The 57,671-nt window shown below is 71.2% G+C and carries 38 protein-coding genes (1 of these 38 running past the window's edge); 9 read left to right on the top strand and 29 right to left on the bottom strand.

Translation table 11 applies throughout. From position 1 onward, the window contains the following. Window positions 1-884, bottom strand: the 5' portion of a protein-coding gene (locus KY469_00190; protein MBW3661489.1) for a sigma-70 family RNA polymerase sigma factor. 331 nt of this gene lie to the left of the window's left edge; 884 of the gene's 1,215 nt are visible here — the first part of the coding sequence; the start codon lies at window positions 882-884; its stop codon lies beyond the left edge, outside the window. Window positions 885-1,001: 117 nt separating this feature from the next. Here KY469_00190 and KY469_00185 point away from each other — a divergent pair, with 117 nt between their 5' ends. Together KY469_00185 and KY469_00180 are read left to right on the top strand one after the other, a co-directional pair. Continuing rightward, window positions 1,002-1,400, top strand: a complete 399-nt coding sequence (locus KY469_00185; GenBank protein MBW3661488.1) for a hypothetical protein — start codon at window positions 1,002-1,004, stop codon at window positions 1,398-1,400. After that, window positions 1,397-1,858 (top strand): hypothetical protein, encoded by a 462-nt coding sequence (locus KY469_00180; GenBank protein MBW3661487.1) that lies wholly within the window; start codon window positions 1,397-1,399, stop codon window positions 1,856-1,858. The genes KY469_00185 and KY469_00180 overlap by 4 nt, the downstream gene beginning before the upstream one ends. 12 nt (window positions 1,859-1,870) lie before the next feature. Here the strand turns inward: KY469_00180 and secA are convergent, their stop codons facing one another. The 3 genes from secA to KY469_00165 all read right to left on the bottom strand — a co-directional run bounded on the left by secA (window position 1,871) and on the right by KY469_00165 (window position 9,334). Further along, complete coding sequence (secA, locus tag KY469_00175; GenBank protein ID MBW3661486.1) at window positions 1,871-4,876, bottom strand: preprotein translocase subunit SecA; 3,006 nt, start codon at window positions 4,874-4,876, stop codon at window positions 1,871-1,873. A gap of 170 nt (window positions 4,877-5,046) precedes the next feature. Next, window positions 5,047-6,996, bottom strand: coding sequence for an acetate--CoA ligase (gene acs / locus KY469_00170; GenBank protein MBW3661485.1), 1,950 nt, complete (start codon window positions 6,994-6,996; stop codon window positions 5,047-5,049). Window positions 6,997-7,177: 181 nt separating this feature from the next. Beyond that, window positions 7,178-9,334: an AAA family ATPase gene (locus tag KY469_00165; GenBank protein MBW3661484.1), complete on the bottom strand. Its 2,157-nt coding sequence runs from the start codon at window positions 9,332-9,334 to the stop codon at window positions 7,178-7,180. 236 nt (window positions 9,335-9,570) lie between these two features. Between KY469_00165 and KY469_00160 the strand changes: the two genes are divergently transcribed. Then, a complete protein-coding gene (locus KY469_00160) occupies window positions 9,571-9,789 on the top strand; it encodes a hypothetical protein (GenBank protein ID MBW3661483.1) in 219 nt (72 codons plus the stop codon). Window positions 9,790-9,831: 42 nt separating this feature from the next. Then, window positions 9,832-11,040 (top strand): HNH endonuclease, encoded by a 1,209-nt coding sequence (locus KY469_00155; protein MBW3661482.1) that lies wholly within the window; start codon window positions 9,832-9,834, stop codon window positions 11,038-11,040. A gap of 9 nt (window positions 11,041-11,049) precedes the next feature. On the opposite strand, the gene KY469_00150 is transcribed toward KY469_00155, so the two are convergent. From KY469_00150 to KY469_00080, 15 genes are all read right to left on the bottom strand, one after another. Beyond that, window positions 11,050-12,606 (bottom strand): hypothetical protein, encoded by a 1,557-nt coding sequence (locus KY469_00150; protein MBW3661481.1) that lies wholly within the window; start codon window positions 12,604-12,606, stop codon window positions 11,050-11,052. Between the two features lie 26 nt (window positions 12,607-12,632). Then, window positions 12,633-14,597 (bottom strand): gamma-glutamyltransferase family protein, encoded by a 1,965-nt coding sequence (locus tag KY469_00145; protein ID MBW3661480.1) that lies wholly within the window; start codon window positions 14,595-14,597, stop codon window positions 12,633-12,635. Between the two features lie 138 nt (window positions 14,598-14,735). Continuing rightward, window positions 14,736-16,151 (bottom strand): aspartate aminotransferase family protein, encoded by a 1,416-nt coding sequence (locus KY469_00140; protein ID MBW3661479.1) that lies wholly within the window; start codon window positions 16,149-16,151, stop codon window positions 14,736-14,738. Between the two features lie 42 nt (window positions 16,152-16,193). Further along, window positions 16,194-16,469: a hypothetical protein gene (locus tag KY469_00135; protein ID MBW3661478.1), complete on the bottom strand. Its 276-nt coding sequence runs from the start codon at window positions 16,467-16,469 to the stop codon at window positions 16,194-16,196. A 91-nt stretch (window positions 16,470-16,560) separates the two neighbouring features. Then, window positions 16,561-19,818, bottom strand: a complete 3,258-nt coding sequence (locus tag KY469_00130; protein ID MBW3661477.1) for a transcriptional regulator — start codon at window positions 19,816-19,818, stop codon at window positions 16,561-16,563. Continuing rightward, window positions 19,815-22,391 (bottom strand): AAA family ATPase, encoded by a 2,577-nt coding sequence (locus KY469_00125; protein MBW3661476.1) that lies wholly within the window; start codon window positions 22,389-22,391, stop codon window positions 19,815-19,817. The genes KY469_00130 and KY469_00125 overlap by 4 nt, the downstream gene beginning before the upstream one ends. A gap of 434 nt (window positions 22,392-22,825) precedes the next feature. After that, window positions 22,826-23,557, bottom strand: a complete 732-nt coding sequence (locus KY469_00120) for a response regulator transcription factor (GenBank protein ID MBW3661475.1) — start codon at window positions 23,555-23,557, stop codon at window positions 22,826-22,828. Between the two features lie 23 nt (window positions 23,558-23,580). Beyond that, window positions 23,581-24,528: a ribosome-associated translation inhibitor RaiA gene (gene raiA / locus KY469_00115; GenBank protein ID MBW3661474.1), complete on the bottom strand. Its 948-nt coding sequence runs from the start codon at window positions 24,526-24,528 to the stop codon at window positions 23,581-23,583. 249 nt (window positions 24,529-24,777) lie between these two features. Next, the gene (gene mtnA / locus KY469_00110; GenBank protein MBW3661473.1) at window positions 24,778-25,827 is read right to left on the bottom strand and encodes an S-methyl-5-thioribose-1-phosphate isomerase; all 1,050 of its coding nucleotides are present in this window, start codon (window positions 25,825-25,827) and stop codon (window positions 24,778-24,780) included. Further along, window positions 25,824-26,639 (bottom strand): purine-nucleoside phosphorylase, encoded by an 816-nt coding sequence (locus tag KY469_00105; protein MBW3661472.1) that lies wholly within the window; start codon window positions 26,637-26,639, stop codon window positions 25,824-25,826. Before KY469_00105 ends, mtnA begins: the two co-directional genes overlap by 4 nt. Before the next feature lie 24 nt (window positions 26,640-26,663). Then, on the bottom strand, window positions 26,664-27,734 hold the full coding sequence (locus tag KY469_00100) for a bifunctional phosphoglucose/phosphomannose isomerase (protein MBW3661471.1): 1,071 nt from the start codon (window positions 27,732-27,734) through the stop codon (window positions 26,664-26,666). Then, complete coding sequence (locus KY469_00095; GenBank protein ID MBW3661470.1) at window positions 27,731-27,922, bottom strand: Trm112 family protein; 192 nt, start codon at window positions 27,920-27,922, stop codon at window positions 27,731-27,733. Before KY469_00095 ends, KY469_00100 begins: the two co-directional genes overlap by 4 nt. Before the next feature lie 10 nt (window positions 27,923-27,932). Beyond that, the gene (locus tag KY469_00090; GenBank protein ID MBW3661469.1) at window positions 27,933-29,408 is read right to left on the bottom strand and encodes a phosphomannomutase/phosphoglucomutase; all 1,476 of its coding nucleotides are present in this window, start codon (window positions 29,406-29,408) and stop codon (window positions 27,933-27,935) included. Then, the gene (locus KY469_00085; GenBank protein ID MBW3661468.1) at window positions 29,326-29,640 is read right to left on the bottom strand and encodes a hypothetical protein; all 315 of its coding nucleotides are present in this window, start codon (window positions 29,638-29,640) and stop codon (window positions 29,326-29,328) included. Before KY469_00085 ends, KY469_00090 begins: the two co-directional genes overlap by 83 nt. 210 nt (window positions 29,641-29,850) lie before the next feature. Then, window positions 29,851-30,639 carry a DUF3499 family protein gene (locus tag KY469_00080; protein ID MBW3661467.1) on the bottom strand — a complete coding sequence of 263 codons (789 nt, stop codon included), beginning with the start codon at window positions 30,637-30,639 and terminating at the stop codon, window positions 29,851-29,853. Window positions 30,640-30,925: 286 nt separating this feature from the next. On the opposite strand from KY469_00080, the gene KY469_00075 reads away from it, so the two are divergent. After that, entirely contained in the window at window positions 30,926-31,291 is a 366-nt protein-coding gene (locus KY469_00075; GenBank protein MBW3661466.1) for a metallopeptidase family protein, read from the top strand. 26 nt (window positions 31,292-31,317) lie between these two features. On the opposite strand, the gene KY469_00070 is transcribed toward KY469_00075, so the two are convergent. The 5 genes from KY469_00070 to KY469_00050 form a co-directional block, all read right to left on the bottom strand. Further along, on the bottom strand, window positions 31,318-33,000 hold the full coding sequence (locus KY469_00070) for a hypothetical protein (protein MBW3661465.1): 1,683 nt from the start codon (window positions 32,998-33,000) through the stop codon (window positions 31,318-31,320). Next, entirely contained in the window at window positions 33,000-36,041 is a 3,042-nt protein-coding gene (locus KY469_00065; protein ID MBW3661464.1) for a glycosyltransferase family 2 protein, read from the bottom strand. Before KY469_00065 ends, KY469_00070 begins: the two co-directional genes overlap by 1 nt. A 176-nt stretch (window positions 36,042-36,217) precedes the next feature. After that, window positions 36,218-36,424: a WhiB family transcriptional regulator gene (locus KY469_00060; protein MBW3661463.1), complete on the bottom strand. Its 207-nt coding sequence runs from the start codon at window positions 36,422-36,424 to the stop codon at window positions 36,218-36,220. Window positions 36,425-36,686: 262 nt separating this feature from the next. After that, window positions 36,687-39,950 carry a hypothetical protein gene (locus KY469_00055; protein MBW3661462.1) on the bottom strand — a complete coding sequence of 1,088 codons (3,264 nt, stop codon included), beginning with the start codon at window positions 39,948-39,950 and terminating at the stop codon, window positions 36,687-36,689. A 232-nt stretch (window positions 39,951-40,182) separates the two neighbouring features. Then, window positions 40,183-42,774 carry a bifunctional FO biosynthesis protein CofGH gene (locus tag KY469_00050; GenBank protein MBW3661461.1) on the bottom strand — a complete coding sequence of 864 codons (2,592 nt, stop codon included), beginning with the start codon at window positions 42,772-42,774 and terminating at the stop codon, window positions 40,183-40,185. Window positions 42,775-42,852: 78 nt separating this feature from the next. Here KY469_00050 and cofD point away from each other — a divergent pair, with 78 nt between their 5' ends. The 3 genes from cofD to KY469_00035 all read left to right on the top strand — a co-directional run bounded on the left by cofD (window position 42,853) and on the right by KY469_00035 (window position 46,092). After that, complete coding sequence (cofD, locus tag KY469_00045) at window positions 42,853-43,824, top strand: 2-phospho-L-lactate transferase (protein MBW3661460.1); 972 nt, start codon at window positions 42,853-42,855, stop codon at window positions 43,822-43,824. Beyond that, window positions 43,821-45,137 carry a coenzyme F420-0:L-glutamate ligase gene (locus KY469_00040; GenBank protein MBW3661459.1) on the top strand — a complete coding sequence of 439 codons (1,317 nt, stop codon included), beginning with the start codon at window positions 43,821-43,823 and terminating at the stop codon, window positions 45,135-45,137. The genes cofD and KY469_00040 overlap by 4 nt, the downstream gene beginning before the upstream one ends. Window positions 45,138-45,198: 61 nt before the next feature. Then, window positions 45,199-46,092 (top strand): DUF3105 domain-containing protein, encoded by an 894-nt coding sequence (locus KY469_00035; protein ID MBW3661458.1) that lies wholly within the window; start codon window positions 45,199-45,201, stop codon window positions 46,090-46,092. A 127-nt stretch (window positions 46,093-46,219) separates the two neighbouring features. Here KY469_00035 and KY469_00030 read toward each other — a convergent pair whose 3' ends face one another. The 5 genes from KY469_00030 to KY469_00010 all read right to left on the bottom strand — a co-directional run bounded on the left by KY469_00030 (window position 46,220) and on the right by KY469_00010 (window position 56,158). Next, window positions 46,220-47,251, bottom strand: a complete 1,032-nt coding sequence (locus KY469_00030) for a glycosyltransferase family 2 protein (GenBank protein ID MBW3661457.1) — start codon at window positions 47,249-47,251, stop codon at window positions 46,220-46,222. Between the two features lie 2 nt (window positions 47,252-47,253). Further along, the gene (locus tag KY469_00025) at window positions 47,254-48,594 is read right to left on the bottom strand and encodes an ABC transporter ATP-binding protein (protein MBW3661456.1); all 1,341 of its coding nucleotides are present in this window, start codon (window positions 48,592-48,594) and stop codon (window positions 47,254-47,256) included. Between the two features lies 1 nt (window position 48,595). Further along, window positions 48,596-49,462, bottom strand: a complete 867-nt coding sequence (locus KY469_00020; GenBank protein MBW3661455.1) for an ABC transporter permease — start codon at window positions 49,460-49,462, stop codon at window positions 48,596-48,598. Between the two features lie 96 nt (window positions 49,463-49,558). Then, the gene (locus KY469_00015; protein MBW3661454.1) at window positions 49,559-53,473 is read right to left on the bottom strand and encodes a cell wall-binding repeat-containing protein; all 3,915 of its coding nucleotides are present in this window, start codon (window positions 53,471-53,473) and stop codon (window positions 49,559-49,561) included. Window positions 53,474-53,689: 216 nt separating this feature from the next. After that, window positions 53,690-56,158 carry a glycosyltransferase gene (locus KY469_00010; GenBank protein ID MBW3661453.1) on the bottom strand — a complete coding sequence of 823 codons (2,469 nt, stop codon included), beginning with the start codon at window positions 56,156-56,158 and terminating at the stop codon, window positions 53,690-53,692. Window positions 56,159-56,349: 191 nt separating this feature from the next. On the opposite strand from KY469_00010, the gene KY469_00005 reads away from it, so the two are divergent. Further along, window positions 56,350-57,627 (top strand): DUF222 domain-containing protein, encoded by a 1,278-nt coding sequence (locus KY469_00005; protein MBW3661452.1) that lies wholly within the window; start codon window positions 56,350-56,352, stop codon window positions 57,625-57,627. Window positions 57,628-57,671: the final 44 nt, after the last annotated feature.

The following is a 57,671-nucleotide window of genomic DNA, read 5'->3' as shown; positions in this document are numbered from 1 at the left end:
TCCTGCAGCGACTCCTGCGGACGGCGCTGCTTCTTGCGGTAGTTGTTGATGTAGGTGGTGTGCACGATCCGGTAGAGCCAGGCCCGCAGGTTGGTGCCGGGTTCGAACTGGTGGAACTTGGCGTACGCCTTCGCGAAAGCTTCCTGCAGCAGGTCCTCGGCGTCGGCGGGGTTGCGCGTGTAGCGCAGGGCGGCGCCGTAGAGCCGGTCGAGGTGGGGCAGGGCCTGCTCCTCGAACGCGGCGCGGCGTTGCTCGTCGGTCAGGACCTGCCGCACGACGGGCTCGTCGGAGGTGGCGCTCTGCAGCTCCGTCACCGTCGCCCTCTCGTAGCCGGAACCGGAGTCTACGGGCCCGGGGCGGTGCTTCTTCCACAGCAACGGGGTTGCATTCTCTACATCGATATAGCATGAGATACTATGACATCTACGAGAACGCCCGCGCACCGCGCGGGCCCCGGTCCCGTCGCCGCCCCCGTCTCGTGCGGGACCGGTCGCACCCGTCGGGGGCCCGGCACCGCGCCGGGTCCCCCGGCGGGTCAACGCGGGAGGGTGCGGTTGACCACAGCGGAGTGGGATCCGGAGAGGCCCTCGAACCGGCGACGGATCGTCGTCGCGGTGGCGGTGGTGCCCTGGATCGCCCTGGTCGTGCTCGTCGCGCAGGGAGGGCGAGCGAGCGCACCGACCACGTCGTCTGACGTCGATCCGGCGCCCGTCCTCGCCACGTTGCCGACCGCGACGGCCGTGCCGGTGCCGGCACCTTCCACGGCGCAGACCGTGACCCCTCCTGCTCACGACGCGCCGGACACGGTCGTGGCCTCCGGCGGGCTCTCCCGGGCCAGCCTCGTCCACGTGGTCGCCGTCGCACTGGCGAGCGCACGCGATCATCTCGGCGGGGCGGCACCGGCGCTGCTGGGGGAACGGGTTGCACCCCCCGACCGCTACGTCGAGCACCTGCATCTCGAAGCGCTCGACCACCCCGCCCCCGGTGCCGCGGTCGCGGTCGTGGCGGCGATCGTGCTGCACCGCGGCCAGGACGCGTTCGAGCGTGCGGAGCTGGTGCGGCTCGGGGTCCCGCTCCTCACCGACGGGGGCACCGCACGTCTCGCCGGGACCCCGTGGCGACTGCCCCCCGCTGACCTCGAGCCCGTCACGCCCTCGCTCGATCCGGTCGACGACCCCGACCTGCTCGTCGAGGCCGGCGCCGCCCTGACCGCGGCTGGGTACCGCGACGTCGAGGTCACCGCGCTCGACCGGACCGCCACGTGGGCGTTGTCCGTCACCGCGACCGCGATCGCACCGGGTGAGGTCGAGACCGCCACGCACCAGGTGTGGCTGCGACCCCACCTGAGCGGACTGATCGTCGCCGGGTGGCGACCCGAGACACCGGAGGAAGCCCCATGACGAGAACGCGCCGACGCCGCGACCGCCCCGCTGACGGCCGTCCCCCCGGGAGACCCGATCCCCTCCGTCTCGCCCGTGCTGTGGTCGTCGCCTGGCTGGAGGTCGAGTCGGGTCGACGACCCCTCGAGCAGCTCGCCCCGATCCTCGCTCCCGTCATCGCTCGGCGTATCGCGGCGACCGTCCGACACAACCGTGGACGCGGCGTCGCACCCTGGGGTCCCGGGGCCGATGCGGTGGTGGCCTGCCACGGACAGAGCCTCGACGAGGGGTCGTGCGACGCGGTCGTGGTCGTCCGCATCGGCCCGCGTATCGCCGCCGTCGCGGTGAGGGTGGAACAGCACCGGGGGGCGTGGCGTGTGGTCGAGCTCGCCCGACCGGAGGATGGCTACGACGCGGTCAGGACCGCCAGCCTCCCCGAGTCTCCGCCCACCCCGGCCCTCAGCGCAGCGCCGGCCTGAGCGACAGCCCGCTCAGGCCCCGTGGCACTTCTTGAACTTCTTCCCGCTGCCACACGGACACGGGTCGTTGCGGCCGACGTTGGCGAACTCGTCGTCACCCTTGGTGTAGGTGCCGCCCGCGGCGATCCGACGCACGGTGCCGCCCTCGTCGGTCCGGGCGGGTCCCTGCTGCCGCGGCGAGGGTGGCGGGGCGCCGTCGCTGGCGGATGTCGCCGTGCCGTCACCGACGGTGTAGGACGCCCCGGCCGAGCCGGTCCCCGCGTTCTCGTCCGTGCCGGAGTAGCTCAACCGTGCCGGCTGCTTCGGCTCCTCGAACCGGATGCCAGGGATGGCCTTCTCGGCCGCACCGTCGCCGGAGCCGTTGCCGCCGGGGGTCGGGGCGGCGGTCGTCGGGGCGGGGGCCTCGCCGGTCCGTCCCGACTGGACCGCCACACGTGCGGCCGCGCCGGTGTCGAGCTTCACCTCGCCGCGCTGTGCCGCCTCCTGCGCCTGGCGTGCCTCCTCGTCCTCGCGACGGACGGGCAGGTGGAAGAAGTAGGTGACGGCCTCGTCCTTGACGCTGTCCATCATCGCCACGAAGTTGTCGTAGGCCTCGCGCTGGTACTCCACCAGGGGATCGCGCTGCCCCACCGCGCGCAGACCGATGCCGTCGCGGAGGGCATCCATCTCGTAGAGGTGCTCGCGCCACTTGCGGTCGACCACCGACAGGATCACGCGGCGCTCCACCTCACGCATGATCTGGTCGCCGCCGACCTCCTGCTCCCGCTTCTCGTATCGCTCGAAGACGTCGTCGATCAGGCCGTCGACCAGGCCCTGCCGCTCGATGCGCTCGAGGTCGAGGCCGTCCCAGTCGTAGCCGCACGGGTAGACCTCCTCGAGGTGGCCGCGCAGGTCGTCGAGCATCCACTCCTCGGGGAACACGCCCGGCGGGGCGAACTGGTCCACCGCGCCCTCGATGACATCCTCGACGTACTTCTGCGCCAGCTCCATCACGGCGTCGTGGTCGCCCTCGATCAGGCGCTGCCGCTGGCCGTAGACGACCTTGCGCTGCTCGTTCAGCACGTCGTCGTACTTGAGGACGTTCTTGCGGATGTCGAAGTTGCGGGACTCGACCTGACGCTGGGCGTTCGCCACCGCCTTCGTCACCCACTTGTGCTCGATCGGCACGTCCTCGGGGATGTTGAGCCGGGTCATGATGCGCTCGACGGCCGCGGCGTTGAACAGCCGCATCAGGTCGTCCTCGAGCGACAGGAAGAACCGGCTCTCGCCGGGGTCGCCCTGACGTCCGGAGCGTCCACGGAGCTGGTTGTCGATCCGGCGCGACTCGTGCCGCTCCGTACCGATGACGTAGAGGCCGCCGGCCTCGAGGACGTGCTCCCTCTCGTCCCGACGCAGCTCCTCGTAGCGAGCCGTCGCCTGCTCCAAGGTCTGCTGGCGCTGCTCCTCGGTGGCGTCCTCGGGCAGCTTGGCGACGTCGTCCTTCGCGAGCTCCTCGGGGTTGCCCCCCAGCACGATGTCGGTTCCGCGCCCCGCCATGTTCGTCGAGACGGTCACCGCGCCCTTGCGCCCCGCCTGGGCCACGATGTGGGCCTCACGAGCGTGCTGCTTGGCGTTGAGGACCTCATGGGGGATGCCGCGGCGCTTGAGCATGCCCGCCAGCAGCTCCGACTTCTCGACCGAGGTGGTGCCGATGAGGATCGGCTGTCCCTTCTCGTGCCGCTCGATGATGTCCTCGACGACCGCCTCGAACTTGGCCTTCATGCCCTTGTAGATGAGATCGGCGCGGTCGGCGCGGATCATCGGCTCGTTGGTGGGGACGACGACGACGCCGAGCTCGTAGATCTCGGCGAACTCCATCTCCTCGGTCTTGGCCGTACCGGTCATGCCGGCGAGCTTGTCGTAGGTGCGGTAGTAGTTCTGGAGCGTGATGGTCGCGAGGGTCTGGTTCTCCTCCTTGACGTGCACCCCTTCCTTGGCCTCGATGGCCTGGTGCAGCCCCTCGGAGTAGCGCCGTCCCTCGAGCACACGCCCCGTCTGCTGGTCGACGATCTTGACCTCGCCGCTCTGGACGATGTACTCGTCGTCGCGGCGGAACAGCTCCTTGGCCTTGATGCCGTTCTGCAGGTGGTGCACGAGCGGGGTGTTCACCGACTCGTAGAGGTTGTCGACACCGAGCAGCTGCTCGACCTTGGCGATGCCCTCCTCGGTCACGCCGACCGTGCGCTTGGCCTCGTCGATGACGTAGTCGCCGGTGGTCTCCCCCTCGCCGAGGTCCTCGCCCTTCTTGAGGTTGGGGACGATCCGACGCGCGAAGATCTGGTACCACTGCGCGCTCTGCTCCGCCGGGCCGGAGATGATCAACGGTGTGCGTGCCTCGTCGATCAGGATCGAGTCGACCTCGTCGAGCAGGGCGAAGTGGTGGCCGCGCTGGACCTGCGCCTCCTTCGACAGCGCCATGTTGTCGCGCAGGTAGTCGAAGCCGAACTCGTTGGTCGTGCCGTAGGTGATGTCGGCGAAGTAGGCCTCGCGCTTGGACTCCTTGGGCTGCTGGCTGTGGACGGTGCCGACGGTCAGCCCGAGGAAGCGGTGCACCGCGCCCATCCACTCGGCGTCACGCTTGGCGAGGTACTCGTTGACGGTGACGACGTGGACGCCCTCGCCCGTCAGGGCGTTGAGGTAGACCGGCATGGTCGAGGTGAGGGTCTTGCCCTCACCGGTCTTCATCTCGGCGATGTTGCCCTCGTGGATGGCGATGCCGCCGAACACCTGCACGTCGTAGGGACGCTGGTGCAGGACACGCCACGCGGCCTCGCGCACGAGCGCGAACGCCTCGGGCAGCAGATCGTCGAGCGACTCGCCGTCCTCGAGCCGCTGCTTGAGCTCGGGGGTCATGGCCTTGAGTTCGTCGTCGGACATCGCCTCGAAGCGGGGCGCCAGGTCGTTGACGACCTGGACCTGCCTCGAGATGACCTTGGTCTTGCGCCCTTCGCCCCAGCGCAGGGGGTTCAACGTGACCATCGGGGAGGTGCCTTCTCGCGTCAGCGGACGGGGTCGGTGGCGCGTTGCGCGTCAGCCGACCAGGGTACGCGACGAAGTCCTGCGCTACCGCTCCGCTACTCGAGCACCCATGCTGCGGTACCGCTCCGCTACTCGAGCACGGCCCCCGGCACCGGTGCGGGCAGAGGTGCCTACTCGTCCGCCTGGGCGAGGTAGCGGTCCTTGATGCCGGCCACGACCCCGGGATCGGCGAGCGTGGTGGTATCGCCGAGGTCGTCGTCCTCGGCGACGTTCTTGAGGAGCCGCCGCATGATCTTGCCCGAGCGGGTCTTGGGCAGGTCGTCGGTGAACAGGATGCGCTTGGGCTTGGCGATGGGCCCGATGACCTTGCCGACGTGCTCGCGCAGGTCGCCTTCGAGCCCGCGTGATGGCTCGTAGCCGCCGCGCAGGATGACGAACGCCGCGATCGCCTGGCCGGTGGTGGCGTCCGCCGCCCCGATGACCGCCGCCTCCGCGACGGCCTCGTGGTCGACGAGCGCCGACTCGACCTCGGTGGTCGAGATGCGGTGGCCGGAGACGTTCATCACGTCGTCGACACGCCCGAGCAGCCAGTAGTAGCCGTCGGCATCGCGCTTGGCACCGTCGCCGGCGAAGTAGACGCCATCGAACCGCTGCCAGTACGTCTGCTCGTAGCGCTCCGGGTCACCCCAGAAGCCGCGCAGCATCGACGGCCACGGCCGCGTGAGCGTGAGGTACCCGCCTCCGGGGATGTCCACCGACTCGCCACTCTCGTCGACGACGTCGGCCGAGATGCCCGGCAGCGGGAACGTCGCCGAACCCGGCTTGGTCGTGGTCACGCCCGGAAGGGGGCTGATCATGATGGCACCGGTCTCGGTCTGCCACCACGTGTCCACGATCGGGCAGCGGCCGCCGCCGATGTGCTCCTGGTACCACATCCACGCCTCGGGGTTGATGGGCTCGCCGACCGTCCCGAGTAGGCGCAGTGAGCTCAGGTCGTGCTGGCCGGGGTGCTCCTCGCCCCACTTCATGAAGGTGCGGATCGCGGTCGGGGCGGTGTAGAGGATCGTGACGCCGTAGCGCTCGACGATCTGCCACAGCCGGTCCTTGTCGGGGTGGCCCGGCGCCCCCTCGTACATGACGGAGGTGCTCAGGTTGGCCAGCGGCCCGTAGACGATGTAGCTGTGGCCGGTGACCCAGCCGATGTCCGCGGCGCACCAGTAGACGTCGTCGTGGGGGTGCAGGTCGAAAACGTGCTTGTGGGTGAACGCGACCTGCGTCAGGTACCCCCCTGTCGTGTGCATGATCCCCTTGGGCTTGCCGGTCGTGCCCGACGTGTACAGCAGGTACAGCAGGTCCTCGCTGTCCATCGGCTCGGCGGGGCAGTCCTCGGACTGGTCCTCGATGACCTCGTGGTACCAGCGGTCGCGCTCGTCGGCCCACGCGATCTCCTGCTCGGTGCGACGCACCACGATGACGTGCTCGATGGAGGGCGTCTCGGCCACGGCAGCGTCGGCGTTGTCCTTCAGTGGGACCTGGTTGCCGTTGCGCCAGGCGCCGTCCGCCGTGATCAGCACCTGTGCCTCGGCGTCGTTGATGCGATCTCGCAGCGCATCACTGCTGAAGCCGCCGAACACGACGGAGTGGGGTGCCCCGATGCGAGCGCAGGCGAGCATCGCGACGGGTAGCTCGGGGATCATCCCGAGGTAGATGCAGACGCGATCGCCCTTCGACACGCCGAGTTGCTTGAGCGCGTTCGCGAAGCGGTTGACCTCGGCGAGCAGGTCGGCGTAGGTGATGGTCCGGGTGTCCCCCGGTTCGCCCTCCCAGTGGTAGGCGACCTTGTCGCCGTACCCCGCCTCGACGTGGCGGTCGAGGCAGTTCTCCGCGACGTTGAGCTGTCCACCGACGAACCACTTGGCGTAGGGCAGTTCCCACTCGAGCACGGTGTCCCACGGTCGTGACCAGTCGAGCGCCTGCGCCTGCTCGGCCCAGAACGCCTCCGGGTCGGCCTCGGCCCGCTCGTAGATGTCCTCGTCCGAGAGCAGGGCGTCGGCGGTGAACTCCGGCGGCGGCGGGAAGGTGCGCGCCTCCTGGAGGAGGTCCTCGATGGCCTGGGTCATGTGGGCGGCTCCCCTGCTCGGCTCGGATCTGGTGTGCTACCGCTTCGCTACTTGAGCACCGTCTGTCGTGCTACCGCTCCGCTACTTGAGCACCAGCCACGTTAGCGCGAGCCCAGTCGGGTCCCCATGCGGCCCGAGCCGTCGAGACCGCGCTCTCGACGGCGGACGGCTCGCCACGCCTCTATCGACGGCGCGGATGCGCCGTCGCCTGAGACAGGGCCTCGGGGACGGCGTCGTCGGGGGCGACGACGATGAGGTGGTGGGTCGCGCGGGTCATCGCGACGTAGAGCGTGCGCAGCCCGCCCCGCCGGGTCGTGGCGGTGGTGGCGACGACGGCCTCTGGGTCGGCGACCACGACGCCGTCCCACTCGAGCCCCTTCGCGGCGATGGGATCGACGACCGCGAGCCGGTCGTCGCCGCCGAGCAGCGCGGTCACGGCGGCGGCGGCCTCATCGAGAACCTCGAGAGGGGCGATGACGGCGGCGGTGCCGTCGACCCGGGCGAGGATCCGCTGAGCCGCGCCCGCTACCTGGTCGGCCAGTTCGGCGCGTGGCACCACGACGACCTCTGGGGCGTCGCCCTCGCGCAGGCTCAGCGGCGGCTCGGCGTCGGGGTCGGCTTGGCGCAGGATCCGGGCTGCGGTCTCGACGATGCGCGCCGGAGTGCGGTAGTTGGTGGACAGCTCGGTCACGACGATGTCGGGGCGGTCGAGGTGCTCTGCGAGGAGCTGCTTCCAGTCCGTCGGCTCGTCCGCGGCGGTCTGGTGCGGGTCACCCACGATCGTGAGGTTCGCCGCGCGGCTGCGACGTGCCAGCATCCGCCACTGCATCGGCGTGAGGTCCTGCGCCTCGTCGATGACGATGTGCGCCCAGCCGTCGTAGGTCTGCGGGTCGGGGACCCCGCCGCGCTCGGCGGTGCCCTCGCGCTCGCTCCACACGCTCAGCTCGTCGGGGTGGCGTTCCACCTCCTGGCGTTTCCTGGGGCGGGGACCGACGCGTGCGAACAACTCGTCCACCAGAGCCGCGTCGGCGGGTCCCACCGCGCCGGGTGACCGACCTTGGAACGAGCGCACCAGCGCGGCGATCTCGTCCTCGTCGAGCACGCCTCGTGCGGCGTCGGCCAGGCGCTCGGGCTCGGTCGTCATCGTGCGCCACATGCTCGGCGCGTCGGCGAGCGGCCAGAACCTGCGCACCAGACGATCGAAACCGGGGTCGGTGCGGATCGTGGCAGCGACTTCGTTGGCATCGGCCGGACGTCGCCCCGCAGCCTGTGACCACGCCTGCGTGAGCTCTGCGGCGAGTCGGTCGGCCGCGAACTGGCGTCGGGCGTTGAGCCCGAGGTCAGGGCGGGCGACGCGGCTGCGTGCCTGCTGGAGCGCCCCCGGATCGGGACGGAAGCTGACCGACGCCACCTGGAAGGTCGGCACGTCCTCCGGCGTGAGCTGCGGGAGGAGCTGTGCGGGCAGCCGCTGTACGACCTGTGCCATGCGGGGGTCGCCCTTGAGCGCGGCGACGTCGGGCGGGTCGCGCAGGGTGTCGTCGACCTTGGACACGAACCCGGTGATCGGCAGGAGCACCACCTGGTCTTCGCCCAGCGACGGCAGCACGCGGTCGATGTAGTCGACGAAGCGACGGTTGGGACCGATCACGAGCGCGCCTCGCCGCCCGATGCGCTCCCGCGCGCTGTACAGCAGGTAGGCGACCCGGTGCAGCGCCACCGCGGTCTTGCCCGTGCCAGGGCCACCCGACACGATCACGTCGACGTCCTCCGGCTGACGGATGACGCGGTCCTGCTCCGCCTGGATGGTCGCCGCGATGTCGCGCATGTGGTGCGCGCGGCTCCGGGTGACCGCGGCGAGCAGGGCCGCGTCGCCCACGAGCGCGACGTCGTCGGGGGCGTGCTCGGGGTCGAGGAGCTGGTCCTCGATCGCGATGACCCGCCGTCCGCGGGTGAGGATCGTGCGACGCCGAATCAGCCCGTGTGGATCGGCGTAGGTGGCGCGGTAGAAGGCCTCCGCGGCCGGGGCGCGCCAGTCGACGACCAGGGTGTCGAGGTCCTCGTCGCGCAGCCCCACACGCCCGATGTGCAGCGTCTCGCCCGCCAGGTCGTCGGTGCGGCCGAAGATGAGCTGCTGCTCGTCGCCGATGGTCAGCGAGGCGTACCGCGTCGCGATGCTGTGCAAGAGAACGTCACGCTCGTACAGCTGCTGGTGGTGGCTGGTGACCTCGCGGTGAGCGTCCGCGGTCTCGATCGCACGCTCGCGCAGCTCCTCGAGCCGCGACCACGCACGCTCGAGGTGCTCCTGCTCAGCCGCGAGCTCGTCGGTCTGTTCGGACATCCCTCACCCCGGACACGGAACCCACGAAGGTACCCCGGTCCCTATCTCCTCCGCATCAACCAGCGACGTCGGTCGAGGTGGCGGATCGGCGCGAGCACCACCCTCGGGGCCGCGTCGTTCCTCTACGGATGAGCCGCCGACCAGCCGGGCGGTTCTCCACAGCGCGCTATGCGAACAGATGTTGCATCCACCTGTTCGAGCTGGTAGTGTCACACCCAGCACCTACGTTGAGGTCCATGCCACAAACACGCCGCTACCCCAACCGCCGGGCCGAGGCCCCAGGTGGTGGCGCGCGTACGGAGGTCGGGGCGTCGGTCGCGCGCGAGGTGCGGGGCGGCTACGACGCTGGACGAGACGACGACCCCGTCCGTGGCGACGATCCCGGGCGAGACGATGATGGTGGTCGTGGCGCCGACGCGGGGGCGCTGCCGTCACGCGGACCCGACCTGGCCTAGGCCCTGACCCAGCTACGCGCCGCGCTGGATGTGCTGGCTGAGGTGGATCTGTTCGATCAGATCGACCGTGACGTGCTCGACGCCACCGTCGAGATCCACACCCACCTCAACCGCCTCCAGGCCCAGCAGTCGCGGCTGCTGGACCGCTCCCAACGCGCCGGGGCCTACCGGGCGGACGGGGCCGTCACCCTGGCGTCGTGGTACGCCGCCCGCACCGGCATGGACGGCGCTGCCGCGTCGCGGCTGACCCGCCGCGCAACCCGGCTGCGGCACTACGACCAGCTCCGCGACGCCTACCAGGCGGGGCAGGTCTCCTCCGAGCACGTCGATGTGATCGTGCGCGCCACCACCACCCGCCGCTACCCCGCCCTGCATGAAGCCGAACCCGCCCTGGTCACCCTCGCCCGCCACGGCACCCCCACCGACGTGCGCCGCGCGGTCAAGCTCATCCGCGACCACACCGACCCTGACGGCACCGACGCGGAGCCGATGGGGCCGGGGCCCGACGAGCGCCGCGAGGTGACCGTCCACCCCGGCATCGACGGGCTCGGTGACCTGCACGGCACGCTCGTGCCCGAGGTGCACGAGCTGTTGGCGCAGCTGATCGAGACGCTGGCCACCCCCGACGGCAAGGACGTGCCCAAGGAGCAGCGCCGCACCGCCGCCCAGATCCGCCACGACGCGTTCGCCGAGATCCTGCGCCGCGCCGCCGCCGCGACGCTGGAGACCAAGAACGGCGCCCGTCCCCACGTCAACCTGATGATCGACCTGTGGACCCTGCTGGGCCGAGAAGCCGCCGCCACGTTCGAATCCCGTCTGCGCCGCACCGGCACCATCGACGACCAACTCGCCCGCGACCTGCTCGCACAGTGGGGCCTGCACGACGAGGGGTTCCTCACCAACGTCATCCTCACCGCCGGCCCCTACCGCCCGGTCGCGTTCGGACGCTCCCTGCGCACCATCCCTGACTGGCTCCGCCCCCTCCTGGAGCACATCCACACCCACTGCCGCTACCCCTTCTGTGATCGGCCGGTGGCGTGGACCGAAGCCGACCACGTCATCCCCTGGGCCGACCACGGCGAAACCGAATGGGACAGCACCCTGCCCGCCTGCAAAGGCCACGACAGCCACCACGCCATGCACACCACCGGGGGCTGGAGCGCCACCTACGACCCCCACAGCGGGATCGCGACCTTCACGTCGCCCACCGGACACCAGATCCGCACCCACCCCCCGCCCCGACGATGTTGAACCGTGGCACTAGCCCGGAACCACCGTGACGAGTTCCGTGCTCCCGTCCCACGGTGACGTGCCGTAGCCGCGCTCGAGCAGCTCTACGGTCCCGTCGCCGGATACGTGGATGAAGCCGTAGCTGTGGTTGTCGCGTTCATCGGTCTCGATGATCACCCGATCGGGGTCGCTCGTGCCACGTAGCACGTAGTAGCCCGCGAGCGGCTGGCCCAGCTCGTCGGTCGGGAAGTCGACGTAGTTGCCGCCCCGGTTCCACTCGTAGATGTCGCCCCAACCGGCGTTGACCTTCGGCTCGCCCAGTCCGAGCAGCGGCGAGTTGCCCATGCCCGGCCCGCAGTGGTCGGGATGCTCGGGGGGGCTCTGCGGGCAGGCCCCGCTCCGCGGGTACTGGTAGAAGCGGTCCCAGCCCGACATCATCTCGTCGCCGGGGAAGACGCCGAGCTTGCTGCCCGGGCCGACCAGCTCCAGCTGCCTGGGCCGCGGGTCGCCCAGGCTCCAGCCCTCGTCGTTGACCCGGAACAGCTCGAAGAGGTACGCGTTCTGGTAGTGCAGGTGCCCGTGCGCGGCGTGGAAGCGCCCCACCCCGGCCGATCCCAACGTCTCGACCTGGCAGCAGCTCCCGTCGGCGTAGAAGCGGATCTGCGTCAGTGGCCAGTCACGGGCGTCCTCGCCGACCTGCCAGGGCTGTCCCACGACCTCGCCCATCGCGCAGCCGAAGAGCGAGCAGATCGTGTCCCCGATCGGCTTGGTGTGCGGGTAGTAGTGCTGGCACGCGGGGCAGAACACCGACAGCCAGAAGATGCCGTCACCGGCGTTCTCGAACCCCATCGAGTAGCGGAGGCACAGCCTCGGCGCCGGGCGACCCTCCTCGACGGCCTCCTCGATCTCCTCCACCATGCACGAGGCCTGTGGCGCCGCCACCGGCGCGCCGGGCCCGTACGTCGCGCTGGGGGGGTAGAAGTTGAACTCGAACGGCGGGATCGCCCGCAGGTTCGGGGTCAGCACCGTGCGGTCTGCGCCGCGCCGGTGGTGGTCGGCCTCGTGGTGGCCATCGACCTCAAGCTTGGCGCGCAGCCGGAACGCCATATCGACCACGCTCTCGGGGATCACCCGGACCGTGTACACGCCAGCCTCCGGCGGTACCAGGAACACCTCCACGCCGTAGGCGGTGAAGGTCTCGCCGGTGGAGTCCTCCGCGACCACGCCACCTGCCTCGTCGAGGAGCTGGAGTCGGAAGATCATCTCGGGCGCCGAGCCGTTGAAGTCCGCCCAGGGCCGGACGTCCCCGGCCTCCTGGAACACCGCGCTGAGCGCGACACGCAGCCGGGCACCGCCGTCCGCGACCGTGATCTGCCACTGCGGGCAGTCGCCGGCGACGCCGCAGAAGTCGGCTCCGGGAACCTGGGCGCGGTCGACGTTGACCGCCGCGCAGAACGCCTCGTCGCCGGGTGCGAGAGCGGCGTCCTCACAGTCAGCCGCCGCGGTGGGGGCCGCCACCAGCGGCCACCCGAGCATCCCCAGGACCAGGATGCCAACCCAGCGTTGCATCGAACGGATGCTGCTCATCGGGTACCCCTCTGCTCGGCCCGTTCTTACGGGCACGTGGTTGGCGGGACATCGGCCTGAGCGCAGGAGCCCCATTCCTCCCGGGGGTCCGACACCGCCAGCCGCCGCCCGGTGATCTGGTCCACGCCCGCTGAGGCGAGGTGCGGTTGGAAGTCGTACTCCCCGCGGTGCACGAGCGTGTGGCCCCGGCGCTCTAGTTCTCGTTGCACCTCTTCGGAGATGCGCGGCGCGGACCCGGGGGGGTGCTGGATCCCGGGGTCCCGCGGATCGTGGGCCTCGATGCTCAGCTCCAGCGCTTCCGTGTCGCCGTCGTCCGCCACGACGGCATCGACCCGCGCGGCGTCGATCCCCTGGGCGATGTCCATCCCGAAGTCGACGACGTTGACGATGTTCTGCACGACGCCCCGGGGGATGGTGCTGCTGCCGCCCCCTCCGGTGACGAGCACGGGAACGCCATGACGGGCGACGATCGCCGGCGTCGTTCGGGACTCGCTCCGCTTGCCCGCTTGGGCTTCGTCGGGGCTGCCGGGGGGCCCGGGCATGATGATCGAGGAGTTGAGCGTGAAGCCGGTGCCCGGGGCGACGACCGCGCTGCCGAAGGCGAAGCCGGTGCTGCATGTGACGGACACGGCGTTACCGGCCGCGTCGACCACCGAGACGTGGAGGGTGTGCCCACCGCCGGAGCCGGAAGCCTCTCCGTGCGGCTCCTCGTCTTCGAACTCTCCGGCCTCGTAGAGCCTCGCTGAGTCCTCCCCGAACCCGATCTCGGCCCGGCGCTTGTTCGCGTAGCCCTTGCCCGTGAGCTGCTCGACCGGCACGTCGACGAAGTCGGGGTCCCCGATGTGGGCGTTGCGGTCGGCCCAGGCGATCTTCTGCACCTCGGCCATGGCGTGGAGGTGGTTGGCCGAAGAGTGCTCCCAGCCCGGAGAGCCGAGCGGGAAGCCCTCCAGGATGTTGAGCATCTCGATCGTCTGCACGCCTCCCGAGGTCGGCGGCGGCATCGAGATCACCTCGTGGCCCCGGTAGGTCCCCGTGAGGGGCTCGCGCCAGATCGCTCGGTAGGTGGAGAAGTCCTCGGTGGTCAGCAGGCCGATGTCGTTGGGCTCGGGCCCCCACTGGGCCACGATGACGGGGTTGGTCCTGGCCGCCTCCTCGGCGCCCTCCATGTCCCGCACGATGAGCCGCCCGATGCTGGGTCCGGCCTCGTAGCGATAGCCGTTGTAGTCGAACGCCGGGTACTCGGCATCGGCGTAGAACGCCTCGGGCCCGAAGGCGGCGACGAGGGCGAGCGACCTGGCGTAGTCCGCCTGTACGAGCGTGGATCCGGGCGGGTACGGGGTCGCGCCGCCCAGCAGGTAGATGCTGCGGGTCTCCTCGTAGTAGGAGAGCCGCTGGTGGAACAGCGTGCTCAACGCGGCGAACTGCTGGCTGACGGTCATCCCCTCGCGGGCGAGCCGCTCGGCGGGCGCGATGACCTCGGCCAGGGAGAACCGCCCCGACCCGTGCCGCTCGAGCGCGGCGGCCATACCCGCCACGGTGCCGGGGACGCCCACGGCCATGTGCCCGGCGGCGCCCTCGAGGCCGGTCGTGCCGTCCCGGTGCATCCCAGGGATGAAGAAGGTGTCAGGGCCTGAGGCGAGCGGGTAGGTCTCCCGGAAGTCGAGCGATGCGACCTCGCCGTCGGCGCCTCGGTAGACGAGGAAGCCCCCGCCGCCGATGCCGCAGAACTCCGGCCGGGTGACGCCCACCGCGAACACCGTCGCCACAGCGGCATCGATCGCGTTGCCGCCGGCGTCCAGGATGCCGATCCCCGCGCGGGCCGACTGCGTCGACAGGGAGGAGACCACGCCTCCGCTGCTCGTGACGGCAGAGCGGAACCTGCTCCCCTCGCCGGCCGGGTCCGCTGAGGCAGCGGTCATCGAGGTGACCGCAACCAGTGCCGCCATCGCGGCGAGCAGGTACGGGTTCCGCCGGAGCGGTCGGCTGCTCACGAACCGCTCTGCCCTTGCGGGCTGTCCTGACGGTCGCACGGCGGTCTCCTTCGCGTCACCCATCGGACTCTCCATGACGTGCAGGGTGCGCCGCAGCCTTCGGGTGACCTTCGCGTGGCGTTCGCCCGCGACTCGAGGTCATCCCTCCCGAGCGCACCGCAGGAGCGCATCGACCGCGCGGTCGACGTCCTCCTCGTCCGTGGCCCAGTTGGACACCGAGATGCGCATCAAGCGCATGCCGTTCCAGGTGGTGCCGCTGAAGAAGGCGGTGCCATCCTCCTGGACGCGGTTGACGACCCGGTCGGTGAACGCGTCATGGTCCTGGTCGTCGGCGAGCCATCGGACCAGGATCTGGTTGAAGGCGACGTCGTTGGCGATCTGTGCCTTGCCGCTCTCGCCGATAGCGGTGGCGAAACGGCGGGCCAGAGCACAGACACGGTCGACCAGGTCCTCGACGCCGCGGCTCCCCAGCGAGCGCAGCGTCGCGTAGACCCCCAGTCCGCGTGCTCTGCGCGAGAACTCCGGGTTCCAGTCCAACTGATCACGGGGACCGCCTTCGTCGCTGTGGACGAGGTAGCTGGCTTGTACGCTCATGGCGGCGCGGTGCGCGGAGCGGTCCCGGCACACGGCGATGCCGGAGTCGTAGGCGACGTTGAGCAGTTTGTGCGCGTCGGTCGACCACGAGTCCAGCCGGTCCAAGCCTGCGGTGATGGGCCGCTGCCCGGAGGACGCTCGCGCCCACAGGCCGATGGCGCCGTCCACGTGGACCCACGTCGGGTTGTCTCGGCTCCGGTGAGCCTCGGCGGCGTCGGCCACGGCATGGAACGGATCGAAAGACCCGGTGTTCACGTTGCCCGCCTCGACGCAGATGATGGTGGGACCGTCGAGGTTCTCCAGCGTCCGGTCGAGGTCCTCGGCGTCCATCCGTGATCCGGCGTCGGAGGCAACCTCCACCGCACGGCTGTAGCCGAGCCCGAGGAAGCGCAACGCCCTGGCGACCGTGCTGTGCTTCTCCGACTTCACCACGACGTGGACCGGCGGGGCTCCCTGCAGACCGTCCGCCTCGACGTCCCACCCGACCTGGCGCAGCACCGCATCACGTGCGGCCGCCAGACAGGTGAAGCTCGCCATCTGCCCACCCGTGACGAACCCCACCGAGGCATCCCGGGGCAGGTCGAGCAGGTCGAGCAGCCACCCCGCCGCCACCTCCTCGACGACCGCCACGCCGGGCGCGACCGCGTAGAGGCCCGCGTTCTGGTCCCACGTCGCGGTGAGGATCTCCGCGCCGTAAGCGGCGGGGTGCAACCCGCCGATGACGAACCCGAAGTACCGTCCCGACGCGTGGGCGACGATGAAGGGTTCAAGATCGCGGGCCAGCGCCGCGATCACCTCTGTGGCCGGAACGCCTTCGGACGGCAACGGACCGCCCATCGACGCCAGGATCTCCTCTGGGTCCGTCGGCCGGTAGACGCGACGGTCGGGTAGGGACCGTAGGTAGGCCAGTGCCGGTTCGCGGACCGCGTCGAGAACTCCTTGCCAGTCGGACTCACGCATGGACGCCTCCCCGCCACCTCAGGGGACACCCGTCCCGCAAGGTCATGGAACGCTGCTGTCGTCACGCTGGTCCGGTCGCGGGGCGACCCCGGTGATCGGCCCCGGGTCCTGCAGGAGGCTCAACGGGCGGATCACGTCGTCGGCGTCGGGCGCCGAGCGGAACGTGACGAGTTCGAGCAGCTCCCCGCTGCTGCGGAACGGGACGGCCGCGCCCGACCCCACGCGCTCGACGGTGCCGTGCAGGCCGCCGTCCCCACCCGCCACGTCGCCTGCCGGGGACCAGATCCGCACGATGAACGTCTCCATGACCGCCATCATGCCGCCAGGCCTTCGGGTGGCCTTCGGGTGGGTGCAGGGGAGGCTCCTCGACCCGCCTTCGTTCCAGGCTGCACGCCCTCGACCGGAGGCGTCAGCCCGCCGCCCGACGCGCCCGGCCACCAGGCGAAGGGGAGGTAGGCACGCGCGAGCCGGCAACCCCGGGGAAGGGTGCCGCCTCGACGTCGAGCTCAGCCATCCTCGCGCAGTAGGTGCGGTACCAGCGGCGAGCCTCGCCATGCTGGCCTGCCGCGGTCAGGCAGCCGACCAACGCGAGGTGCGCACCCTCGTCGTACGGGTCACGCTCCAGCAGCCGCAGCAGGTAGCGGCCGGCGACGTCGTGCTCGCCGGCCGCCGCGGCGTCCTCCGCCAGCGCGCGGGCGGTCGCCATGTAGGCGGCGCGGGCCTCCTCCCGCAGTGACACGGTCCAGTCCTCGTAGGGATCCTCCTCGAAGACGTCCCCGACGTAGAGCGCCTCCGCGCGCGCGAGGACGGCAGCCGCAGCGGGCTCGCCCCGGCGCCGCCCGGCGAGCCCGGTCGCCACGTCGGCGAGGAACCGCTCCACGTCGATGGCGCAGTGGTCGATCTCCAACCACACCGCCTCCTTGTCGGCCCCCACGTAGTAGTCCGGCGGGAAGCGCTTGTCCGGGTCCAGCACCGCCCGCGCGGTGGACATGGTCACCGACAGGCGGTTGCCCATGGCGCCGCCATCCTCCTCGGACCACAGAGCATCGAAGACGACGTCGCGGGGGGTCCGGTGGCCCCGCCGGGCGATGAGGAACTTCACGAGGTCGCGTGCCTTCTTGGACTGCCATGCGGTCGCCGGCGCGGTCTCGCCGTCGCGCAGCAACCGGAAGCCACCGAGCGTCAGCAACTCCAGCGGCGGGGGGGCCTGCGGCACGCGTCCAGCCAGCGTTGGGCGCCGGGACCCCAGCTCGGCCAAGCGGGCCTGCGCCGCCTTGCTCGCGGAGCCGTCCCCGACGAGGTCGGCGAGGGTCGAGGCGGTGCGTGCCTCGCCGACCGGGTCACCGATCTGCTGCCAGATCCGCTGGGCCTGGGCGAGCAGCTCGACCGAAGGCGGCTGCGACGCCACCGCCTGCACCGCGAGCGCCTCGGCGAGCCCGCTGCGGTCGCGGCGCCGCGCGGCGTCATCGGCGGCGAGACGCGACCAGCGGGCGGCCTCGTCGGGGTCGTCCCGACTGAGCGCCAGGCGGGCGGCCGCCAGCGCGGCTCGGGTGTAGCCGATCCCGGGGCCGGCGGCGAGGGCGCGCTCGGCGAGTCGTCGCGCCGCGGCGGGGTCCTCGCCGGCACGGACCTCCGCCAACCCCGCCAGCGCGGGGACCAGGCACTGCCGGTCCTCGGCCGCTTCCGCGTGGCGGATGGCCTCCTCGTACTCGGCGCGGGCCAGCGCGAGGTCGCCCCGCTCCCGATGGACGTCCGCGAGCTTGAGGAGCGGGTACGCGACGCCGCGGGATCCGACCTGCTCGTAGAGCGCACGGGCGTCCTCGAGGTCGCAGGTGGCCTGCTCCAGGCGGCCGAGACGGAACTGGGCCTCGCCGCGGTTCGTGAGCGCCAGCGCGCGGAGTGACGCGAGCCCGGCCACGTCCGCCAGGCTGATGGCGACGTCCGCCTCGGCGATGGCGTCCTCGAACGCCCCCTCCTCCAGGTGCAACGATGCCCGGTTGCCGCGGATCCGCACGACCTGGAGCAGGTCCCCGGCACGCTCGGCGTGGTGCAGGGCACGCGCGTAATGGGCGTGGTTGGCTGCACGGTCGCCGTCGTTCGCGGAGAGCAGGGCCAGCGCGGTGTGGGCCAACGCCAGTGCCCGCGAGTCGTCGGCACCTTCCGCCAGAGTCATCGCCCGCCCCGCGAGCTGCCGGCTCGTGGCGATGTCTCCCCGCAGCCAGTGGACCGAGGCCGTCCACGCCAGGACGCAGGCCTCGTCGCCCGGATCGCCGCCGATCCGTGCGCGGGCGTAGGCGCCGAGGGCCTCGTCCAGCTCGCCGCGCAGGTAGTGCACCAGCCCGAGCCGCCAGGCCACGCCAGCGGGGATCTCGGGTGCGTCCCCGGCGGCGCGCTCCAACGCCGCCAGCGCGTCGTCCCACTCCCCCGCACGCTGGAGGGCTTCCCCGACCAGCGCCTCGAGATGCGGTGGACGCCCGACCGTCGGGAGGCCGTCGACGGCGTCGACGATGGTCTTGACGTCGACGACGCGCAACAGTGCCGCTGCGCGGCGGCTCAGCAGGGCCGCCATCGGCTCCGCTGCATCTATCGCCGCGAGCGTCTGCAGCGCCTCCTGGAACGCGTCCACCGTCTCGAACCACGCGGCCGCCCGCAGGTGGAGGTCCTGCGCCTCCCAGACGTCGAGCGATAGGCGTCGATCCAGCCACTGGCGGGCGAGTTGGCTCACGGTGAACCAGCCGGAGCGGTCGCCGACGGCGTGGACGAAGAGGCCATCGCGCACGAGCTCGGCAACGGTCGTCTCGGCTCCTGCCTGCCCGAGGTGCTCGCACAGCGGCACGGTGAAGGCAGGCAGTGACGCGACGGTCCGCACGAGCTCTCGCGGCCGCAGCGGCTGGGCCTCGTAGGCCGTGACGGCCAGCTCGCGGAGCTGGTCGTCCCGGGCCGCGGGCAACGTGGACACGCAGTCCGCCCAGTCGCTGACCGGCTGGTTGGCCAGTACCACGGCCAGCAGCCGCACCGCAGCCGGATGGCCTGCTGTGGCGGCCTGGGCGGCTGCGGCGACCGTCCCGGCGTCATCGCCGGCCAAGCGTGTCAGCACGTGACAGGTCTCGTCCCCCGTGAACGCCAGGTCAGCCTCCGTGATGGCGGTCACGCCTCGCGGTTGGTCCATCCTGTCGATCGGGAACGGGGGCGGTCGCTGTCCGGACACGACGACGTGGAGCAGTGCAGGGGCCTGCCGGACGATGGTCTCGATGAGCTGCGCGGCCGGACCAGACGCATCGACGAGGTCGGCGTCGTCCAACACGAGCACGAGGTCGCGCGTCAGCAGTTCGTCCAAGGCCGAACAGAGCAGCGTGCCGAGCGTGCGAGCCCGTGCCGGGTCGTCGGCGTCCGGCGCCGGGCCATCGGTTCCGGTGACCGCGATCGCCAGCTCGTCGGGCAGCTGCCCGACGTGCGGCTGGAGGCCGACCATCAGCCGGTGGGCCAGGTGGTTGGGCTGGCGGTCGGCGGCGATGAGGGTGCACGACACGACAGGACGGGCCGAGGCCCAGCTGTGGAGGAGCGTCGACTTCCCGGCGCCGGGACCGGCGACCACGGTCGTCAGGCGGAACTCCGCCGCGGCCTCCAGCCGCGCGATGAGCCGTGGCCGGTCCAGGACGAGCGTCACCGCCGCGCCGAGTCCTCGGGCAGGCGAACGACCGCGGCAGCGGCGGACGCCTCCTCGGTGCGGGCGAGCCATGCTGGCGCCCGCATCTGGACGTGACGATGCCGTGCGTCGGCGAAGTGGGCGGCGGCCGCGTCGGGCTCGCCGAGAGCCGCCGCGAGCAGCCCCAGGTAGTGCGACACGGCGCCCAGGTAGGCGACGGCGGTGGCGACGACGACGTGCTGGTCGGCGTGGGGAAGGAGGAGCTCGTAGAGCCGCTGCGCGTGCCCGGTCGCGCCGACACGGACGCACACCTCCGCCAAGAGCGCCGCCGACGCGAGCCAGTTCCCGTCCGGCGGCAGCCGCCCGAACCCGTCGGCGGCCAGCTCGTCGAGAATCTCGATGGCATCGGCAGCGCGGCCGGTCTCGCAGAGCAGCAGCGCGAACCCGCAACGCCACACCGGCAACGCCGGGTAGGCCGCAGCGAACTGCTCGACGGCTTCGGCCAGCTCGGGGAGACGCCCCTGCTCGCGCCGCAGCAGGTAGAGCTGGACAGCACCGAACTGCTCGCTGCTGGCGATCCCCGCCGCCCGGCCGGCAGCGACCGCTCGGGGGACGAGCTCCTCCGCAGCGTCGAGGCGGCCGTCGAGCAGCGCGCGCATCGTCGCGAACAGCAGGCCGTACCAGCGGTAGACGGGCAGCCGCAGCGCCTCGGCGTCCTCGACGTAGCGGGCGACCTCAGCGTCCAGGCCGGCGCGGTCGCCGTACTCCAGCAGGTCGACGACCCTCCACGTTCGCGCCTCGAGCACCAGCTCCGCATCGCCGGCGTCCTGGGCCAGGCGTGTCGCCTCCTCCGCCAGGGCCAACCGCTCTGCCAAGGTTCCGCGCCCCCAGATCGCGAAGTGTCGGGTGTTCAGGCTCGACGCGACAGCGGCGGGATCATCCAGCTTGCGGGCGAGGGTGACCGCCTCGGCGCTGAGGCGGTCCCGGCGGAGGTAGTCGTCGGTGAAGTACAACGCCACGGCAAGGCGTCCCAGGAGCCGCACCCGGAGCGCCGTCGCCTCGCCGTCCACTCCGGCCAGGGCCTCCTCGAGCAGCTTGACGAGTCCGGGCCGGACGGCGCCCGACTCGATGCGCCCACCGCCCATCCGCAGCGCCGCCCGAGCGAGCATCTCACCGTCCCCGAGCTGTCGGGCCAGCCGTGCGGTCTCCTCCAGAGTGTCGAGGGCGAGGTCGGTGCGCCCGGCGCGCCACTGCTCGTCCGCGAGCAGCAGGAGCAGTCGCGCCCGTTCGGCGGGCTGGCTGGCCGCCAGGAGGTCCAGGGCCTGCTGGTACCCCCCGGCGGCTTCCTCGTGGGCGAGCAGACGGGCGGCGGTGCGAGCCGCCTCCAACGTGTAGCGCAACGCCTTCTCGGTTCCGCGCCGGGGGGCCGCGAGGCGGTAGTGGTGCGCGAGCGCGGGCAGCCGCTCCGCCCGGTCGCCGCGCTCGAGTCCTTCGAGGACGTCACCCACACGGCCGTGCATCGCCACGCGGCGGTCGGGTCCGAGGCCGTCGTACACGATGTCCCGCACGAGCGCAGGGCAGAAGCGGTAGCGATCGGCCTGGTCAGCGTCGCGCACGACGCCCGCGGCTCGCGCCTCCGCCAGCAGAGCAACGAGGTCCCTCGCCGGCAGGTGCGCCAGGTAGGGCAGCGGCTCGAGCCCGAATTCCGTACCCAGCACGGCGGCCCAGCCGAGGACGGCCTGGGCCGCGTCCGACAGACCGGCCAGCCGGCTCCGCACCACGCTGAGGAGCTGGTCGGGTAGCCGAAGCGGGGTGTCCGGGCCCGTCGCGGTCGCCAACAGCGCGTCTGCGAACGACGGGTTGCCGTCGGTGAGGGCGTGCAACCGCGCGACGACCCGGGCGTCCGGCGGGGTGCCCGTCCGCGCCGCGACCAGCTGGGACAGCTCGGCCTCCGTCAGGCCGCCCAGTGCGACGCGGGTCGCGGAGGTTGCGAACCGGCCCAGTGCGTCGGCGGTTCCGCCTGGCTGGGCGCCGCTCTCGTGGCACGAGCCGAGGAGCAGCAGGGGAGCTGTCCGAACCGCCCCGATGACGAACTCGGCGAGCCGCAGGCTGGACTCGTCCGCCAGGTGCAGGTCGTCCAGAACGACGACCGCGGCACCCTCGGCATGGGCGGTGTTCGCCAGGAACGTCGCGAACGCGTCGAAGAGCTCGAACCGCCCGTGACCCGGGTCGCCGTCCCCAGCGGGTTGCGAGGTCCGCAACGCCGGGATCAGGTCGGCGACACATCGCGCCCCGGAGCCGAACCTCTCGAGGGTGGCGGCTTCGCCACGCCTGCCGAGGTGGGAACGCACGATCTGGATCCACGGCCAGAACGCCGGCGCGCCACCCGCCCACGCCCCTCCCCACAGGACACACGCCTCCTCGAGCGCGGGCAGGGAGGCGAACTCCTCCATGACGCGGGTCTTGCCGATCCCCGGGTCGCCGGTCAACAGCACCGCACGGGTCCGGCCGGCCGACGCCTCCCGGAAAGCCTCCAGCAGCTGCGTCAGGACGTCGTCGCGCCCTACGAAGGCCCCTACCTGTGGATCCGCCACGATCATGCGCCTACAGGTCTCGTGGAAGGCGTGACGCCGGCCGACGCGCCGACGCCGTCATCGCCGCGGGGTGCCGCGCTGATGACCTCGCTGACCCTGCGGCGTCTCCTCGGCACGGACGCCCCTTCCGACGCGCCCAGGACGACGAACTGGTCTCGGTCTGCCCAGCATCAGCGTACTGGCCATCCGGGATGACCGCGGAGCATCTCTCACTGGTGGTCGTGAACGGAACTTCGGTTACGCCGAGCGGACAACTGCGCCCGGAGGGCAAGGCGCGGCGAGCGACGTGTAGCAGCGCTACACGAGCGAGTCCGCAACGCAGCCATCCGGGATGCAGGTGTTCGCGAACGTGACCGAAGTTCCGTGAGGGACCACTGGTCCCGACGTTCGACGATGGGACCGTGCGAGACGGCGCCGAACCGACCTCCGGCCCGCTACTTGATCTCGAGGAGCTTCTCGCGGACGGCGTAGACGACCGCCTCCATGCGGGAGTGCAGGTGGAGCTTCTCGAGGATGTTGCGGACGTGGTTCTTGACCGTGTTCTCGGAGATGAACAGCGCTTTGGCGATCTCGCGGTTGTTCATGCCCTGCGCGACGTGCTCGAGCACCTCCATCTCGCGGGGCGTGAGGCGAGGCACGGGGACCTGCTGCTTCTCCTCCTCCTTCTTGACCATGGAGGCGAACTCGTTCAGCAGCTTGGACGCCATCGAGGGCGAGATCAGCGACTGTCCGGCGTGGACCGACCGGACCGCGTTGCCGATCTCGTCGATCGAGATCTCCTTGAGGAGGTAGCCGTTCGCGCCGGCCTTGATGGCCTCGTAGAGGTCGTCCTCCTCGTCACTGATCGTGAGCATCAGGATCTTGGTGTGCGGCAGGTCCTCTTTGATCTTGCGCGTCGCCTCGATGCCCGACAGCGACGGCATGCGCACGTCCATCACGATCACATCGGGTACCTCGGACTCGGCCATCTCGACCGCGGCCTGGCCGTCTCCGGCCTCGCCCACGACCTCGATGTCGTCTTCGTCCTCCAGCACCATGCGCAGACCACGTCGGAACAGTTCGTGGTCGTCGGCGATGACGAGGCGGATGGTGTCGTCGGCCACCAAGCTCTCCTCTCCGGGTGGGAGTCTAGCCCATGTGGCCCATGTCGGTCCGTGAGGCACCACGCGGGGTGGCCACGACCGTCGCGTTAGACGCGCTCGTCCATCCGGGCCTGGATCTCGGCGAACTCCTCCGCCGTTATGCCCTGTTCGCCGCCGTTGCCGGACTGGCGCTTGCTGGTGGTCATCTGGGTCTTGAGCTTGCGGACCTGTCGCGCCAGCTTGGCCTCAGCCCGATCGACCGCGGCCAGCAGGTCGGTCGCGGTGGCCTCGGCGCGGAGGTAGCGGCCCTTCGCGTGGAGGATCACCTCGCAGTGGACCGGTTCGGCGATGCGGGGGTTCTTCTCCTCGGAGAAGACCACCTCCATATCGATGAAACGGTCGAAGACCTTGCGTACCTTGGTGAGCTTGGCGACCGCGTGCTCCTTGACGCTGTCGGGAACGTCGACGTTCCTGCCCTTCACGACCACCTGCATGGGACCTCCTCGTTCGCCAGCCGAGGGCGAGATAGCCACGGTACCACCGGGCATCTGGGCCCTGCCGTCCGTCGGTGGAACCGCTGCCCGGAGGTCGTGGTCTCCGGCTCGAGCGAGGACGAGCAGGCGGACGCGCTGCGCCCCGCCGGCCACGAGCGTTGCCGCCGCCGCGCGCGCGGTACCGCCCGAGGTCAGGACGTCGTCGACCAGCACGAACCGTCCGCCGGCGACCACCTGGGGTGCGCCGGCGAACGCCCCGTCATCGATCACGGCGCGTTGGTCGTCGGGGCGCCGTGACTGGTCGGCACGGTCTCGGGCGAGCAGGGTCGCAACGGCCGCGACCCCGTGGTGGCGAGCGACCGCACGCGCCAGCAGCTCGGCGTGGTCGAAGCCGCGCTCACGACGCCTCCTGGGGGTTGTCGGCACCCAGGTCAGACGCTCGTCGGGATCGATCCTGACGTGTTGAGCGAGCACCACACCCAGCGGCGTCCAGCCCGCCCATGCCCCTCGGACCTTGGCGGTCACCACGCTCTCGGCGACGACCCCGCGGTAGCGGAACACGGCGGTCGTCGCCTCGACGGGGGCATCGTCCGCCCAGCATCCGTGACCTGGTGACACTCGCGCGGACCCACAGCGCTCGCACCCCGAGACGACGCGGAGGCGACGTGCTGCCGCCGCACAGGGGTGACACCAGGGCAGCTCGGCACGGGCCCCGCACGCCAGACAGCGCGGGGGCACCAGCAGATCCACCAGCGAGCGGAACACGGACACAGCGTGCCGGGGCGCGTCAGCGGACGGGGCCGCGGACGGTCATGGGCTGTGGAAGACGCCGGCGACGCTGCGGGAGCCGGAGGGACGGGTGACCCCGCGCTCGGTGACGATCGCCGTGACGAGCTCGGCGGGGGTGACGTCGAAGGCGGGGTTGTGGGCGGGGCTGTCCGCGGCCACGACGACGGCGCCCCGCACAGCCCGGACCTCGTCGGCGCCCCGCTCCTCCACCGCGATCGTCGCACCCCTGGGCGTCGCCGTGTCGATCGTGCTCGTGGGCGCGACGACGACGAACGGGACGTCGTGGTGAGCGGCTAGGACGGCCAGACCGTACGTGCCGATCTTGTTGGCGACGTCGCCGTTGGCGGCGATGCGGTCGGCGCCCACGACGACGGCGTCCACGTCGCCGCGGCGGAACACCGAGGCTGCTGCGGCATCCACGAGGACGGCGTGCGGCACGGCGAGGTTCGCCGCTTCCCACGCCGTCAGGCGGGCGCCCTGCAACAGCGGCCGCGTCTCGTCGACCCACAGGTGGGCGAGCTCGCCCCGTTCGTGCAGGGTCCGGACGACACCGAACGCGGTGCCGATGCCCGCCGTGCACAGCGCCCCGGTGTTGCAGTGGGTCAAGACGCGCAGAGGCCCTCCGGCCAGCTCGCGCAGCAGGTCGGCGCCGTTGGCTCCCATCGCGGCGCACGCGTCGCGGTCCTCGCTGGCGATGACCTCGGCCTCCTCGCGGAGAGCCGCGATGACGTCGCTGCCTGGCTCCAGCTCATCGAGACGCGCCAGCATGCGATCGCACGCCCAGGCGAGGTTCACCGCGGTCGGGCGGACGGGGCGCAGGGTGGCGGCTGCGCGACGAGCGGCTGGCTCGACCGGAGCTCCCGACGAGGCCGCCCGAACGACCGCGGCCGCGATCCCGAACGCGGCCGCGATCCCGATGGCCGGTGCGCCCCGGACGCGCAGGCTCGCGATCGCCTCCGCGAGGGTGTCGTCGTCGCGACAGGTGACGATCTCGACGCGGTCCGGCAGGAGCGTCTGGTCGAGCAGCTCGACGGCGTCGCCCACGAGGCGGGCGGAGAAGACCTCGGTCACAGCCGTGCGAGCACCCCGAGGACGAGGTCGGCCAGCGCGTCGGCGCTCGCCGCTCCGACCTCGAGCACCTCCTCGTGGGAGGTCTGGGCGCCCTTCTTGTGCACGTTGGTGACGGTGGCGATGCCGAGCACGCGCATCGCCCGTGCGCGGGCGGCGATGACCTCGTTGACCACCGACATGCCCACGACGTCGGCGCCCAGACGGCGCAGCATCGCGATCTCGGCGGGGGTCTCGAAGGCCGGGCCGACGAGACCCGCGTACACGCCGGTTCTGGCTCGCCCGCTCGTCTCCTCAGCCACCTGGGTGGCCAGGTCCAACAGCTCGTGGTCGTAGGCCGCCCCCATGTCGATGAACGTCGGCTCGCCCGCGCGCAGCAGGCCCAGTAAGGGGGAGGTGCCGGTGAGGTTGATGTGGTCGCTGAGCACGATCAGGTCGCCGGGAACGAGCTTGGTGAGCAGGCCGCCCACGGCCGCGGTGACGATGTAGGTGTCCGCCCCCAGGCTCGCGCCGACCTCGACCAGCCGGCTCACCTCGGCGGCGTCGTAACCCTCGTACAGGTGGATGCGGCCCATCTGCGCCAGGACCGTGACGTCGCCGATGGTGCCGTAGCGCAGGATCCCGGGGTGTCCGGGGACGCGCGAGACCGGCACGCCGGGAACCGCAGCCAAGGGGATGTCGATCGGATCCTCGATGCGCTCGGCGACCCCGGACAGTCCGCTGCCCAGCGTCAGGAAGACCCGTGGGGGCTCGGGGCGGAGGCGCGCGCGGACCGCCAGCGCAGCACGTTCAACCAGGTCGTCACGTTCACGCACGTCGGATCCCTCCGTGGGGCCGGCTCAAGGTACGGCGATGCGCTGCTTCAGTTCGGTGATCACGTCGACCGGACTCGGATCGACCTCGTCGAGCAACGCCAAGTAGACCGACAGCAGATCCACGTACAGCGTCGCAGCAGCGAAGCGGGCGAGCGGCGAGGCATCGGTCGGGACGGTGTAGGACCGGACCGCACCGAACCCGGTGCCGACCAGGTCGAGCGTCACCTCGAACCGCTTGGCGACCTGCGCGTGCTCGGCGGCGGGATCCCGCAGGGCCACGAGGCCGAAGCCTGCCTGCAGATCGTCGCGCCCCGACCACCCCACCACCTCGTTGTGGTCGAGTTCGGGAAGGACGGCGTGGAACGCTGGTCGCTTGCCGTTCTCGTTGACCTGGCACTTGCCACGCAGCGCCGCCAGCGCGGTCCACCCCGTCCCCCCGTAGAACACCGGCACGAGGTCGGCGAGTTCCTCGGCGGCCTGCTTGACCGGGTTCTGGGCCGTGGGGACGTGGGGACCCCAGTCCCCGACGAGTGGTTCGAGGACCGGTGCGATCTGCAGGAGGTCGTCGACCGCTCCCGGAGCCGCTCCGATCTGGTCGAGCACACCGACCACCGGCCCCGACAGGTAGCCATGGCTCGCACGCGGCTGGCGTCCGCCCGGGACGAGCACGATCGGGAACCCCCGCTCGGCCGCAAGTTCGCTGACCTGCCCACCCGACGTCACGGCGTAGACCGTCGCACCCGCCTCGAGGGCCTGGTCCAGACAGGACAGCGTCTCCTCGGTGTCGCCCGAGTAGCTGACCGTGACGACGAGTGTGTCGGGGCCCACCAGACCGGGCAGCTCGTAGCCCTTGACCGCGAGGACGGGTGCCACCCCGTGCGGGGCGGCGAGCTCGACGGCGATGTCACCGACGATGCCCGAGCCGCCCATGCCCGCGACGACGATGGCGGAGACATCCGAGGCGGTGACGCCGGGGCGGGGCGCCGACAGCGCCAGCTCCGCGGCCTCGCCCCACTGCTGGGGGGAGGACGTCACGGCTGCCAGCATCCCGGCGGGGTCGAGCCGGGACAGGTCGAGGTCGTCGAGGCGGCTCACGGGTTCGACTTCGGGCGGCGGCTCGTGCCCTTCGCCTCCTCGACGAGCATCACGGGGATGCCGTCCCGTACGGGGTACTGCAGCCCGCAGTCGAGGCACAGGATCACCTTGCGGCGCTCCTTGTACTCCACGGTGCCGTGGCAATCCGGGCAGATGAGGATCTCGAGCAGTTCGGGGTCCAGTGCCACGCGGTGCTCCTCAGGACGGGTCGTCGGCGGTGATCGTCGCGGCCACCTCGTCGCGCAGTCGCTGCATGGTGTCGGCGTCGTTGGCCTCGACGTTGAGCCGCAGCAGCGGCTCGGTGTTGCTGGGGCGGAGGTTGAACCAACCCGCTTCGGTCTCGATGGTCAGGCCGTCCTCGCGATCGATCTTGCCACGATCGGAGAACCGCTCTGCCACCGCAGCGAGTGCCGCCTCCTGGTCGGCGACCTCGAAGTTGATCTCGCCGGACGCGGCGTACCGGGCGTACGGGGCGACGACCTGCGAGAGCGGGGCGCCGGCCTCCGCGACCGCTTCGAGCAGCAGCAACGCCGCGATGAGTCCGGAGTCAGCACGGTAGTTGTCGCGGAAGTAGTAGTGCCCCGAGTGCTCGACGGCGAAGATCGCGCCGGTCTCGGCCATGCGCTGCTTGATGAACGAGTGCCCGACGCGCGTGCGCACGGCGGTGCCGCCACGTGCCGCGATCGTCTCGGGGACCACGTGACTGCAGATGAGGTTGTAGAGCACGGTCTCGCCCGGGCTGCGGCGCAGCAGCCGGTCCGCGACGACCGCGCCGACCAGCGATGACGAGACCGTGCGACCCTGCTCGTCGACGGCGAACATCCGATCGGCGTCGCCATCGAAGGCGAGGCCGAGCGCGAGTCCCTGGGAGGTCACGACCTGCTGCAGGTCGGCGAGGTTGGCCTCCTCGATCGGGTTCGCCGGGTGGTTGGGGAAGGTGCCGTCGAGCTCGAAGTACAGCCGCGTCAGCTGGAACGGCAGCGGATCGAACACGGGGGGGACGACGTGACCCGCCATGCCGTTGCCGGCGTCGATGGCCACCGACACCGGCTCGAGCGCATCGGTGTCGATGAAGGAGCGCACGTGAGCGGCGTAGCGGTCGAGCAGGTCGCTGCGTTCGGTCACCGTGCCGCGCTCGTCAGCGGGCACCGGGCCGCCGTCGGCCACGAGGTCACGGATCGTCGCGCCGCCACTGTCGATGGCGACCGGAGCGGCCCCCGCACGGCACAGCTTGATGCCGTTGTACGTCGGCGGGTTGTGGCTCGCGGTGAACATCGCCCCGGGCAGTCCCAGCTCACCTGAGGCGTAGTAGAGGAGGTCGGTCGACGCGAGCCCGATGTCGACGACATCCATCCCCTGCGCGACGACCCCCGCCGCGAACGCGGCGGACAGGGCGGGCGAGGACGAGCGCATGTCGCGTGCGACGATGAAACCCTCGGCGCCGTCGGCGATGACCGCGGCGGAGGCCGCGCCGATACGACGGACGAGCTCCTCGTCGAGCTCCTCGTCGACGAGTCCACGGATGTCGTAGGCCTTGAAGATGCGGGCGAGCCGCGGTTCCACGTGCGCTCCGGGAGGTCGGGGCCCGATCCTACTCAGCCTCGTCGGGCACCACCGGCTCGAGGGGCTCGCCGGAGAGGTGACGGCCGATGTAGCGCTTGCGGGTGCGGCCATCCTCCTTCCAGTAGGCGTACCAGTACGGCCCGTGGGGACACGACGAGCAGCGGTCCTTGCCGCACACGACCTCCTCCTGTCGGTACGTCAGCCCCCTCGGGAGGCCGGGTTCGGCGGGGCCGGGAGCGCCGTCGGCGTGCAACAGCAGACCGCGGATGATGATCATGAGCCGCCGCAGGTCGTACTGGTCGAGGCGGCGGATCTCGGCTACGAGGTCACGGGGCAGCGTCATGGGCACCTCCGTCCCAGCAGCGTGCGGCATGTCTGGGTAACCAGGCCGCGTCTTGGGTAACCATGACACCTAAGAAACCACATAGTCAACGCTCCAGGGTTGAGGGGCCACGGAACGCACCTTCCCGCGCACGGGGCGCACGGCCGGGCGGCTGAGCGGCGAGGGAACGGTGAGGGCGCCGCTGGCGGCGCGGAGCGGCGTCGTGGCCGATCACCAGGCCTGGGCGCGGGCTCCCTCACCGGCGGCACGGTGCTGACCAGCGGGTCCGGCACTGGTCGGCGGTGACGCTGCGTGGTCACTGCGGGCCACATCCGGAACGGCGTCCGCGATCGCCTCGATCTGCCGCAGGTACGTGTCGGTATCACGGGGCGGGTCGTCGTCGGCGATCTCGGCGAGGACGGCGGCGAGCGCCGCGAGCTCCTCGGCAGCGTCGTCGATGGCGCCGTCCGCGGCGCCAGCGGGGTCCGCGGTCGAGGGTCGGTCGGGCTCCGAGGCGGGGCGCGCGGCCAGCACGGGACGGGGCCGCGGGACGTCAGCGGTGACCACAGGCGCGTCGACGGGTCCGGCGCGATGCGGCACCGGAGCGGTCGCCGCGGCGATCCGGGGCGAGCGCTCGGTGGCGGCCGGCGGCTGCGCTACCGGCCCTCGAGTCGGGGCCGCGTCGTCACGACCGCGGTTGAGCGCTTGCGCCAGGACCGCGACCGTGTCCGGACCACCCAGATCGCGGGGCCGGTCGGGATCGAGGTCAGCGGGGCGCCGGCCGTCGCGCAGCTCCCACCCGTACGGAGGCCCGGTGCGGTCCGCGTGGGTCCCGCACAGGTCGTAGGTGGCCGGCGAGGACTCGTCGTGCAGGCCCTCGAGGACGAGCACGCGGTCGTCGTAGACCAGGCTCAGGGTCGCACGAGCGGGGGCGGGACAGCCGGGCCGCGCACACGCACGTCCGCTCGCCGCCGCCAGTGGACGGACGACCCGCTCCCGATGCTGCCGTGCCTCAGCCACGCCCGCACGGTACGACCGCGACGTCCGGCGACCAAGCAACCTCGACGTCAGCGTCCTCGTGCTCAAGCAGCGAAGCGGTAGCACGACCCGTCTCGTGCTCAAGCAGCGAAGCGGTAGCACGACCCGTCTCGTGCTCAAGCAGCGAAGCGGTAGCACGACCCGTGCCTCACGGCGGAACTCTTAGGTAACCCGCCGGCACCTAAGCCACCTGTTGTGGTTCGCTGTGGTGGTTCAGCCGTCAGTTGGCCCGGCACCGGACAGGTCCCGCCCGCGGTAGCGTGAGCGTGTGGACGATCGACGCGGCCGCCTGGGCCGCCGCCCCGTGGACGGCAGCCGCCGGCCCGACGCCGGCTACCGCACCCCCAGCCGAGCGAGCTTCGAGCGGCTCGCGCGAGGGGTCGTCAGGGCACTGCCGAGCACGCTGCTGGACGCCGTCGGGTCCTTCCGGATCGAGGTCGACCAGGTGCCGCCCGAGTCCGACGAGCCGATCCTGGCCGCCTTCACCCGCGGCACGCCCGGGCGGCTCGTGCTGTACCGCGGACCTGTCGAGGCCCGAGCGCCGACCCGAGAGGAACTCGCGAGGCTCCTGCGGGAGATCGTGATCGTCGAGCTGGCGGCGGCGACCGGCGAGGACCCCTCGGCGTTCGACTGACTCGGGGCGCCGACCGTCCCGACGTCCTAGGACGCAGGTGACTCCTGCTCGGTGGGGACGAGCGCTGGCTCCAGAGCAGGGCCGGAGTCGGTGCCGATACGACGGGACAGTCCCGGTTCGAACCGGACCGGCCTCACCTCGCGCCCGCCGCTCCAACGCTGGGACGGGACGCCCAGGGCCGCGGTCAGGTCGAGCTGGCCGTCGGACTGCAACGCCTGGCGCGCGGCGATGACGCGGCCCTCGGTGGCGACGACGAAGGCGGTCGCGCCGGTCGCGTCCGATGGCAGGTGGGCACCGATGTCCACCGCCGTCACCGAGCCTGCCGGAACGCTGATCCCGGTGAGCTCGGGCGCCTCGACGAGTCCGAGTCCGCCCCACAGCTCGATGTCGATCGTGGCCGCCTCAGATGTGGGGTTCAGCAGGTGCACGAAGGCGCCCCGGTCCGGGGCAGCGTGTCCCGACAGGACCCACATGGTGTCCGCCTGGGGGGCGGCCGACGTCACCGCGATGCCGGTGCGTTCGACGGCGTCCGCCGCGATGCGCGTGGCGCTGGCGGCGACCACGGGCACGCCGTTCTCGGAGCGCACGGTCCAGCCGCCCCGCCGCGGCCCCTCCGGCAGGAGGCCGGCGAGGTCGATCCGGCTCGTGGACCCGGGCGGGATGGTCAGCTCCTCGAGCCCGTCGGGGGTGACGCCGCCATCAACGGTGTGCAGCGTGACCGTCACCGCAGCCGGGCGGTCCGAGGGGTTCGCCACCCAGATCCAGCTGCGGGCACCCGGCTCCGCCGCTTCCACCTGGCTCTGGGGGGGAGGCGGTTCCTCGGCCGTGGGCTCCTGCTCCGGCGTCGGGGGCTCGGTCGCCTCCGGGGTCGCTGCCTCGACGGGGAGCGGCGCCCGCGGGGGGGTGTCGTCCTGGAACCACGGCGCGGTCCACGTCTCCGCCGGCTCGGCGGTCGCCGGGACGAGCGTGATCCCCTCCACCCCCCCGACCGCGGCGTCGAGGACCTGGTACGCCTCGGCCACCACCCGCCCGGCACGGGTCTCGACAACCAGACCGACGTCGAGCTCCTCGGGGCGGTGCTCGTTGACGAGGATGGTACGGACCGCACGTCGCGGGACGACCACGTTCTCGAGCAGGATCGGCTGGACGGGACCGTCGGGTGTCAGCAGGGACACGCTGAGCGTCGCGTCGGTCTCGAAGGGGTTGGCCAGCACGAGGTGGGCCGTCGCACCGCCAGCGGTCGTCATCCCGGGAACGATCCAGCGACGGCTCGGTGTCGCGGGGCACGGGCCCTCGACCACGCCGTTGGGTACACCGGCGGCGTTGACGTCCCAGACGCGGGTCACCACCGCAGGGTTGCGCCACCAGCGCGCGACAGCGGCGATGCCCTCCTGTCCGCCGGGGACCTCCGCGGCGGTGGCCGTGGAGGGGAAGACCTCGACCTCCGGACCGCGCTCGACCCGGCCCTCGGACAGCAGGTCGATGCGGGTCTCGGCGGACCGCGGACCGACGCTCGGCGCGGCGGTGATGAGCGAGAGCCCGTTGCCCTGCGCGGTGTCACCGACCGCGCAGTAGGACGCGCCTGCGGTCGAGGGGCCGGTGGTCCGGGTCTCGACCGGCCCGACCTCGACCGGGGCGAGGAGCTGATCTGCCCCGACCCCCACCCCGATGAGGACCAGGATCGCCGCGAACACGACGGTGGGCCGCATCAGCGCCTCCCCTCGCCGGTCGCGAAGCGAGGTGGCCGCAACATCAGCGAGACCACGAGCAGGAACACGAGGAGCTCGATCAGCACCAGTGCGGTGCGGCTGCTCTGACGCGCGTACTCGACCGTGATGACATCGGCCCGGACGGGCACACCGAAGCGGACGAGCCCGCTCTGTACTCGAAGCGGCAGGGCGGCGCCGTCGGCTCGCGCGGTCCATCCCCCGGCAGCGGCCTCGGACACGAGCACCTCGCCGGAGGTTGGCGCATCTCCGACGTAGCGCGTCGCGCCGAGCGGGACGAAGGGAACCGGGTCGGTTCCCAGCGGCAGCTCACCTCGGCGTGACAGCGAGTCGGCGACGGCGGTAGGGACGAACGCCACGCGCGGGAGCCACTCGGTGACGCGGTACACCTCTCCGGCGCTCACGGGTACCGGCTCGATCGCGAACTGCTCTTCGAACGCCTCAGAGACGGCCTCGCTCGTCCCGCCCTCGGGCACCACCACGTAGCGGACGTTGGCCAACGCCAGACCGGCGGCCGCCCCGGGATCGGTGGCCGACGCGGTCCGTTCCAGCGCGTCGCTGACGAGGGCGACCAGCGCGCGTGCTGGTGGTACGCCGAACTGGGTCATGAGTGGCCCGTTCGCGCCCGTTATGTCCCACTCCCAGCGCCCGTTGCGGTCGGCGAGCACGACCGTCCGGAACGGTCCGACCTCGGCGGTCTCGGTCTCGATGAACGCCGGCAGGATCGGGGCGGCACGCGCGATCTCGCCCCACGGATCGCGCAGCAGGTGCAACAGCGAACCGCCGATGCCCACGATGACGACGATGACCGTGATCGCGCTGGCGAGCTGTCGCCAGCCGAAGGCGTGCTGGGTCAACGCCTCCCCCGCGGACGCGAACGCGAGTGCCAGGAGCCCCGCGTACGCGGCGGCGGCGAGCAACAGGGGGATCCCCACCCAGACCCAGGTCGGTCCCGTGCTCCGGCCGGTCAGCCATGCGGTCGCGACGCCGACCAGCACCAGCCCCCACAACGCGGGCACCGCGACGGGCCGCCGTCGTAGGCCCAACGCCACGCCGAGCACGCCGGCAGCCACGAACGCGACACCGGCTGCCACGCCGGGGAAGCCAGCCGCCTCGGGCGTGAGCACGAGCCAGCGCCAGAACGGCTCAGCGGGGGCGGTCACGTCCCGGAAGCCGCCGAGGACGGGCGAGTCGGCGCGGAACAGTTCGATCGACCAGGGGAACAGCAGCAGGAACGTGGCGAGCGGCACCGCGAGGAGGCGCACCGTGACGATCCCTCGCTCACCCGGTTCGAACGCAGCGACGCGCACGCCCGCCAGCGCGATGACCAGGACGACCCCCGCGATGATGGCGAAGGGGGGCTCGAACGCCACCGTGGCGGCCAGGACCAGCGCTGCCGCTGCGGTTCCTCGCCAGGCACGTGCGGGGGAGGCCGACGGAGCGACGATCGCCGTGCCCGCGATGACCAGCGCCGGCAGTGCCACCAGCGCCACGAGCCCACCGACCTCGGCCGTCGTGACCGCGGCGATGGCGGGGGGGCTCAGGGCGTACGCGGTGGCAGCGGCCAGCCGGGGAACCCGTCGGTCGGTCACCACCAACCCCGCGCGCAGCGTGAGGAGCCACGCGAGCGGGATCGGCAGGAGCAGCAGGGCTCGTTGCGCCAGCCACGCTGAGCCCAGCGTGAGGTATCCGAACGCCCCCAGCAACGCCTGAGCCGGCGACGACGATGTGGAGGTACCGAACCCACCGCTGTCGTGCCACGCCGAGACGTACGCGGTCAGGAACGCACGAGCGCTGCTCGGCCACGGCGCGAGCTCGCCGCCGCGGAGCTGCCCCGAGCCCAGCAGGGGCAGCGCGACGACCACGCCGACGACCATCAGGATGCTCGCCCCGACGCTCAGAGGGTGGCTGCGGACGAACTCGACGGCGCGCCGGGTGGCGGTCGGCGGCTCCTCGGCTACCTCCTCGTCGAGGACGGCGGGTTCCCCGCCGCCGGCGATCCAGTCACCGACGGCCTCCGCGTAGGCGCGCACGCGGGGCGCGGTGCGCTCGAACAGCGGCCGCAGCTCGCCATCGGTGCGGACCCGGAGGCCCTGCACGGCCCGTCGCTGCCGCAGCGTCGCACGGAGGTCGCGGATGTTCCACGCCCAGGCTCGCACGGTCTGCCACGCATCCGAGACCCGCCGGGTAGCGACGAACCCCACGATCTTGGCGATGCCGACGACCAGGAACAGCGGCAGCAGGTAGACGAGGCGGGGCGCGCTGTAGTTCTTCAGCAGCGTGCTCAGCGTGTTCCGCTCGGCGAAGTAGCGCGGCCCGATGAACGCGGTCTGACCGAGCCGCTGGTAGTTGGCCGCCGCGGCGGCGTGGCGGGCGGTGCCGTGCGGGAGCACCTCGACCCGGTGGCCGGCCAACCACGCGCGCCAGCACAGATCGAGATCCTCGCGGAAGAGGTGGTAGCGGCGGTCGAAGCGGCCGAGCTGGTCGAACACGTCCCGACGCACGAGCATGCCCGCGCTCGAGACGTACAGCACCGGCCGGATCTGATCGCGTTGGCCCTGGTCGATCTCGTCGGGATCGACGCCCGAGTCGGCCCGTCCCGTGATGTCGATACCCATGCCGACCTCGCCGAGTCGGCCCGGATCGGCCCAATCGACGAGCTTAGGCCCCACGATGGCGAGGGAGGGATCCTCCTCGAGATGATGGACGAGCCGCGTGACCGTGTCGGGGTCGAGGGCGAGGTCGTCGTGCACGAACAGCAGGTAGTCGATGTCCGGTGGCGCGGCATCGAGCGCCATCGAGACCGCAGCACCGAAACCGAGGTCGCGCTCGGCCACGAGCAGGTCGTCGGGGTCGAAGTGCCGCAGGAGGATGTCGCGGGACCCGTCGGACGAACCGTTGTCCACGACCACGACCTCGAGCGCGTCGTAGGTCTGGTCACGCAACGCCTGGAGGGACGCATCGAGCCAGTGGGCGCCGTCGTGGACCACCACGATGGCGAGCACGCGCGGTGCCGCATCCACCAGGTCGGGCTCCTAAGGGACGGGATACCGGCGGGGAGCGGCACGCCGGTGAACGTCACGACGCCCGCCGGGGACGGCGGGCGGGCCCGGGACGGTAGCACAGGGCGGGGCCTGCCCCCGGCCGCACCTGGCGACGCGGAGGGCGCCAGATCGGCGCCGCGTCAGCCTCCTAGGTCCTAGGAGGCCATCCGCTTGAGCCGACGCCGCTCCCGTTCCGACATGCCGCCCCAGATGCCGAAGCGCTCGTCGTTGTCGAGCGCGTACTCGAGGCACTCGGTCCGCACCGGGCAGGCCGCGCAGATGCGCTTGGCCTCCCGGGTCGAGCCGCCCTTCTCGGGGAAGAACGCCTCCGGGTCAGCATCGAGGCACTTCGCATCGATCATCCACAGACGCTCGTCCTCGTCCTGCAGGATGAGCCTCTCGTCGACCTCCGCCGCGGCTCCAACCACCTGGCACTCCTCACCCGACATCACCGGCATTCGCCCGTGTCCGCTACGTCCGCCGTCTCCGTCCGGTCCGGTAACAGCGGCGTAACTACACGTTCGTCATTCTGGACCTTCGCCAGGGTCGCGTCAAGGGGAAGTCACAAGTGGTTGTGGTCGAACGGTCGGGGCGGCCCCTACGGGTAGTGCGCGGCGAGACCGCTCAGGCGCGGGGCGCAGTCGCCAGCGCGCGCTTGATTCGTCGCGCGAGCGCGGGGGTGATCCCGGGGATCTCGGCGAGCTCGGCGACGGGTGCGTTCGGGATGTCGAGCGGTGAGGGGTAGCGGCTGAGCAACGCCTCGAGCCGTGCTGGCCCGACGCCGTTCACCTGCGCCAACCGGTCGATCGTGGCCTCCGCGAGGGCATCGGCATCAGCCTCGGAGACCTCTTCGGCGACCTCGGGCTCCGGCTCCGGCTCCGGCTCGGGTTCGAGCTCCGCCGCATCGACCTCCGCCCCGCCGGCTGCGGCCTCGTCCGCCTCGGGCTTCGCACCGGGGGGTGCGGTCGTCTCGTCGGGCGCCAGCAACCGGTCGAAGAAGCCATCGGCGTCGTCCGCGACACCGACCGGAGACGGTTGCGGCGCTGGCATCTCCGCGTCGAGCTCGGCGATACGACTCGCCAGTCGCCGGCGATCGCGTCGGGACAGCCCCTCGGCGAGTTGGTCGAGTAGGTCGCGCATCGCGGCGTGGCGCTCGACCTCGAGCCGCTGGTCGCGCGCGTCCAGGTAGGACACCAGCGAGGTCTCGAGGTGACGCAGGTGCTCGAAGGTCTCCTCGAGACGACGAGCGGCCACTCGCAGGTCGTCGTTCGCGCTCTGGGCGTCGTCACGGAGCGTGGCGGTCACGCGCTCGAGGTCCGCCTCGACCCTCGCGCGGAGCTCGTCGGTGGTGCGCTGGAGCTGGCTCGCGGCGTCGCGGAACGTGTCACGTGACCCCGCGAGACGGGCCTCGGCCTCCTCGAGGGTGCGTTCGAGGCGTTCGATCAGCCCTCCCTGTGCCGTGGTCAGCTCGTGTTGCAGCGAGGTGAAGCGCTGATCGAGGCGTCCGTCCATCAACTCGACGCTGCTGGTCATCCGCCGGAGCGATCCTTGCTGCTCCTGGCGCAGATCCGCGATCGCAGCGGTGACGGTCTGCTCGACGGCGGCGATGGTGGCTTCGAGTCGGTCGCGCATCCCGACGGCCGCAGCGTCGAGGCGGTCGGTCTGCAGACGGGTCTCCTCGTCGAGCGTCGACCGCAGGTCGGCCCCGAGCGCCTCGAGGTGGCGGGACTGCTCGGCGAAGGTCTGCCCAACGGCGCCCAGCAACGCGTCGAGACGAGCGGCCTGCTCGTCGGAACTCGCGCTCACGCCGGCGAGACCCTCCCCCAGCCTGGACTCGATCCCCTCGGCGAGACCGGCGAGCACCCGGTCGAACGACACCGCCTGCTCCTCGACGAGGCGATCGATGCGGGCGAGTCGGTCGGCGAGTGCCGTCTCGGCCACCTCGGCGCGTGCGCCAGCTGCGGCGTCGGCAGCCTGCGCACGTTCGCGGGCCGCGCTCTCGGCCGCTTCAGCCCGCTCTCGGGCCGCCGCCTCGGCGGCCTCGTCACGCCGCCGTGCAGCGGCCTCGAAGTCCTCGAGGCGTTCTCGTGTGGCCATCTCGAGCGCCTGGAGGTGCGCACGGGTCGACGTCTCGAACGCCTCCAGGCGCTGACCCAGGGTCGTGTCGAACAGCTCGATACGGTCGCCGAGCGTCTGACGCAGCGACTCCGCGGTGCTCGTGAGCACGTCGTCGATCGCGGTGAGGCGACGCGCGGAACCCACTTCGATCGCGTCGAGCCGTGCCTCGAGTGCCGTCGCGATGAGTTCGCGCTGCGCGGCCAGCGCCTCGGTGACAGCGCTGTGCTCCTCGGCCATCCGCCGCGCGATCGACTCCTCGGACGCCGCGAGCTGGTCGGCGATGGTCGCGCGGTGCGCCCCCAGCTCGGCCGTGATGGACTCCTCCTGTGCCCCGAGCCGCTCGGCCACCGTGCGGCCCTGTTCGTCCAGGCGGGACGTGACCGCGTGCTGCTGCTCGGCGAGATGCTGCTCGATGGCTCGACGGTGCTCGTCGAGGCGGTTGGCGAGCTCACCGCGCTGCGTCTCGAAGTGCTCGTCGGTGACGCGTTGACGTTCCGTGACGAGCTCGGTGATCGCCTCGTCTCGACGCTCGACCAGCTCGGTGATAGTGCGACGCTGGTCGTCCAGCGCCGCCCCGAGCGTCTCTCGGTCGTTGCTCAACGCACGTGTGATGACCTCTTGGAGCGCCTCGGCGCGCCCCGCGATCTCCGTGACGATCTGAGCGACGAGCTCGGTCTGCAGGTTCTCGCGGGCGTTGGCCTCGTCGGCGACCAGCCGTCGCAGGGTCGCGAGCGCGGAACTCAGGTCGTCGAGTTCCTCGGACGTGCGCGTCGCCACCGATCCGATCCGTGCGGCGGTCGCGTCGACCGCACCGCGGTGCGCCTCGAACTGCTCGTCGAGGACCGCCCGTTGCGCGGACAACCCCTCGTCGAGAGCGTGGCGGTGCGCGGACAGTTCCTCCTCGAGGGTGCGGTGCTGCTCCGCGGTCGCGTGTTCCACGCTCGCCGTCAGCGTGTCGCGGAGCTGATCGTTGGTGGCGCGGACGTCGCTCGCGATCGTCGCGAAGCGGCCAACGAGATCCTCTCCGACGCTGTCGGCGCGATCGGCGAGCGAGACCGACACCGCCTGCAAGCGCTCCTCGAGCCCGGCGATCAGCCCCGCGAAGCGCTGGTCGAGGCGCTGCTCGACCGCATCGATGTGCTCGTCGGCACGGTCGCCCTGACGCGCGACGATTTCACGCAGAGCGCCCTCGAGTTCGCCGAGCCGCTGGTCGAGTCGGAGCGCCGCGGGGGCGAGGCTCTCGCGTGCTCCCTCCGCCGCCTCGGTCGCCTCGATCAGCCGCGTGCTCAGCCGCGCGAGATCCTCGGTGAGCGACGTCTGGCGTGCGTCGAGCCGGCCGATCCCGGTCTCGAGCGCACGGAGGATGGCCTCGGCCCGTTCGCCCAGCTGCACATCCGCCTGGTGCAGCGCGTCGATGCGATCGATGGGGACCGACGTCTCCCGGGTCTCGTGACGCAGGCTCTCGACCGCTTGCTGCAGCTCGACGCGGATCGCCACTCCCTGCGCCCCGATGCTCTCACGCAGCGAGCGGATCGCCGCGTCGAGACCCCCGAGCCGGTCGACGGTCGGTCCGACCTCGCGCGCGATCTGGCTCTGCATCTCGTCGATGCGGCCACGGATCGACGACAACGACGTCTCGAGATCCTCGAGGAGGCGGTTGAGGTTGCGCTGCTCCGCCACCTGACGTTCGATCGCATCGTTGAACAGCTGGTCGACCGCGGGCGGCACGGGCTCGCCACCGCCCCCGGACGGGTCCGTCGGCTCCGCCAAGCTGCTCCCTCCCCGGCCCACCCCACACCCTTGGCGTTGGGGCGGGTGCGGGGCGCGAACCGAGCCTAGCGCTCACGTGCTGCTGAACCCGCGGAAGACACCGTCCGGGTCCCTTACCAACTCAGCGGCCGAGACCGCGCTCTCGGCCGCGGGACCCGTGCGAACCCCCTATCGACGGTGCGGATGCACCGTCGCCATGATCGAGACCGCGCTCTCGGCCGCGGGACCCGTGCTACCGCCCTATCGACGGTGCGGATGCACCGTCGCCAAGGGCGGGGGCGATACGGGTGTAGGTGGTGTCACGCTCCGCGACGGGCCGGCCCACGGCCGCAGCGACCGCCCGGAACTCGTCGGGGTCGCGCGCGACACCGTGGGAGGAGCCCGCCATCCGACTGATGGTCTCCTCCATCAGCGTCCCTCCGAGGTCGTTGACCCCCCCGGTCAACAGGGTCGCCGCGCCCTCGAGACCGAGCTTGACCCAGCTCACCTGGACGTTGTCGATCGCACCAGCCAGCAGCAACCTCGCCACCGCGTGGACCTGGCGGTTCTCGGTCCACGTCGGTCCCGGGCGGGCGACACCGGCGAGGTAGATCGGGGCGAGCTGGTGGACGAACGGGAGCGGGACGAACTCGGTGAACCCGCCGGTCCGCTCCTGGATGGCACGCAGGAGCTTGAGGTGGGCGACCCAGTGGCGTGGCTCGTCGACGTGGCCGTACATCATCGTCGAGGTCGTCGGGATGCCGAGGTCGTGGGCGGTCTCGATGACCTCGATCCAGGCCGCCGCGGGGAGCTTGCCCTTCGTGAGCACCCACCGGACCTCGTCATCGAGGATCTCGGCCGCGGTCCCGGGGACCGACCCCAGCCCACGACGGCGAGCCTCGGCGAGCCACTCCCGGATCGAGATCCCCATCCGGGTCGCCCCGTTGACCACTTCCATCGGACTGAACGCGTGAACGTGGATGTCGGGCACCCGCCCCTTCACCGCGTCGAGCACCGCGAAGTAGTAGTCACCGGGCAGGTCCGGGTGGATGCCACCCTGCATGCACACCTCGGTCGCCCCGACGTTCCACGCCTGCTCGACGCGATCGGCGACCTGCTCGAGGGACAGGTTGTAGGCATCCGGGTCGTCACGTCGCTGGGCGAAGGCGCAGAAGCGGCAGCCCGTGTAACAGATGTTGGTGAAGTTGAGGTTGCGGTTCACGACGTAGGTCACGATCTCGCCCACCCGCGCCGCGCGGACCTCGTCCGCCGCGCGTGCGAGCGCGTCGAGCTCGACCCCCGTCGTCTCGAACAGCAGCAGCGCCTCGTCGTCATCGAGGACGGCGCCACGTTGCGCCTTGCGCAGCGCCGCACTCACGGAGGGGCGGATCCGCGACCGACTGGGACCGGATGCGCGACGCCGGTTGCTGGCGACGACACCTTGCGCGATGAAGTGCACGTCGCCGTACACCGCACGTTCGTGGTCGCTATCAGCCGCACGGGCGTTGCGACCGTCGGCCGCGGAGCCGGCAGCTTCGTCACCGCTGATGACGGCCTCCATCGCTGACGTCGTCTGCGTGTAGACGGGGTCGGGGTCCTGCCAAGCATGCGGCGTCGGGCGGTGCTCGGGGCGCGCGTAGCCATCGGGGGTCGCCAGCGCTTGGACGGGTCCGCGCATGCGCCCCGAGAGCCACGGGTCGGGGCGCCCGACGTACTCGGGGTAGACGCACAGCCGCTCGGTCAGCTCGAAGCCCATGGCGCGCGAACGCTCAGCGAGCTGGTCGAGCTGCGGCCACGGCATCTCGGGGTTGACGTGATCGGGTGTGACCGGCGACACCCCGCCCCAGTCGTCGATGCCCGCCCCGAGGATGCGCTCGTAGCGGTCGGGGCTGAGGTTGGGTGGAGCTTGCACGTGGACGGTGGGCCCGAGCGCGATCCGCGCTGCCGCGACCGTGGCGAGCAGGTCGTCGAAGCTGGGTTCGGGACGGTCGCGGAAGGCGGTGTCCGGCTTCGCGCGGAAGTTCTGGACGATGACCTCCTGCACGTGCCCGTAGCGGCGGTGCACATCGCGGATCGCGAGCAGCGTCTCCGCCCGCTCGGCGAGCGTCTCGCCTATCCCGATGAGCAAGCCCGTGGTGAACGGGATGCTCAGACGCCCCGCATCCTCGATGGTGCGCAGCCGCACCGCGGGGTCCTTGTCGGGTGAGTTCCAATGCGCCTCACCCTTCTGGAGGAGCCGGCGCGACGTGCTCTCGAGCATGAGACCCATCGAGGCGGAGACCGGTTTCAGGGTGGCGAGGTCGGCCCAGCTCATCACGCCGGGGTTGAGGTGCGGGAGCAGGCCGGTCTCCTCGATGACGAGCACGGAGACCGCCCGCAGGTACTCCAGCGTCGTCGCGTAGCCGCGCGCGTCGAGCCACCCCCGCGCTGCTGGATAGCGCTCCTCGGGCTTGTCGCCGAGGGTGAACAGCATCTCCTTGCAGCCGGCGGCCTGCCCCTGCCGCGCGACGTCGAGCACCTGCTCAGGTGACAGGTAGGCCGGCAGGTCACCTTTCGGTGGCCACGCGAAGGTGCAGTAGCCGCAGGTGTCGCGACACAGGTGGGTCAGGGGCACGAACACCTTGCGGCTGTGGGTGACCCGTCGGACTCCGCCGTCGCCGTACCAAGGAGCGACGTCGCGCGTCCGGGCCGCAACGGACAGCAGCCGGTCGAGATCGTCCCCGCGTGCGGTCATCAGCGCCGCGATCTCGTCACGGGTGAGGCTCTTGCCCGTCTCGGCTCGCCGCAGCGCGCGTGGTCGGGTGCGGATCAGCACATCGGTCGCGTCGTTGCCGCTGACGTCCAGGGTCTCTCCTCCGAGCGACCGCCAGCTTAGGTGCCGCGCAGCAAGCAGCCCGCCTCCACCCCCGGAACGGTGGTTACCATCCGGCCTCTCGACCCCGGAGCTGTCGTGCTCACCGTCCTCGCCGGAGGGATCGGCGCCGCGCGCTTCCTCCGCGGTCTGGTCCGGGCAGCGGATCCGCGCTCGATCACCACCGTCGTCAACGTCGGCGACGACATCGAGCTGCACGGCCTGCGCGTGTGTCCCGACCTCGACACGATCACCTACACGCTCGCCGACGCGATCCACCCCGAACAGCAGTGGGGCCGCGCGGACGAGAGCTTCACCGTCGCCGACGAACTCCGTCGCTACGGCGAGCAGACATGGTTCACGCTGGGCGATCGCGACCTGGCCACGCACCTGTACCGCACGCGCCGACTGCACGAGGGGGCGCCGCTGTCGCAGGTGACCGAGGCGGTCGCCCGCGCGTGGGGCCTCGCCGTGCGACTGATCCCCGCGACCGACGACCGCGTCTGGACCCGGATCACGACGGCCGACGACCGCGCGCTGCACTTCCAGGAGTACTGGGTGCGCGAGCGAGCTGAACCGGAGGTGGCCCACGTGGAGCTCGTCGGGGCCGACAGCGCCCGTCCTGCGCCAGGCGTGCTGGGAGCGATCGCCTCCGCCGAGGTGGTCGTGCTCTGCCCGTCGAACCCGGTGGTCTCCATCGGCACGATCCTCGCTGTCCCGGGCATCCGCGAGGCGCTCGTCGCCACCGACGCCCCGGTCGTCGGTGTCTCCCCCATCGTCGGCGGCGAGGTCGTGCGCGGGATGGCCGACCGGCTCCTGCCGGCGGTCGGGGCGGAGGTGTCCGCCGCCGGGGTCGCCGAGCTCTACCGCGACTTCCTCGACGGCTGGGTCATCGACGATCGCGACGCCGACGCGGTCGCGGGTCTACGGACCCGGGGACTCGCCGTCGCGGTCACCGACACCGTCATGCGTACACCCGAGGTTGCCGAGCGCGTGGCTCGGACCGCGCTCGAGCTCGCCGCGACCGTCGAGCGCGCCGCGTGACGCAGCTCGAGATCTTCGCGCTACCCGGGTTGCCAGAGGTCGTCGAGGGCGACGACATCGGCGCGCTGATCTCCGCTGCCGCAGCGGCCGCACCGCTCCGCGACGGTGACGTGATCACGGTGGCGCAGAAGATCGTCAGCAAGGCCGAGGGCCGCACGGTCTGGGTTCCGACCGACGCGGATCCCGAATGGTTCCGCCGCGAGGTCGCGCGTCGCGAGGCGGTCCGGATCGTCGCCGACACGGACGCCGTGCTCGTCGTTGAGACCCGTCACGGCTTCGTCTGTGCCAACGCCGGTGTCGACGCCTCGAACGCTGGAGCGGCGCGGCTAACGCTTCTACCTGATGACGGCGACGCCTCCGCGGCGGCCATCCGCGGCAGCATCCGCGATCGCCTCGGGCTCGATGTCGGCGTCCTTGTCACCGACACGTTCGGTCGGGCGTGGCGGATGGGGCAGACGGACGTGGCGATCGGCGTCGCGGGCATCCGCCCGCTCCGCGACGAGCGCGGTCAGCGCGACCGCGATGGTCGCGAGTTGAGCGTCACCCTCGTCGCGGTCGCGGACGAACTCGCCGCCGCCGCCGACCTCGTCCGCACCAAGGCCGACGGCGCGGCGGTCGTCGTCGTGCGCGGGGCGAGGGTGGCCGGAGACGGGTCCGTGACGGAGCTGGTCCGGCCTGCCCGCGAGGACCTCTTCCGTTGGGGGGGACCTCGAGCCACGCTGGAAGGTCTCGCCGCGCGCCGAACCGTTCGGGCCTTCGCCGACCGCCTCGTCCCCGACGAGGTGATCGACCGCGCTGTCCGTGCCGCCGCGACCGCTCCCGCACCGCACCACACCCGGCCGTGGCGGTTCATCCGACCGAGGGATGTGACCCGGCCACGACTCCTGGCCGCCATGGCCGACCGCTGGCGAGCGGATCTCCGTGGCGACGGCGTGGACGAACAGACCATCGAACGCCGGATCGCGCGGAGCGACGCCATCCTCGGGACCGCACCGGTGCTGGTGCTGCCGTTCGTCTCGCTCGAAGGGGCGCACGCCTACCCGGACCGCCTGCGCCAGCGCGCCGAGCGCGAGATGTTCCTGCTGGCAGGCGGGGCGGGGCTGCAGAACCTCCAGGTCGCGCTCGCCGCTCAGGGCGTGGGCTCGGCGTGGATCTCGTCGACGCTGTTCTGCGCCGATGTGGTCGCCGAGGTGCTCGACCTGCCCGACCACTGGCTCCCGCTCGGTTCCGTGGCGATCGGCTATCCGCCGCCCGACTTCGCACCGCAGCCGCGACCCGCCGTCGATCCCGGCGAGCTACTCGAGGACCGGTGAGCACGATCGCGCGAGTACCCTCGCCCGGTCGAGACACCCCGATGGACTGTGAGGATCGCGCGTGGCCGACGACGACCGCCTGACCAAGAAGGAACGACGCGAGTTGGCTCGTGCCGAGCGCAGGCGTAAGGAGGAGGAGGAGCGCAAGCGCGCGCGGCGCAGCCGCATCGTCAGCAGCATCGTCACGGTGCTCGTGGTCGGCCTCATCGCGGCCATCCTCTTCACCGCGTTCTCGGGGGACGAAAGCCTCGACGACGAGGTTCTGATCGACTTCGCGGCCGCTCAGGAGGCTCGCACCGCAGCGGGTTGCGAGGTGCTACAGGTCGCGCCCACGGCATCGCGTGATCACCTCGATCCAGCCACGGCCCCGCCCCCCGACGCGCTGTACACCACCCTGCGACCGACCGCATCCGGTCCGCACTTCCAGCAGTGGGGGCCGATCGCGACGTTCGGCAGCGCCGCCGACGAGCGCAGCGTCCTGCACAACCTCGAGCACGGCGCCGTGGTGGTCTGGTACGACGACACACGGGTCGAGGGCGAGACGATCGGCGAGATCGAGTCCTGGGTCGAGACGCTGAACGACAGCGGGTTCGAGTTCGGGGCGCGGGGCGGCGGCATAATCAGCTCGCCCTACAACGGGACGTTCACGTCGGGCAAGCCGATCGCGTTCCGAGCGTGGGAGCGCGCGCTCGACTGCGACACGTTCGACGAGACGGTCGCACACTCGTTCGTCATCGAGAACTTCGGAACGGCGGGCGCCGCGCCCGAGGGCAACTTCTCGCCCTTCCCGGAGGGCGTCCTCGCCTACGACCCCGACTCGCTGCCCACGGCGCCGCCGACCCAGGTGCCGACCGACGCCGGAACGGTCGAGCCGACGGAAGCCGGCACCGAGGGCACCGAGGCCCCGACGACCGAGCCCACCCCAACCGAGGAGCCCAGTCCCGCAGCCTCGTAGCGCAGTCGACCGCGAGCGAAGCGAGGCGGTGTCAGGAACCCGCGTCCGACGCGGGTTTCCGATGCTCTTGGGAAACCCGTGTTCGGCGCGGGTTCCTTGAGAGCACACGGTGCACCTGCCAACCCCGTCACCCGCCAGGCGGCACGCCCCGCACGCGCCGCCACCAGGTGCGGGCCCAGGCGCGGTAGTCGAACGCCCCGAACCACCGACGCACGATCTCGTGGCTGGGGTGCGGGGCGGCGTGGACCTGCGCCCGCTTGACGAGCATCCGACGAACCAGCCGGACATCAGGCAGCGCCGCGACGAACGCGAGTGGGACCGTCAGCAGCAGCTCGCCGGTCTTGAGCAGCAAGGTCAACAGGAAGCCGGGGAGCGCCGGCAGCAGCGCGGGCCAGGTGTCGTTCTTCCACAGCACCAGGAGTCGGTTCTGCCAGTTGAGTTGCTCCACGCGCCTCGTCCGACGCGGTCCCGCTCCGCCTCGCTCGTGCACCGCGACGGCCGCGGGTTCGTACCACGCCTCCCAGCCGTGCATCCGGGCGCGCCAGTCCAGGTCGACGTCCTCCCAGAACGCGAACAGGTCCTCGTCGAACACCTCGTGTCGGCCGGCGACATCGATCGCCACGTCGTCGAGCATCGCGCGCCGGTACAGGGCGAGCGCGCCGGAGACGCCGAACACCTCGCTCGGTGCGTCGTACTGCTCACGGTCGACCTCGCCCTCCCCGCGGTTGCGGAAGAGTCGCGTCCGGAACGCGACGTGGCCGGTGGTGTCGATCACCGCATCACCGCTGGGAGCCGGCGCGGTCCTCAGCAGCTTGCCCTGGACCGCCCCGCAGCGTTCCCTCGAGCGCAGCACCTCGACCGTGCGCCGGACGTAGTCGGGGCGGGCCACGACGTCGGGGTTGACGGTGAGGACGGCATCGACCTCATCAGCGGCCGCCAGCCCGTCGTTCACACCTCCGGCGAACCCGCGGTTGGTCGGGTTCCACAGAACGCGCACCCGGTCGAGGTACCCAGCTAGCACCTCGTGCGAGGCGTCCGTGCTGGCGTTGTCGACGACGAAGACGTCGAGGTCGCGATGGTCCTGCGCGAGCAGAGAGTCGAGACAGGCTGCGAGGTGGTCAGCGCCGTTCCAGTTGACGACGAGCGCGGCGACACGCACGCCTACGCGCCCGCGAGCACGACCGGTTGCCCACCCTCCCCGCCGTCCTCGTCGTCCTCGTCGGCTTCGATCTCGTCCGCGCGCATGGCGTCGAGGTCGACCGCCGGACCGTCCGCGACCGCGGTCGAGGCCTGGAAGTCGGCGAACCCGGTGCCACCGGCAGCGGGTTGGACCTCGAAGACGATGGCCTCGGGATGGGCGTCGTGGACGCGCCGCCCCGTCGGGTCGGTCGTCACCGGCGTGATCGTGTAGTGCCCCGCCAGCACGTGAGCCGTGAACTTGATGTCCACGCTCGCGGTCTGGCCCGCCGTCAACGGACCCACCCCCAGACCCTGCCAGGTCGTGTGGACCTCGTAGACGTGCTTGCCGTCACCCGTGCGGAAGACCGCGCCGACGCTGCACGCCTCGACGTCCTCGATGGCACGGACGCGCACACGCAGCACGAGCGGTGTCGACGGCATGATGCGGTGGACCGGAGCGCCGGAGCTGTCGAGGAGGCTCGAGCCTGCGACCTCGACCTGGCCGCTGCCGAAGCGGTTGCCGGAGTGAGGCCGGTCGTCGGGCAGCGACGCCGTGGCCATGAGCCCGGCGTAGAGCTGGACCCCCTCGCGCGCGGGTCCGTCGAACTCGAGCTTGCCGTGGTGGAGCACGATGGTCCGGTCGCACAGCTCCTCGATCGAGTCGAGGTTGTGGCTGACGAACACGACCGTCTTGCCCTTCCGCTGGAACGCGCGCATGCGGTCGATCGACTTCGTCTGGAAGTGCACGTCGCCGACCGACAGCACCTCGTCCACGAGCAGGATGTCGGGGTCGACGTGGACCGCGATCGAGAACCCGAGGCGCACGTACATCCCGGAGGAGTAGTTGCGCACCGGGGTATCGAGGAACGGCCGGACCCCCGCGAAGTCGATGATGGCGTCGAAGTGCTCGTCGATCTCGGCTCGGGTCAGACCGAGGATGGCACCGTTGAGGTAGACGTTCTCGCGCCCCGACAGGTCGCCGTGGAAGCCCGCTCCCAGTTCGAGCAGCGTCGCCACACGGCCGTTGATCTCGATGCGGCCCTCGTCGGGCGGAAGGATCCGCGCGAGGACCTTCAGCAGCGTGGACTTGCCTGACCCGTTCGGCCCGATGATCCCGACGGTCTCGCCCTGCTCGATCGTGAAGCTGACGTCCTCGAGCGCGTTGAAATCCTCGTAGTGGGAGCGGCGGAACCGGTAGAGGCGCTCCTTGATGCCCAGCGGCCGCTCGTGGAACAGCCGGAACGTCTCGGTCAGGTGCTCGACCTCGATGGCCGGTCCCTCGTCCTCGTGGCGCATCAGGTCGCGGAGCTGGTCGAACACCACCTCAGACCTCCTTCGCGAAGGTCAGGGCGAAGCGGTGGAACGCGAGGTACCCGAGCGTGAACACGACGAGGCTCGTGAGCGTCACCGCACCGATGAGCTCGATGCTGGGCCAGCTCGAGGGTGCGACGGTGAACGGTTCGACCCCCTGAGTGGCCACCTCCACCGTCCCGTACATCGCGTCGCGGAACAGCTTCACGAACCAGGTCATCGGGTTCAGGCTGATGATGTGGCCGTAGACCTCGGCGACCTGCACGCCCCGCTGGATCTGCTGCTCGACGAGCGCGACCGGGTAGATGATCGGCGTGGCGTAGAACCAGATGAGGAAGACGACGACGATCAGCTCCTGCAGGTCGCGGAACTGCACGTTGGCCCCGGCGAGGAGCATCGAGAAGCCGCTGGTGAAGATGGTCAGCAGGACGATGCCGACGGCGAGCGCCGGGAGGTGGCTGAGGATGCCCCAGCCTCGGGTCCAGATGAAGTAAGGGCTCACCGCGACCAGGGCGAGGAGGAGGTGGATGAGCTGTGCCAGCACGATCGACAGCGGCAGCACCTCGCGGGGGAAGTACACCTTCTTGATCAGGTTGCCGTTGCCGACGATGGCCTGGATCGAGCCCTGCACGGAGTTGGAGAAGAACATCCACGCGAGGTACCCGGCGAGGAAGAACGCCGCGAAGTCCTGGATCCCGAGTCGGAACACGAACTGGAACACGACCGTGAAGACCACGGTCATTGCGGCCGGGGTCAACAGCGACCACAGGAACCCCAGGGCCGAGTTCTTGTAGCGGACCTTGAGTTCCTTGTTGACGAGCTGGCGCAGGAGTTCCCGAGCCCGCCACAGGTCGCTCAGCTTGTCACGGAGCGCACGCACGCCGCGGAGTATAGGACCGCCTCCGACCCCTCGGCCTCCGGCACCCGCATGCCCGGCCGTTCGCCAGGCGTGCGCGGCGTCGTGCCGACGGCCACGTCAGAACGTGCCGGTGGTGCTCACCGCCTCCTCCTCGGGTGGCAGCAGGACGACGTGGCCCGACTCCTCGCTGTTGTCGCCGTCGGCGCTGATGTCGACGAGCCAGTTCACGCCGAACCAGTTGGCGCCGCCGTGGACGCTCGTCGGTGGCGTCACCGGTTGCGGCACCGGCTGGCCACCGACGGTCGTGTTCGACCCGAACGTGATCTTCAGCAGGTTGCCGGACTGGTTGGCGCTCGACCCGCCGCTCCCGGCGCTGCCGAACTTCGGGTTGACGAGCTTGTCACCTGCGAGGATGACGATGCCACCGTTGCCGCCCAGCGGAGGGCCGATGTCGTCGAGGGTGACCCCGTTGAAGAACAGCTCGAGGAAGTCGCCCGCTTGGAGCTCGGGGCCGGTGGGCGGGTTGGCGGGCAACCCGTCGTTGGCACGGATGCTGTTGAGCCGGCGGATGAGGCCGTCCCGACCCGCGACCGACTCGTTGCCGTTGTCGTCACGGACGTAGAAGTAGACCTCCCAGCTCGGACGGACGCGCTCGTTGGGGATCCTGCCCGTGCTGCCGTCCGCCTGGCGGACGACGGTCGCGTCCGTCTGCCACGTGGTCGTGCCGAGCGACGTCTGGCCCGGCCGGTACACGAGGATCGTGTCCTCGAACGCAGTGTTGCCGATGCCGTCGACGAAGAACGTGGACGCCACGGGGGTCTGGCGGATGCCGAGGAGAGCGCGGTCGGCGGCGGTCAGCCCGGCGGGGATGGCGCCGTCGTCCTGGCAGAAGGTCTGGTCAGGCCGGCTGTTGGACTGGTAGGTCCAGATCAGCTCGCCGCCCGGGTCGGCCGTGTTGTTGCGTGTGGTGGTGCCGGCACTGTGCGCGAGGGTCGCGACCGGCGCCGCCGGACACGTGGCGGCGGAGCTGAACACCCGGTAGGTGCCGCTGGGAGCGGCCGCGTCGACCACGAACGTCACTGACCCGCTCGGGGCGTTCGTGCTGCCGTTACCGCCACCGACGGCCTTGGAGCCGTGGACGAGGTGGATGAAGCCCACCGTGAAGGTGGTCGTGGTGGAGACGCCGCTGCCGATGCCGTCGAGGGGGCTCGCGACGATGTCGAGCTCGAACTGGCCGGTCTGGAGCGGCGGCGCGTCGAAGTCGATGCGCTCGTCGCCGGCGGTGCTGTCGCCGTCCGCGCCGTCGTTCTCCACCGTGATGGGCGTGGCGATCCCGGGTCCCGACAGCGTCACGCGGGACGTCGTGGTCGCGTCCTTGTTGAACACGACCTCGATGGGGACGGCGCCGCCGTCGCGGAAGCCGTAGGGGTCGAACGCGTTGTTCGGCGGATCGACGGCGAGGATCCCGAACTCGGCGGTCTCGAACAGGTAGCGCACGGTGTTGGAGTCACCCGAGCGACGGGCCGCACCCTGGATCGGGTCGGCGATGCAGGTCGACGGCGAGGTGAACACCGCCGGCTGCGCCGTCACGAGCAGCGGGTGGGCGCCGCCGGGGAGGGTGTAGTCGCTGTCGCCCGGTCCCGCGTTGATCACGAACTGCCCACCCGACATCTGGTTCGGGGTGAGGCAGAACGACGCGTCGACCTCGTCGTTGCGGTAGACCTGGAGCCGCTGGTTGCCAGCGGACGGATCGAGGTTGCCGACCACGATGCGCGGGGTCGCGTCGATCCCGGGGGCGTCGGGGATGCGCTGGTCGAGCAGGTCCGCCGGGTCGGTGTTGACCGCGGCGATCGACTCGATCACCGGTGTGGGCAGGTGCTGCGCGTTGACGTCGAGCCGCCACACCGTGGAGCGGGTGCCCTCGTTGCCGGTCGCGTCCTGCATCGCGACCGAGATCGACCGCTCGCCGGTGGCGTTGAGGGCCACGAAGACGCTGACGATCTGCTCGGCGCCGGTGGGATCGAACTCGTCGGAGTCGTCCACGGCCGAGAGACGGGTGTCGCCGTCGTAGACGGCGATGCGACCGAGGGTCTCGGACGCGCTGTAGGCGCCGGCCGGGACGACGGCGTCGACACGGAGCGTCGTTCCCGCGCGCATGCGCGAGTTGTTGGTGGTGCCGACGAGCCTGCGGTCCTGGTCGATGTTCACCGCGTACATCGAGGGTGTGCCGGCGGGCGCGTTCTGGTCGGGGTTCTGCTTGTCGAACGTCCACTCGGTCACCGGTGACGTGCCGCTCTCGTTGGCGGGGCTGGAGGTGTCGAGCACGCGGTAGCGGTAGCAGTAGCGGATGCCGTCCTTAGCGGTCGTGTCGATGAAGCTGGTGGTGCTCCGTGGGGACACGTTCTTGACGTGCGCCCACGACAGGAAGGGGCTGTCGCAGGGCTCCTGGATCGGTCCGCCGCCCGTCGGCTCGGCGCGTTCGATGCGGTAGGCGGCGGCGTCGGCCTCCGGTGCCCTCTTCCAGCTCAGGCCCACGCCGGTCGTCGTGTTCTTGGCGGTGGGTGCTTCGCTCGGGGCGGCGGGGACCTCGTCCTCGAGGGGACCGGCGCTGGCGACCGCGGAGAGGCCGGAGCGGTTGCCGAACTGGTCGACCGCGTCGACGGCAACGTCGTAGCTCTGGCCTTCGGTCAGCCCGGTGATCGTCAGGCTGGTCTTGCTGGTGGTGCGCCGCGTGCTGTTCGCGCGCGTGAGCGCCTCGTCGTCGGCGTTGTTGCGGAAGTAGACGTTGTAGGTGATGGGTCCGGGGTTGTCGTCGGTCGACGCGGCCCACTTGACGTTGACGTTGGTGCCGTCGTCCTCGGGCCGGTCCGTCGCGCTGACGTTGGACGGGCGCGCTGGGGCGGTGTTGTCCTCCTCGAGGCCGCCGGCCTCGGCCGCTGCCCGGAAGACGACATCGTCGACCAGGCTCACGTCACCGACGGCGATCAGGCCGGAGATCGACGGGTTGTGCTGCGCGAGGTAGCAGAGGGTCGCCCGGGACTGCTCGTTGCCCGAGCAGCTCGTCGGCTCGGTGCGGTTGACGAGGAGGATGGGTGCGGCCTCACGCCGCGACAGCTGGGAGGCGGCGAGGCCGTAGGCGAAGTTCGCGCCCCAGCCGTTGACGATGATGAACGCCTTGCCGTCGGTGGTCCGGTACCCCCAGAGGTTGCTCGCCACGTCGACCGCGGTCTCGATGCGGGTCGCTCCGGCGAAGCGGTTGACCTTGATGCCCATCGCCGCGATGTCGTCAGCGTGTGCCTGGGGTACGGCAGCCGGGCCACCGCAGATGAAGACCTCGGAGATCCCCAGCCGCTGCAACATCGACCGGGTCGCCTCGGGGATGCGCTGGGGGTCGCGGTTCTTGTCGGTCAGCAGGACCGGTGTCTCGCTCAACGCGGCGTACCCACCGCAGCTGACGGAGTCGACCCATCCCTGGGTGCTCTCGATGGCGCCGGGGTCGTCGAAGGCACGCGCGATGATGGCGGTACGGCCCGGACCAGCACCTACCGCGAAGGCGGCCTCGGCCGCGGTCTCCACACGGGTCTGGCCCCCCAGACGCGGGGTGCGGTACCCGCGTGCCTGCAGCTCCTGTTCCACCTCGACCGAGATGGCTGCGACCTCGCCCATGATGTAGACGTTGTCACCCGGCGCCAGCACGCGGTCGATCTCGTTGCGGGTCGCGGTGTCGAGGTCGGTGCTGGTCGTGTAGAGGACGGGGCCACCGAACTCGGCCGCGACGGTGCTGCCGCCCAGGGCGTCCGGGAACTTGTCCTTGCGAGCCAGGACGACCGCCTGCGCCCCGTCGTTCCCGAACAGGCGCTGGGAGATGTTGACGCCGATCTCGACGGGGTCATCTCCGGGGATGCGCTCGGTGTTGGGGTAGTCGATGGTCGTGGCGCCATCGGATCGTGATGGCAGGGCGATCAGCAGCGTCGCCGCCAGTGCAGCCGCCACCACGGCGGCCAGCGGACGGAGCGAAGTGATGTTGGACAAGATGGGCCCTCCTCGGGCACGCCCCCGTGGCGCAACTGCCGGTTCTCGGTCGTCTGCCCCAACGGCAGACGGGTTACCAGCGAGGTGGTTCGACGCCTCGGTTCCGAGACCCTTCCCCGCCTCCCGCGCCGGGTCTAGCCCCGACGTGAGAGGTACGAAGAGTAACAGGTGGGGCCGAGATCCTCAGGTGGCACCTACGGGCCCGCCGGCGGCGGCTCAGCGGCCCAACCGGCGTCGGACGGTCTGCTTGGCCATCTGCGCGGCAGTGGACCATCCACGCTCCCGCGCGACCGCGACGAACCGTCTGGCCAGATCCGCGGGGTTGCGCTGGAAGATCCCGGCGGGCCCGCGGTCGACGTAGCGCTTCCGTGCCGCCGGATCGAGGTCCGGGGCGCGTCGAGGGAGCCGACAGAAGGACACGAGCGGTTGCAGCGCCTGCTCCCACGTCATCTCCGGCGCCAGCTCGGCGATGCGTCCCTGGATGTCGGAGCGGCGTCCCGCATCGGCGAGGGCGAGGATGCCCCGCGCCACGTCCTCGGGATCCTCGGCCCGGACGACCTCGCCGAGGTCGTGCGTCCTGACCAGCCGGGACAGCGAGTCGCCCTCGGTGCACAGGATCGGCAGACCGGCCCAGATGTAGTCGAGGATGCGCGTGCGGTAGCTGAGCTCGGTCTCGATGTGGAGGAAGTGCGTCGACACACCCACGTCGGCGTCGAGCAGCCAGTCGGCACGCTGTTCGTACGGGACCCAGCCCTCGTTGAAGAACACGTGCTTGTCGAGCACGCCGAGCGATCGCGCGGTCTGCAACGCCTCCCCCGCACGGAACATCGCGGGGATCTCGGGGTTGGGGTGCGCGGTGCCCAGGAAGAACAGGCGCAGGCGCGGATCCTCCTCGGCTGCCTGGGCCATCCCGCGGATCAGCGTCGACGGATCGAACCAGTTGTAGATCCCGCCACCCCACAGGAAGACGAGATCGTCGGGACCGATGCCCTCAACCGCACCCCTGATCGCGCTGCGCTCCTGAACCGGAGCCTCCGGAGGAAGTCCGAACGGCGCGACCTCGAGCAGCGCCCGCAGATCGGGATCCTGGTCGTAAGTGGCCGGGTTGATCCGGCCGAGGGACGCGAGCTGACCGAGCCAGAAGTCTCGCTGCTTCTCGGAGGCGCAGAGGAACAGGTCACCGCGCTCGAGCTGCTGGTTGACGACCTGCACATCGCTCTTGGCGAAGGTCCAGCGCTCCTGAAGGGGCTGGTGGCGGCGCAGCTCCAGGGCCTCGATGTGGAACGGGTCGTACAGGTCGATGACGATGGCCGCGCTGCTCTTGACCATCTCCGGGTACCACCACATCGTCACGCCCTGGGTGACGATGACCTCGGACCACGCGATGCGTTCACGCATCTTGTCGGGGGTGAGGTGCTCGACGCCGAAACGGTCGCTGGTGAGGCCGGGCTCCGCGAGCGTGCCGAGGACGACCTCGTGCTCGCGCGCCAGCAGCTTGGCCATCTCCCACGCCCGGATCGCGGGACCAGCCATGCGCTCGCCGAGGCGGTCGGCACAGACGATCAGGATCTTCTGCTGCGCTGATGCGGCGGACAGCAGGTCGAAGGTCCGCACGAACTGGTCGAGGATGGCGTGGTAGCGCTCCGACGGGATGTTGCTGATGAGGGGGTGGCGGAACAGCGGCAGCAGCTCTCGATCCGCGCGACGGCGCCGCGCCTGGACGAAGTCGCGCTTCTCGCGCCACTTGTCCAGCTCGAGGCTGAAGTCGCGGATGGCGGCGAGGTGTGCGCCGGTGAGGTCGGTGATGATCGGCTCGGGACGGGTGCCCGCTGCGCGCTCGGTGATGCGGTAGTCGCCGAGGTCGGTGCCCTCCTCCTCCACGCCCCGAACCATCGAGAGGATCGTCGCGGCCGGGAACGTCCGTGCCAGTCGGTCGTCCTCGTAGTTCTTGAACAGCGTGGCGAGCCCGTTGCGTTCGAGCAGGTAGCGCTCGCGTGCGTCGCCGAACCGCTCGATGGTGCCGTGGTGTCGGTGGTAGAGGATGGAGGTGGGGATGAACAGCACGTCGTGGCCGAGGATCCACAACCGCCAGCCGTAGTCGACGTCCTCGAAGAACGCGAAGTAGTCCTCGTCCATCCCACCGATCTCGAGGAAGAGCTTGCGACGGGTCGCCAACGACGAGCCGGTCGCGAACAGCGTGGGTCCCTGCCGCAGGTCCTCAGGCGGCGGTTCGCCGTGCCCGATCGGGAAGCCGTGTCCGTGCCAGCCCGCCGCCCCGCCCGCGAAGTCGACGGTGAGGCCCTCGGCGTCCAGCACCAGACCGCCGGTGCACGCGACGCGCTCGTTGAACAGCATCGGGGTGATCAGCTCGCGCAACCACGCCGGGTCGGCGACGGCATCGTTGTTGATCAGCGCGAGGTACTCGCCGCTACCCGCGCGGGCTCCCTGGTTGACCGCGGGAGCGAAGCCCGTGTTGGTGTCGTTGACGATGACCTGCACGCTCGGGAACCGCTCGCGCACGAGTTCGACCGACCCGTCGGTGGAGGCGTTGTCGATGAGGATCACCTCGACACGATCCTCGGGGTAGTCCTGGTCGAGCACCGACCGCAAGCACGGCTCGAGGTAGTCGCGTCCGTCGAGGTTGATGACGACGACCGTGACGGTCGGCAGCGGTTGGTCGGCCATGGCGCCGCACTCTACAGGCGGGTGGTCGGTGTCCCAGGGTGCGCTCCCCCGCTGGGGTCGCTCGAACGGGCCCCTCCTCCCCAGCATCGGTCGCGGTCCTCCACAGATCCAAACTTCTTCGCCCGAGTGCTTGACATGCATACGTTTGTTCGGTACATTAGTTCCCTCGCGGCTGGGAGACTGCGACCGGGATGGGAAGCACCGACACGATGCGGGCCTACGGGCCAGCCTCCGACACCGCCACACCGGTGCCCGACTTCCCCCGTGCCCACGACGCGATCGACGCGCTCGCCGCCACCGACCCCCTGCAGGTCCACCCCGACGAGCTGCCGGCCGGGCTGAAGCAGATCCAGGCCCTGTCCAACAAGCTCGCCACCGTCCGGGCACGCTGGATCGCCGCCACCGAACAGCGCAACTCCAACGGGGCCGAGCGCCACAGCAAGTGGCTGAGCGGCCAGCTGGGCGTCGACGGCGACGTCGCCGCCAAGGACGCCGCCGTCGCCAAGACGGTCGAGGCTCACGAGCCGGTCGCCGAGGCGGCTGCGGCGGGCGAGATCTCCCCCGAGCACGTCCGCGTCATCGGCAAGGCCGCCGGCACCGTCGAAGATGAGCACGCCGACGCGCTGGTGGATGAGCTGGTCGCCTACGCCCGCGAGCACACCCCCGAACAGACCGCTCGGCGCGCCCGCCGACGCGCGATGCAGCAGTCTGCGGATCGGGGCCGGTCGACCGCGCAGGATCAGCTCGCCAAGCGCCGGTTCCGGTTCGTGGAGCGTCGCGACGGGATGATCCACGGCGAGGGGCTGTTCACGCCCGAGGTCGCCAACAAGCTCCAGTCCGCGCTGGAGCCCCTGACCGGCTCCGACAACGACGTGCCGGAGGATCAGCGTCGCAGCTACCCCCAGCGCCTCCACGACGCGTTGGGTCAGCTCGCCGACATCGCCATGGGCACGCCCGGGTTCCCCGACTCGCGCGGGCTACCCACCCAGGCGATGATCATCGTCGACCTGCCGTGGCTGATCACCGACCGCGGCCTGGACCTCGACGAGTACGGGCTGCGGATGCGGTCCGGCCCCGAACCGGCGATCACCTTCCAGGGCCAGCCCATCCCCGCAGAGACCGCGCGGCGGATGCTGTGCGACGCCGACATCTCCCGGGTGATCACCAACGGGCCCTGCCAGGTCCTCGACGTGGGCCGCTCCACCAACGCCTGGCCCGCCCCCATGCGCCGCGCCATCTACGCCCGCGACCGCGGACGCTGCCGCCGCTGCGGCCGAGCGGCCCAGACCGCCCACCACATCCGCCACTGGCTCGACCTCGGCCCCACCTGCGTCGACAACGGCATCTCGCTGTGCCTGAGCTGCCACCTCGCCGTCCACGAAGGCCACTGGCGCATCACCCTCCACCCCGACAACTCCGCCACCTTCACCGCACCCCAAGGAGACGTCCTCGAACGACCACCCCCCTGACCCGCCCGCCCCCGCCACCGGCGAGGGCCGACCAAGCACACCCG

The organism is Actinomycetota bacterium, from assembly GCA_019347575.1.
Classification (GTDB): Bacteria; Actinomycetota; Nitriliruptoria; order Nitriliruptorales; family Nitriliruptoraceae; genus JAHWKY01.
Note: the sequence above shows the minus strand (reverse complement) of the source record. Positions and strands in the feature narration are given on the sequence as shown.

Coding starts and splice junctions, on each gene's coding strand:
- KY469_00180 (MBW3661487.1), top strand. CDS start 1,397: ATGACGAGAACGCGCCGACGCCGCGACCGCCCCGCTGACGGCCGTCCC.
- secA (MBW3661486.1), bottom strand. CDS start 4,876: ATGGTCACGTTGAACCCCCTGCGCTGGGGCGAAGGGCGCAAGACCAAG.
- acs (MBW3661485.1), bottom strand. CDS start 6,996: ATGACCCAGGCCATCGAGGACCTCCTCCAGGAGGCGCGCACCTTCCCG.
- KY469_00165 (MBW3661484.1), bottom strand. CDS start 9,334: ATGTCCGAACAGACCGACGAGCTCGCGGCTGAGCAGGAGCACCTCGAG.
- KY469_00160 (MBW3661483.1), top strand. CDS start 9,571: ATGCCACAAACACGCCGCTACCCCAACCGCCGGGCCGAGGCCCCAGGT.
- KY469_00150 (MBW3661481.1), bottom strand. CDS start 12,606: ATGAGCAGCATCCGTTCGATGCAACGCTGGGTTGGCATCCTGGTCCTG.
- KY469_00140 (MBW3661479.1), bottom strand. CDS start 16,151: ATGCGTGAGTCCGACTGGCAAGGAGTTCTCGACGCGGTCCGCGAACCG.
- KY469_00135 (MBW3661478.1), bottom strand. CDS start 16,469: ATGATGGCGGTCATGGAGACGTTCATCGTGCGGATCTGGTCCCCGGCA.
- KY469_00090 (MBW3661469.1), bottom strand. CDS start 29,408: ATGGCCGCACCCGCAAGCGCTACATCGGCCGTCACCTCTCCGGCGAGC.
- KY469_00085 (MBW3661468.1), bottom strand. CDS start 29,640: ATGACGCTGCCCCGTGACCTCGTAGCCGAGATCCGCCGCCTCGACCAG.
- KY469_00070 (MBW3661465.1), bottom strand. CDS start 33,000: ATGCGGCCCACCGTCGTGTTCGCGGCGATCCTGGTCCTCATCGGGGTG.
- KY469_00060 (MBW3661463.1), bottom strand. CDS start 36,424: ATGATCGATGCGAAGTGCCTCGATGCTGACCCGGAGGCGTTCTTCCCC.
- KY469_00010 (MBW3661453.1), bottom strand. CDS start 56,158: ATGGCCGACCAACCGCTGCCGACCGTCACGGTCGTCGTCATCAACCTC.
- KY469_00005 (MBW3661452.1), top strand. CDS start 56,350: ATGGGAAGCACCGACACGATGCGGGCCTACGGGCCAGCCTCCGACACC.